Annotated in this window: 62 protein-coding genes (1 of these 62 running past the window's edge); 9 read left to right on the forward strand and 53 right to left on the reverse strand. The window is 32.4% G+C overall.

Annotated features, from left to right (window positions below; translation table 11 throughout):
• Positions 1-184: 184 nt before the first annotated feature.
• The 13 genes from AC2D8I_RS02465 to asnB all read right to left on the reverse strand — a co-directional run bounded on the left by AC2D8I_RS02465 (position 185) and on the right by asnB (position 17,405).
• Positions 185-1,312, reverse strand: a complete 1,128-nt coding sequence (locus tag AC2D8I_RS02465) for a linear amide C-N hydrolase (RefSeq protein WP_484704409.1) — start codon at positions 1,310-1,312, stop codon at positions 185-187.
• Between the two features lie 285 nt (positions 1,313-1,597).
• Positions 1,598-2,713: a hypothetical protein gene (locus AC2D8I_RS02470; protein ID WP_484704410.1), complete on the reverse strand. Its 1,116-nt coding sequence runs from the start codon at positions 2,711-2,713 to the stop codon at positions 1,598-1,600.
• Positions 2,714-2,993: 280 nt separating this feature from the next.
• Entirely contained in the window at positions 2,994-3,740 is a 747-nt protein-coding gene (locus tag AC2D8I_RS02475) for a LytR/AlgR family response regulator transcription factor (protein ID WP_484704411.1), read from the reverse strand.
• Entirely contained in the window at positions 3,733-5,472 is a 1,740-nt protein-coding gene (locus tag AC2D8I_RS02480; RefSeq protein ID WP_484704412.1) for a tetratricopeptide repeat-containing sensor histidine kinase, read from the reverse strand. The genes AC2D8I_RS02475 and AC2D8I_RS02480 overlap by 8 nt, the downstream gene beginning before the upstream one ends.
• Positions 5,473-5,495: 23 nt before the next feature.
• Positions 5,496-5,969 carry a hypothetical protein gene (locus AC2D8I_RS02485; RefSeq protein WP_484704413.1) on the reverse strand — a complete coding sequence of 158 codons (474 nt, stop codon included), beginning with the start codon at positions 5,967-5,969 and terminating at the stop codon, positions 5,496-5,498.
• Between the two features lie 336 nt (positions 5,970-6,305).
• Positions 6,306-6,764 (reverse strand): RNA methyltransferase, encoded by a 459-nt coding sequence (locus tag AC2D8I_RS02490; protein WP_484704414.1) that lies wholly within the window; start codon positions 6,762-6,764, stop codon positions 6,306-6,308.
• A gap of 119 nt (positions 6,765-6,883) precedes the next feature.
• Complete coding sequence (gene secDF / locus AC2D8I_RS02495; RefSeq protein WP_484704415.1) at positions 6,884-9,901, reverse strand: protein translocase subunit SecDF; 3,018 nt, start codon at positions 9,899-9,901, stop codon at positions 6,884-6,886.
• A gap of 146 nt (positions 9,902-10,047) precedes the next feature.
• Positions 10,048-10,671 carry a hypothetical protein gene (locus AC2D8I_RS02500; protein WP_484704416.1) on the reverse strand — a complete coding sequence of 208 codons (624 nt, stop codon included), beginning with the start codon at positions 10,669-10,671 and terminating at the stop codon, positions 10,048-10,050.
• A 329-nt stretch (positions 10,672-11,000) separates the two neighbouring features.
• Positions 11,001-11,282, reverse strand: a complete 282-nt coding sequence (locus AC2D8I_RS02505; protein ID WP_484704417.1) for a transposase — start codon at positions 11,280-11,282, stop codon at positions 11,001-11,003.
• Between the two features lie 96 nt (positions 11,283-11,378).
• A complete protein-coding gene (locus tag AC2D8I_RS02510; protein WP_484704418.1) occupies positions 11,379-12,041 on the reverse strand; it encodes a hypothetical protein in 663 nt (220 codons plus the stop codon).
• Between the two features lie 210 nt (positions 12,042-12,251).
• Positions 12,252-13,178: a malate dehydrogenase gene (gene mdh / locus AC2D8I_RS02515; RefSeq protein WP_484704419.1), complete on the reverse strand. Its 927-nt coding sequence runs from the start codon at positions 13,176-13,178 to the stop codon at positions 12,252-12,254.
• Between the two features lie 246 nt (positions 13,179-13,424).
• On the reverse strand, positions 13,425-15,362 hold the full coding sequence (gene gyrB / locus AC2D8I_RS02520; RefSeq protein ID WP_484704420.1) for a DNA topoisomerase (ATP-hydrolyzing) subunit B: 1,938 nt from the start codon (positions 15,360-15,362) through the stop codon (positions 13,425-13,427).
• 378 nt (positions 15,363-15,740) lie between these two features.
• On the reverse strand, positions 15,741-17,405 hold the full coding sequence (asnB, locus tag AC2D8I_RS02525; protein ID WP_484704421.1) for an asparagine synthase B: 1,665 nt from the start codon (positions 17,403-17,405) through the stop codon (positions 15,741-15,743).
• Between the two features lie 387 nt (positions 17,406-17,792).
• Here asnB and AC2D8I_RS02530 point away from each other — a divergent pair, with 387 nt between their 5' ends.
• The gene (locus tag AC2D8I_RS02530; protein ID WP_484704422.1) at positions 17,793-18,338 is read left to right on the forward strand and encodes a DUF2911 domain-containing protein; all 546 of its coding nucleotides are present in this window, start codon (positions 17,793-17,795) and stop codon (positions 18,336-18,338) included.
• A 75-nt stretch (positions 18,339-18,413) separates the two neighbouring features.
• Here the strand turns inward: AC2D8I_RS02530 and AC2D8I_RS02535 are convergent, their stop codons facing one another.
• Entirely contained in the window at positions 18,414-19,043 is a 630-nt protein-coding gene (locus tag AC2D8I_RS02535; RefSeq protein ID WP_484704423.1) for a 7-carboxy-7-deazaguanine synthase QueE, read from the reverse strand.
• 357 nt (positions 19,044-19,400) lie between these two features.
• Between AC2D8I_RS02535 and AC2D8I_RS02540 the strand changes: the two genes are divergently transcribed.
• Genes AC2D8I_RS02540 through rluF form a run of 4 tightly spaced genes read left to right on the forward strand, consistent with a single transcriptional unit; the run spans position 19,401 to position 21,988 of the window.
• Positions 19,401-19,952, forward strand: coding sequence for a hypothetical protein (locus tag AC2D8I_RS02540; RefSeq protein WP_484704424.1), 552 nt, complete (start codon positions 19,401-19,403; stop codon positions 19,950-19,952).
• A gap of 40 nt (positions 19,953-19,992) precedes the next feature.
• Positions 19,993-20,361 (forward strand): cupin domain-containing protein, encoded by a 369-nt coding sequence (locus AC2D8I_RS02545; protein ID WP_484704425.1) that lies wholly within the window; start codon positions 19,993-19,995, stop codon positions 20,359-20,361.
• Positions 20,362-21,189 (forward strand): alpha/beta fold hydrolase, encoded by an 828-nt coding sequence (locus AC2D8I_RS02550; protein WP_484704426.1) that lies wholly within the window; start codon positions 20,362-20,364, stop codon positions 21,187-21,189.
• 16 nt (positions 21,190-21,205) lie between these two features.
• Entirely contained in the window at positions 21,206-21,988 is a 783-nt protein-coding gene (gene rluF / locus AC2D8I_RS02555; protein ID WP_484704427.1) for a 23S rRNA pseudouridine(2604) synthase RluF, read from the forward strand.
• A gap of 374 nt (positions 21,989-22,362) precedes the next feature.
• Here rluF and AC2D8I_RS02560 read toward each other — a convergent pair whose 3' ends face one another.
• The 12 genes from AC2D8I_RS02560 to AC2D8I_RS02615 form a co-directional block, all read right to left on the reverse strand.
• Positions 22,363-24,015, reverse strand: a complete 1,653-nt coding sequence (locus AC2D8I_RS02560) for a S8 family serine peptidase (protein ID WP_484704428.1) — start codon at positions 24,013-24,015, stop codon at positions 22,363-22,365.
• 169 nt (positions 24,016-24,184) lie between these two features.
• Positions 24,185-25,840, reverse strand: a complete 1,656-nt coding sequence (locus AC2D8I_RS02565) for a S8 family serine peptidase (RefSeq protein WP_484704429.1) — start codon at positions 25,838-25,840, stop codon at positions 24,185-24,187.
• Between the two features lie 159 nt (positions 25,841-25,999).
• Complete coding sequence (locus AC2D8I_RS02570; RefSeq protein WP_484704430.1) at positions 26,000-26,128, reverse strand: hypothetical protein; 129 nt, start codon at positions 26,126-26,128, stop codon at positions 26,000-26,002.
• Between the two features lie 120 nt (positions 26,129-26,248).
• The gene (locus AC2D8I_RS02575; RefSeq protein WP_484704431.1) at positions 26,249-26,404 is read right to left on the reverse strand and encodes a hypothetical protein; all 156 of its coding nucleotides are present in this window, start codon (positions 26,402-26,404) and stop codon (positions 26,249-26,251) included.
• A 32-nt stretch (positions 26,405-26,436) separates the two neighbouring features.
• Positions 26,437-26,730, reverse strand: coding sequence for a hypothetical protein (locus tag AC2D8I_RS02580; protein WP_484704432.1), 294 nt, complete (start codon positions 26,728-26,730; stop codon positions 26,437-26,439).
• 169 nt (positions 26,731-26,899) lie between these two features.
• The gene (locus tag AC2D8I_RS02585; RefSeq protein ID WP_484704433.1) at positions 26,900-28,555 is read right to left on the reverse strand and encodes a S8 family serine peptidase; all 1,656 of its coding nucleotides are present in this window, start codon (positions 28,553-28,555) and stop codon (positions 26,900-26,902) included.
• 26 nt (positions 28,556-28,581) lie between these two features.
• Positions 28,582-28,782, reverse strand: coding sequence for a class I lanthipeptide (locus tag AC2D8I_RS02590; RefSeq protein WP_484704434.1), 201 nt, complete (start codon positions 28,780-28,782; stop codon positions 28,582-28,584).
• A gap of 119 nt (positions 28,783-28,901) precedes the next feature.
• On the reverse strand, positions 28,902-30,608 hold the full coding sequence (locus AC2D8I_RS02595) for a helix-turn-helix domain-containing protein (protein WP_484704435.1): 1,707 nt from the start codon (positions 30,606-30,608) through the stop codon (positions 28,902-28,904).
• 336 nt (positions 30,609-30,944) lie between these two features.
• On the reverse strand, positions 30,945-31,676 hold the full coding sequence (locus AC2D8I_RS02600) for a YwaF family protein (protein ID WP_484704436.1): 732 nt from the start codon (positions 31,674-31,676) through the stop codon (positions 30,945-30,947).
• Between the two features lie 6 nt (positions 31,677-31,682).
• The gene (locus AC2D8I_RS02605) at positions 31,683-32,567 is read right to left on the reverse strand and encodes a bifunctional 5,10-methylenetetrahydrofolate dehydrogenase/5,10-methenyltetrahydrofolate cyclohydrolase (RefSeq protein WP_484704437.1); all 885 of its coding nucleotides are present in this window, start codon (positions 32,565-32,567) and stop codon (positions 31,683-31,685) included.
• A gap of 135 nt (positions 32,568-32,702) precedes the next feature.
• Entirely contained in the window at positions 32,703-34,031 is a 1,329-nt protein-coding gene (ffh, locus tag AC2D8I_RS02610; RefSeq protein ID WP_484704438.1) for a signal recognition particle protein, read from the reverse strand.
• A gap of 275 nt (positions 34,032-34,306) precedes the next feature.
• Entirely contained in the window at positions 34,307-36,358 is a 2,052-nt protein-coding gene (locus AC2D8I_RS02615; protein ID WP_484704439.1) for a LamG domain-containing protein, read from the reverse strand.
• 142 nt (positions 36,359-36,500) lie between these two features.
• Here AC2D8I_RS02615 and AC2D8I_RS02620 point away from each other — a divergent pair, with 142 nt between their 5' ends.
• Genes AC2D8I_RS02620 through AC2D8I_RS02635 form a run of 4 tightly spaced genes read left to right on the forward strand, consistent with a single transcriptional unit; the run spans position 36,501 to position 41,491 of the window.
• Positions 36,501-37,016 carry an RNA polymerase sigma factor gene (locus tag AC2D8I_RS02620; protein WP_484704440.1) on the forward strand — a complete coding sequence of 172 codons (516 nt, stop codon included), beginning with the start codon at positions 36,501-36,503 and terminating at the stop codon, positions 37,014-37,016.
• A gap of 57 nt (positions 37,017-37,073) precedes the next feature.
• Positions 37,074-37,970 (forward strand): FecR family protein, encoded by an 897-nt coding sequence (locus tag AC2D8I_RS02625; protein ID WP_484704441.1) that lies wholly within the window; start codon positions 37,074-37,076, stop codon positions 37,968-37,970.
• Positions 37,963-40,278 (forward strand): TonB-dependent receptor plug domain-containing protein, encoded by a 2,316-nt coding sequence (locus tag AC2D8I_RS02630; RefSeq protein ID WP_484704442.1) that lies wholly within the window; start codon positions 37,963-37,965, stop codon positions 40,276-40,278. The genes AC2D8I_RS02625 and AC2D8I_RS02630 overlap by 8 nt, the downstream gene beginning before the upstream one ends.
• A gap of 55 nt (positions 40,279-40,333) precedes the next feature.
• On the forward strand, positions 40,334-41,491 hold the full coding sequence (locus AC2D8I_RS02635) for a M28 family peptidase (RefSeq protein ID WP_484704443.1): 1,158 nt from the start codon (positions 40,334-40,336) through the stop codon (positions 41,489-41,491).
• Here the strand turns inward: AC2D8I_RS02635 and AC2D8I_RS02640 are convergent.
• From AC2D8I_RS02640 to rpsC, 27 genes are all read right to left on the reverse strand, one after another.
• A complete protein-coding gene (locus tag AC2D8I_RS02640) occupies positions 41,488-42,402 on the reverse strand; it encodes a dimethylarginine dimethylaminohydrolase family protein (RefSeq protein ID WP_484704444.1) in 915 nt (304 codons plus the stop codon). The two genes, AC2D8I_RS02635 and AC2D8I_RS02640, sit on opposite strands and share 4 nt — an antisense overlap.
• Before the next feature lie 62 nt (positions 42,403-42,464).
• On the reverse strand, positions 42,465-43,751 hold the full coding sequence (locus tag AC2D8I_RS02645) for a citrate synthase (protein WP_484704445.1): 1,287 nt from the start codon (positions 43,749-43,751) through the stop codon (positions 42,465-42,467).
• Positions 43,752-44,198: 447 nt separating this feature from the next.
• The gene (gene eno / locus AC2D8I_RS02650; RefSeq protein WP_484704446.1) at positions 44,199-45,491 is read right to left on the reverse strand and encodes a phosphopyruvate hydratase; all 1,293 of its coding nucleotides are present in this window, start codon (positions 45,489-45,491) and stop codon (positions 44,199-44,201) included.
• 120 nt (positions 45,492-45,611) lie between these two features.
• Complete coding sequence (gene carA / locus AC2D8I_RS02655) at positions 45,612-46,715, reverse strand: glutamine-hydrolyzing carbamoyl-phosphate synthase small subunit (protein WP_484704447.1); 1,104 nt, start codon at positions 46,713-46,715, stop codon at positions 45,612-45,614.
• Between the two features lie 230 nt (positions 46,716-46,945).
• Positions 46,946-47,419: a 50S ribosomal protein L17 gene (rplQ, locus tag AC2D8I_RS02660; RefSeq protein ID WP_484704448.1), complete on the reverse strand. Its 474-nt coding sequence runs from the start codon at positions 47,417-47,419 to the stop codon at positions 46,946-46,948.
• 61 nt (positions 47,420-47,480) lie between these two features.
• Positions 47,481-48,473, reverse strand: coding sequence for a DNA-directed RNA polymerase subunit alpha (locus AC2D8I_RS02665; protein ID WP_484704449.1), 993 nt, complete (start codon positions 48,471-48,473; stop codon positions 47,481-47,483).
• 94 nt (positions 48,474-48,567) lie between these two features.
• Entirely contained in the window at positions 48,568-49,173 is a 606-nt protein-coding gene (gene rpsD / locus AC2D8I_RS02670; RefSeq protein WP_484704450.1) for a 30S ribosomal protein S4, read from the reverse strand.
• A gap of 170 nt (positions 49,174-49,343) precedes the next feature.
• A complete protein-coding gene (gene rpsK / locus AC2D8I_RS02675; protein WP_484704451.1) occupies positions 49,344-49,727 on the reverse strand; it encodes a 30S ribosomal protein S11 in 384 nt (127 codons plus the stop codon).
• Positions 49,728-49,834: 107 nt separating this feature from the next.
• A complete protein-coding gene (rpsM, locus tag AC2D8I_RS02680; protein ID WP_484704452.1) occupies positions 49,835-50,209 on the reverse strand; it encodes a 30S ribosomal protein S13 in 375 nt (124 codons plus the stop codon).
• 2 nt (positions 50,210-50,211) lie between these two features.
• Entirely contained in the window at positions 50,212-50,328 is a 117-nt protein-coding gene (gene ykgO, locus AC2D8I_RS02685; protein ID WP_013305171.1) for a type B 50S ribosomal protein L36, read from the reverse strand.
• Positions 50,329-50,382: 54 nt separating this feature from the next.
• Positions 50,383-50,598 carry a translation initiation factor IF-1 gene (infA, locus tag AC2D8I_RS02690; protein ID WP_007094967.1) on the reverse strand — a complete coding sequence of 72 codons (216 nt, stop codon included), beginning with the start codon at positions 50,596-50,598 and terminating at the stop codon, positions 50,383-50,385.
• Positions 50,599-50,609: 11 nt separating this feature from the next.
• Entirely contained in the window at positions 50,610-51,959 is a 1,350-nt protein-coding gene (gene secY, locus AC2D8I_RS02695) for a preprotein translocase subunit SecY (protein WP_484704453.1), read from the reverse strand.
• Between the two features lie 15 nt (positions 51,960-51,974).
• Entirely contained in the window at positions 51,975-52,427 is a 453-nt protein-coding gene (gene rplO, locus AC2D8I_RS02700) for a 50S ribosomal protein L15 (RefSeq protein WP_484704454.1), read from the reverse strand.
• A gap of 15 nt (positions 52,428-52,442) precedes the next feature.
• A complete protein-coding gene (gene rpmD, locus AC2D8I_RS02705) occupies positions 52,443-52,625 on the reverse strand; it encodes a 50S ribosomal protein L30 (RefSeq protein ID WP_484704455.1) in 183 nt (60 codons plus the stop codon).
• Between the two features lie 11 nt (positions 52,626-52,636).
• Positions 52,637-53,161: a 30S ribosomal protein S5 gene (gene rpsE / locus AC2D8I_RS02710; protein WP_452597387.1), complete on the reverse strand. Its 525-nt coding sequence runs from the start codon at positions 53,159-53,161 to the stop codon at positions 52,637-52,639.
• Positions 53,162-53,167: 6 nt separating this feature from the next.
• On the reverse strand, positions 53,168-53,524 hold the full coding sequence (gene rplR, locus AC2D8I_RS02715) for a 50S ribosomal protein L18 (RefSeq protein ID WP_484704456.1): 357 nt from the start codon (positions 53,522-53,524) through the stop codon (positions 53,168-53,170).
• 10 nt (positions 53,525-53,534) lie between these two features.
• Complete coding sequence (gene rplF / locus AC2D8I_RS02720) at positions 53,535-54,077, reverse strand: 50S ribosomal protein L6 (protein WP_484704457.1); 543 nt, start codon at positions 54,075-54,077, stop codon at positions 53,535-53,537.
• 18 nt (positions 54,078-54,095) lie between these two features.
• Positions 54,096-54,494 (reverse strand): 30S ribosomal protein S8, encoded by a 399-nt coding sequence (gene rpsH, locus AC2D8I_RS02725; RefSeq protein ID WP_484704458.1) that lies wholly within the window; start codon positions 54,492-54,494, stop codon positions 54,096-54,098.
• 59 nt (positions 54,495-54,553) lie between these two features.
• A complete protein-coding gene (locus AC2D8I_RS02730; protein WP_484704594.1) occupies positions 54,554-54,640 on the reverse strand; it encodes a hypothetical protein in 87 nt (28 codons plus the stop codon).
• Between the two features lie 31 nt (positions 54,641-54,671).
• Positions 54,672-54,923, reverse strand: coding sequence for a 30S ribosomal protein S14 (gene rpsN, locus AC2D8I_RS02735; RefSeq protein ID WP_484704459.1), 252 nt, complete (start codon positions 54,921-54,923; stop codon positions 54,672-54,674).
• A gap of 3 nt (positions 54,924-54,926) precedes the next feature.
• Positions 54,927-55,478 carry a 50S ribosomal protein L5 gene (rplE, locus tag AC2D8I_RS02740; protein WP_484704460.1) on the reverse strand — a complete coding sequence of 184 codons (552 nt, stop codon included), beginning with the start codon at positions 55,476-55,478 and terminating at the stop codon, positions 54,927-54,929.
• A gap of 2 nt (positions 55,479-55,480) precedes the next feature.
• Positions 55,481-55,792 (reverse strand): 50S ribosomal protein L24, encoded by a 312-nt coding sequence (gene rplX, locus AC2D8I_RS02745; protein ID WP_484704461.1) that lies wholly within the window; start codon positions 55,790-55,792, stop codon positions 55,481-55,483.
• A gap of 13 nt (positions 55,793-55,805) precedes the next feature.
• Entirely contained in the window at positions 55,806-56,174 is a 369-nt protein-coding gene (gene rplN / locus AC2D8I_RS02750) for a 50S ribosomal protein L14 (protein ID WP_111659928.1), read from the reverse strand.
• A 2-nt stretch (positions 56,175-56,176) separates the two neighbouring features.
• The gene (gene rpsQ, locus AC2D8I_RS02755) at positions 56,177-56,434 is read right to left on the reverse strand and encodes a 30S ribosomal protein S17 (RefSeq protein ID WP_028283878.1); all 258 of its coding nucleotides are present in this window, start codon (positions 56,432-56,434) and stop codon (positions 56,177-56,179) included.
• A gap of 12 nt (positions 56,435-56,446) precedes the next feature.
• Positions 56,447-56,638 (reverse strand): 50S ribosomal protein L29, encoded by a 192-nt coding sequence (gene rpmC, locus AC2D8I_RS02760; RefSeq protein ID WP_452597381.1) that lies wholly within the window; start codon positions 56,636-56,638, stop codon positions 56,447-56,449.
• Between the two features lie 12 nt (positions 56,639-56,650).
• Positions 56,651-57,070 (reverse strand): 50S ribosomal protein L16, encoded by a 420-nt coding sequence (rplP, locus tag AC2D8I_RS02765; RefSeq protein ID WP_484704462.1) that lies wholly within the window; start codon positions 57,068-57,070, stop codon positions 56,651-56,653.
• A gap of 20 nt (positions 57,071-57,090) precedes the next feature.
• Positions 57,091-57,671, reverse strand: partial view of a 30S ribosomal protein S3 gene (gene rpsC, locus AC2D8I_RS02770; RefSeq protein WP_484704463.1) — the 3' portion only. Its footprint extends 145 nt past the window's final position; only the last 581 of its 726 coding nucleotides appear in the window; its start codon lies beyond the right edge, outside the window; it ends in the stop codon at positions 57,091-57,093.

A 57,671-nucleotide genomic window follows, 5' to 3' on the forward strand; every position in this document is an offset into this window, starting at 1 on the left:
CTTCTGGTTTCATAAATGTGTTAAAGTTAATAAATAAAAAAATCTCGAGGGTGAATTAAACCCCGAGATTTTTAAACTTACACAGTTTATGAGATACTGCCAATAAAATAAAAGAGGACACTATTCTAGCGTCCTCTTTTTTATTTTTATAATACCATAAGGCACCCATTAATTCTATTATCTCTTAAGAAATCACATTACCATCTAACGCCCCTGTGATAAGATTAACAGCAAAATGTTCTTTAGGGATTGTGATATTAAGTCCATTTAGTTTATTTAAATCTTCTGCATATGTTTTTAAAATCGATTTAAAATCAACAACAAACAATAATGGACTCTCATAACTACGGATGTAATATTTCAACTCTTTTGTATTAGAAAGCGTAATCCATTGTGTAAAATCACTCAACTGCTTATCGACCGTACTTTCTGTACTTACACGGCTTGTTCCTCTAGGAATATCTACAGTATTCATTATATGAGCTGCCAAATTAATAGCTGCTTTACCTGTTAATGAAGCATAAGCATAGTTAGTCATCAAAGCTGCTCTTACGTATCGATCTACAGGCGTTGAGCTTCCTGGTAAACCAATAAATCCTGTTCCTTGAGCTTTAGATACTATTGAAAACCTGTTTCCTTTGCGTTCTTCAGGGACATTAACAGGTGATATATGTGTATAATTGTTTAAGTTTTCATGTTGCCAAGGTAATCGAGGATCATTAGTTAATACGCCAACTTTATGGTTATCATAAATATGTAATTCTCCATCTATAAATTCTATTACAATCGCATTCCCTTTACTGTCATTAACAGGGAAATGGAAGAAAAAACCTGAATGCATGTTTACAAAAGGATTTATCACTTTATATCTAGGCAACATATCCTTTACATCTTGACATGTTGCACAGGTACTTAAAAGCCATTCTACCAAAAAAGGATAAGCTATTAAACTATCGGCTTTATCGTCGTATGGTTGATATTCACTTTCATTAAAAGTCATATCACCAGTAACTAGACCTTCACTGTTCATGCCATGTGCTATTAAATTACTTTTTAATGCGCTCATGCCCACGAATGAATATTTCCCAGTCCATTTATGAAATAAAGACTTCTTAATTGGTTTTAGCTCTTCGATATTGTTTTTATCTTGAGTTCCTTTTCTATAAATAAGTCCCTCTTGCTCTAATTGTTGGGTATAATGATATCCTGAAGAACGAAAAAGAACTTTAGAATGCATAAAAACAGCATTCTCCATACTACGTCCCACAATAATACTTTCATCTTTAGCTTTAATTGTTATATTTGTACACATAATTTTTTTATTTAAATTCCTACTCATAAGGCCTTTCGGTTAACGCCTTCCGTATTTACCTTACGGAAAAGGCTGCTTATTAAAATAGATCTACTCTTCTATTTCACTCTTAAGGCTTATATTAATGTTTTTTACGCGATTATAAAATAAGCTTGTTTTTTAGTCAACGGGCACAACTGTTTTGATAATAATTATTTAAAGCCATTTTATAAATCTTATTAGTTAGACAAAAACAGAGTCTATTATTTAATAGTTATAGCCTCTGTTTTAAATTACTATTTATTTTTATGCATTATAAATTCTAACAATGTACCTTGGTGTCCCTCCTTTTCCAGAAGACACTTTTAATTCAATATTAATTTTACCATCTGTGTACACTTTTTTTGTATCTGTTCCTTTATTAGCAACTTCATCAGAGATCGCTTTAGCAGAAATATTATCGCCAATCCTAACGATTCCTTTATTATGACCACTAGCATATGGCACACACATACCAACCCCAAATTTTAAACTACTTTTTCTAGCTTCAAAAACAACTCCAAAATCCACTCCTATAAGTGCTGAATCGGACTTACTACACTCTATCAATGCTACAGAAGCATAGGTTTGTGTTCCTACTGGATCATCATCGTCCCATGGCTCACTAATTACTGCTTTTGCTATTGATTTTGATAATGTTATTCCTTTTCCGTGTTTTGAATGATCATCAACATAATCAAACTCATAAAAGGTTTCATTTACAATTAACATATGTCCATCGGCGGCTTTACTAAAAGGAGGGAAAAAAATTGTTTGACTGCAATTGGCAACATATTTTGAAATCGCTTTGATCACAACAGGAGTTGCCATATTGATTCCTACTTTCATAGCCTTAGTAATTGAGCTCGTAATACCTCCTGATTTTAATGTTTTAAATTGTAGTATATTTGATGACGGTGAAGGCATATTTTCTAGTGTCTCATCGGCATCAACAGTTCCTAATGCTAACGCTTTGTTCATTTGTAAATAAGCTAAAGTGAGTCTTTTATCAGTAGTTGGATCTCCAGAACTTAATGAGGAATCTGAAGATTTATTAGACTGGTATTCTTCTGAGCCGTCTCCCAATCCACTCATAGCTCCAACAATTTCATTTACAATAGCTCTAATCTCTTTTTCTGTTTCGGCATCTCTTAGCAATTGTAATTTTTCTGGTGCGACAGGAAATGGTGCACTTAAGTCTTTTTCGGTTAATGTAATCCCGTGTACATCGAACAATTCTTTTAAAATCATTTCTGTATGTCGCTTTTTAACCGACTCAACTTCTGATGCTTCTTTTATGTTTTTAAAGTTTTCGGCCATTAACGGATAAGCTTCTTCAAATGTGATTTTTTTTGTTGAAATGCCTGTTTCTATACTTTCCATAATTAATAAATTTATAGCTCCCTACTCTTCTGGTTTTTCAGGTTTCACCTCGTTTATTATAGTAGTCTCTAAACTCTACTTTTAAGCTAAAAAACGCGCGTTCTGGTTTCTGAAATAAAAGTACAATAGGATTTAAAAAACGATAAGAAAGATGTAGTGAATAGCAAAACTACTGTTGTGAATAATAATGAAAAGGCTCATCAATTCTATGCCGGTATGGGTCTAAATAAAAACATCTTCCTAAAAAGGAAGATGTTGAGTACTTAAAAGTAAAATCAATTTATTTAAGGATACTAAATGTTTTGATGATCTCTTTATATTTTCCGCTAAAAGTTATTGTATGATCATTATTAAGTATTAACAAATTATCATTTAAAACAATTTTATCTATCGCATTTATATTCACAATATACTTTCGATGGGTTTGTATAAAAATACTTGAATCTAAAAGCTCCCCCATCTTCGCTAAGGATATTTGAATAAAAAAACGTTCCTTTTTAGTAACAATATTGCAATAACGGTTCTCTACCTCTATATAAATAATATCGGTTAAATACACTTTATGTAATGCGTTTTTCTTTTTTATAAAGAGGTAATCATCACTTACTATCGTGCCTTTATTTTCACTAGAGAACACATTAGGTTGTTCATGAAATTTCTCTACAGCCCTTTCTATGGCATACAATAATTCCAATTCGTTAAATGGTTTTAGCAAATAACTAAACGGTTTTGTTAGTTTTGCTCTTTCGAAAATTTGTCGGTCTTTAGAGCTTGTTAAAAACACAAAAGGTTTTAGCGCATTAGGTACTATAGAAATCGTTTCTGCAAAAGTAATGCCGTCTGGATTTCCTTCTAGAAAAACATCAATAATAACAATATCAATTTTAAGCTGATAAAACAATCGTAAAGCGTTTTGATAATTATTTGCGACACCAACAACATTATAATTATTTTCAATAAGTGCCTCTTGAAGCAATATAGCTTCCTCTAGAGTATCTTCTATAATAAGAATATTTATTTTATCCATTTTGAATATCGTTTTGAAGCGTAATTATCATTTTAGTCCCAATACCTTCTGTACTTTCAATATCTAATTTTCCTTTATTTTTAGAAAGCATAGATTTACAAAGTTGCAGCCCTAACCCTGTACCCATACCTTTTTGATTTTTCTTCTTATTAAGTAATACGTGCTCTTTAATTAATGCCGCTCGTGTTTCCTTATCCATCCCTACACCTGTATCTTCTATTACCAAGTATTGGTGTACATCGCTAGCATTACGAGTATAAACAGATATTAGGTCTCCTGATTTCGAGAATTTTATTGCGTTATCAAATAAATTTCGTACAATAATCTTTAATGAATCCAAATCCACTAATACGAATGCTTCTTTAGGAATATTGTTTTGAAAAGATAATCCTTTATTAGCGAACAAAGGTTTATAATTATATTCGACTTGCTGTATTACTGAAAATAAATTAACCGATTCTATATTAAAGTACAATTGATCCGTTTTTAATGTCGCCCAATGCAATAAGTTTTCCAATAAATTATAAGTACTCGTTGCTAGGCTTGCGTTTTTATGAACAATACCATCTAAAACATCGTAATCCCGTTTGGCAATGCCATCAAGTAACTTTTTATTACTATTACGAAAGGCATTTACTGACGATCTTAAATCATGACTCACGATAGAAAACAATTTATCTTTGGTTGCATTTAACTCATTGAGTGCTTCTTTTTGAACTAGAATAACTTTATTAGTCTTACGCTTTTGGTTATAAAAATAGCCTGTCATTCCCAAAAGTAACAACAACAGTATAGAGGACACAATAAATCCATTGCGCTGTGCTGCTTTTGTTTTGTTTTCAGATTCCAACAGCCCTATTTCTTTTTGTTTTTGTTGTACCGCATTTTGTTTTTCGATCTCTGCAATTTCCCACACTTTATTTTGATCGTTTAAGGAATCCTTTAACATTTCATACTCTTTCCTGTAAGCTAAAGCTTTTGCAAAATGCTTCCTATTTTCTTCTACCACAGCCATATTTAATGTCGCATTTTGCTTTAACTCAAAATCATTTGTTTTCTTGGCCAGTAAATATGCTTTTTCAAAATAAGGAATCGCTTTATTATCTTTATATTGCTCATAAAACAGGTTAGCCACATCCATATAAGACCCAATTAACAGTAGTGTATCTTTGTCTTGTTCTTGAATATAGGCACTCTTTAAAAGATACTTTTCGGCCTTTTCAAATTGTGATAAATGAAAAAAACACAATCCTAAATCATGAATGACTGTACTTTCTCTAAAATCTAAATTCTGATGATAAGAAAGCTCTTCTAAGACTTTAAAATAGGCTATAGCCTCATTATATTTATTCTGTTCTAATGCAATTCCACCTAAGTTTCGTGCTATTTTATAATAAAAGGGGAAGTTTTTAGAAACCAAAGCATATTCCTTTTTAGCTTCATTAAACAGTTTTTTCTTCATAAAGGAAAACCCTCTCATATAATGATTGTAATCTAACAACGCTACCGCTAAATTCTTGTGAAACACTTTAGAAGAATACACAATAGTAGAATCCCAATTTTTATCCAAAAAATAGTCTTTAACCTTGGTAAAAGCTATTTCATGTTTATACTTTTTACTAATTTTTTTTAAAGACACCGAAAAGTCTTCTACCGTATTTACAGATTGCGAAAAAACAGGCTTACAAAAATAAAAAGCTATTACAAAAATTGTGAATCTGATTACTGACATTCTAATAACACTCTAAAAGGCCTTTAATTTGTTGTTTGTACTGTAGTTACCGTTCCTCTTGAAGTCTTTGGGTCTATATCCCATAAAAAAGTCTCTACATATTTTATATCCCTTAATTTAATTCCTTTTGAAAACCCATTGGTAAGATTGGTTTTAAATACAACAGTATACGCATTATATGTACTATCTGTAGTTAAATTTTCTTGAATAAGCCTCACTTCCTCTTCATTACAATGTATAAAAAATTGAAGTTGAGGCGTGCCATTGTTACTTATTGTAAATAATTGGTTAACTACTAATTTTGGCGTTTTTAGTGTTGTATTTATAAATACAACTGCAGTAACTGTAATACTATTATTTTCATATTCTGCCTGAGCAAGTGTTGGTAGTGGCTGACTAAAAGCAGGTTTAAATTCTATATATCCTGATTTTGTGATTGAACTAATTTTTGTAACAGGTTGCCCAGGCGGAAAGATAAAGTCGTTGGTTGATTTCATTTGGCTTTGATTTAAACGATTTATATTATTAAATTATTCTCTTATATAAGGAAAAAACCATAAAGACAGAAGTTTTCTTATCTTATAAAATTCGATAGATTATTATTATTTTTACCGTTAAGTTAAGTATTAATTAATTGCCCTATAAATTCTTTTTAATTTTATTTATAAATGGCAACACTCAATTTGCTATCAAACGCAATGCTTAATTAAGTGTGTTCCTTTTAAAAACTAATCATACTCCTTTTATTTACAAGAAAGTAAATTCTGTTAGATGAAGCGCTAAGTATTCTTAGTTTTCTATAAAAAGAGGGGCTGTTTTAGTTGATTTAAAGATTAAGATCTAGGTTTAGCAATGCCTCTATCGTACATTACTATACTTCCTGCTACTGCTACATTTAAACTAAATTCTGATTTAAATTTTACCAAAAAATGAGATTTTTCGATGGCTGCATTAGATAGTCCATGATCTTCTGCTCCCAACAAATAGACACAGCGTCTAGGATGATGAAATTCTTCCAAGGGCAGTGCCTTATCTGTAAGCTCTACACCTACCAATCGTGCGCCTTTAGGCAAGTTACTATAAAAGGCTTCGAAATTATCATAATGAAAATATGGCATAGCTTTTACAGCATTATGAGTATCGCATGCTTGTTTAGCATAGCGATTACCGATAGTAAAAATGAAGCTTGCACCTAAATTTTGTGCCGATCGCCATAACACACCAAGGTTTTCTGGCGTCTTTCCATTTTGGATACCGATACCAAAATATTCATTTTCAAAATTATCGTTCATGTCGCAAAAATAAAAAAATGAGCTTTAAATCCATCATACATTATTTTCAATTCATTCAAAAAACAAAAAAGCCTTTCCAAGTTAATGAAAAGGCTTTTTTCTATAATAAAAAGAATGGTCTAGGCGTCTTGCGCTTCTCCTTCTTCTTTTACTTTATTTTTAAGCGCATCTGTAGCATCGCTTCTCTTAACAGAATCGTACATAATTGGTGTTGCTATAAATAAAGACGAATATGTCCCTACTACTACACCTACAATTAATGCAAACATAAAACCTCTGATAGAGTCGCCTCCAAAAATGAAGATTGCCAACAACACGACTAATGTCGTTAAAGAAGTGTTTAATGTTCGACTCAACGTACTGCTTAATGATTTATCAATAACTTTACTAAAAGGCCACTCAGAATGCTCATTAAAAAATTCACGAATTCTATCAAACACAACCACTGTATCATTTAATGAATACCCGATTACAGTTAATATCGCTGCAATAAAGGCTTGATTAATTTCCATTGAGAATGGCATCATTTTATAGGTTAAAGAAAATACCCCTAAAACGATTAATACATCATGGAAAACGGCTGCAACCGCACCCAAAGAAAATTGCCATCTCTTGAATCGTAATAATATATATAGAAAAACAACTACCAATGATCCTAAAACAGCCCAGAATGACGCCGATTTTATATCATCTGCAATAGTAGGACTCACCTTATAATATTTCATCAATCCTGCATCTTTCTTAGCATTATCGATAAAACTAGCATAATCCATTCCATTTAAATAGGGCTGTAATGCGCTATGTAAGGCTACTCTTATTTCTTCATCTGCTTGTTCTGAAGCTTCTTTTATTCTATACTTAGTTGTAATTTTCAATTGGTTTAATCCTCCAAACGTTTTTGCTTGAGCACTACCAAATACTTCTGGTTTTGCCAAAACATCTGTTATTTCCGCAGCATTAACATCTTGAGCAAAACGAACTTGATATGTTCTTCCTCCTACAAAATCTACCCCTTGATCTAATTTATTAGTAAATAAAGACCCTAAACTTAATAAAATAAACGCTCCAGAAATAACATAAGCTATTTTTCGTTTTTTAAGAAATTCAATATCGATACCTCTAAACAAGTTTTTTGTAATTCCTGTAGAAAAATCTAATTTCCCACCTTTATTTGCATACCAATCGATTAATAATCTAGTAATAAATATTGCTGTAAATAATGAAGTTCCAATACCTATTAGTAATGTTGTAGCAAAACCTTTAATAGGTCCTGTTCCAAAAATAAATAAGATTAAAGCTGTTAAACCCGTTGTAATATTCGCATCTAAAATAGAAGATAATGCATTACTAAATCCGTCTTTAATTGCGGTTAATTGATCTTTACCTTTTGTGATTTCTTCCCTAATACGCTCAAAAATAAGCACGTTAGCATCTACAGACATTCCTATTGTTAAAACGATACCGGCTATTCCTGGTAAAGTTAATACTGCTATTCCAGAAAGGATTCCAAAGATTAATAATATGTTTAATAACATTGCGATGTCTGCAAACAATCCTGCTTTTCCATAGTAAAACACCATCCATAATAATACTAGAGCCAATGCAATTAAAAACGACATTGTTCCACTCTCGATAGCTTCTTGTCCTAATGTTGGTCCGATCTCATCAGATTGAATGATCTCTGCCTTTGCAGGTAATTTACCAGCACGTAATACATTTGCTAAATCAATTGCTTCATTAAGCGTAAAATCTCCAGATATTTGAGAACGTCCTCCTGCTATAGGGCCATTACCTAAACCTGGTGCAGAATACACTACATTATCCAAAACTATAGCAATGTTAGATCCTGCTTTAAAAGCTTTGGTTGTCATTTCTTCCCATACTTTTGCACCTCTAGCGTCCATTTGCATGTTTACGATAACCTTATTTCCTAAATCATAATCTTGTCTTGCGTCATCGATACTTCCACTTAATGGAGGAGTATTATCTCTATTGCCTTTTAACACATATAGCTCTACAAGTTCGCTATCTTTCTTAGGCTTACCGAAAACAAATTTTACATTTTTAAATTGTGCAGGAAGCAATGCTTTTACTTCACGCATTTTTAAAATAGCATTTACCTTTGCGGTATCTACAACATTAAAGCTCCCTATAAAAGGTGCGCCTTGATATGAAAAGCCTTTTATTAAATCAAATAAAGGGTTCACTTCTTTTTTAGTAACATCATCGGCTCCTGTAAGGTCTCCAATAATATCTTCTGCTGTCTCTTCTTCCGCCTTAGTATCTCCTGTTTCTACTACGGTTTCATCCTTAGCATTTTCTGCTTCTTCTTTATTCTTTAACAGTGTATTTACTTCACTAAAATATTGAATAAACTCGGCCCCTTTGTAGGTATCCCAGAATTCTAATTCTGCTGTACTAGTAATTAATTCCTTTGCTCGCTCAACATCTTTAACTCCTGGCAATTCTACTAAAATACGCCCTGAAGTTCCTAAACGTTGAATATTAGGAGAAGCGACACCAAACTGATCTATACGTGTACGAAGTACTTGTAATGCTGATGTAATAGATTCATTTATTTTTCTTGAAATTACTTGTTTAACATCACTATCTGACATTCCAATTTTAATCTCATCTTCTAAAGATCGTGTTGCAAAAATATCTGGAGAAGCTAATGCTTTATCCCCTTTAATTGCCTCAAAAGCAGCATAAAAATCATCAACATAATCGTTTTGACTATTTTCTTGCAATTCATCTGCATCATCCAAAGCTAAATTAAATGTAGGATCTGTAGTATTATTTGCCAAGCCTTTCAAGATATCTTTTACAGACACTTGTAAAATAGCTTCAAGACCTCCTTTAAGGTCTAATCCTAATTTCATTGACTTCGTTTTAACTTCAGCATAAGTATTTCCTAAATACACTTTCGTTGTATCATTAGTCAAAGAGTCTAGGTATTTTACTTCAAAATCACTTACTTTCTTTGTTCTGTCTTTTACTGAAGCATCAAATTTGCTTTCAGCGATTTGGGTTGCCTCACTTTCTATAGCACTATTCTTAAATGAGAAAGAGAGTTGGTAAAGGCTTACCAATCCGAATAAAACTGCAAACAGTTTTATTAATCCTTTGTTTTGCATTTTTCTTTTGTTTATGTTAAACCTTAAAAACAGATGATTGTAGGGATTTCTGTCTGGTTTAACTATTATATTCTGTTATGGTTAATTATAATACATATCGCCTAAAACAAAGGCATATGTAGTTAAGAGAAATTCGTTCTCTAAAGTTATGCATTCTTATTATTAAATGGTCCTGCCCTAACTTCTGGAATATTATGAGAAGTATTATCTTTAGTAATTGTAATATTACTATTTATTTTATAAGCTACTTTTACAAGCTTACTTTTCGTTCTTACATCTATTTTATGAATGTAGGTATATATAGGATTAGAAGCCCTATTATATTCTTGTTTAAGCTCAAAAACACATTTTCCGCTTTGGCTAGACCCAACATCTATTCCATTTTGGATTTCATATACCTTTAGGTCAAATTCATTTGAATTCGAAGAAAAAGGCGATTCATTTTGACTGTTCTTTGCCTTATAAGAACTATATCCAAGTGCTATATATTTCTCTGAAAGCACTTTTTTTATGCTTATAGCATTTATATCACTATAGTATGTGATTTTTAAGCCTCCGTCTTTTAGTTTTTGAACTTGTACATCATTAATTCCTACACTTTGTAACTGTTCCTTAACAATTACAAGTACATTTTGAGTTTCAGCGGAAGAGACCTGTTCATCAGCAAATTGTAATACAATCTGCTGATTGGGTACAGAGACATTCTCTTGATGTACACCCAACAAGGTTAAAATAATAATTAAAGTACTAAAGTACCATTTCGCTTTCATGCGCCAAATATAAAAAAATTAAAGTGGCATTTGCATAGTCTTCAAATAAATATATGTTTAAATTACTGAATATTAAACCCTAACCTCTTATTAGGAACTAAATACCTCCTGTATTTCAATTATATAGAGCATATCTGCTTCTGCTGCGATAAATTAATAAAAAGCATCTAATAAAAAATGCCATCTACGAAAATGTCTTTTAAACTAACCACCCCTTGTTCTGCTAAAAGCAAAACAAGCTGATAAATTATTTTCTCTAAATGGCCTTGAAGACGCTTCCCTCGAAAAGCGTTTATTATATTATGGTCTGGCTTACTTTGTCCGCTGAGCTAGATAAAATGAATATTTTCACGCAAAGCTTGTTCTATCTTGCATGATGAATACAGATTACGCAAATAGGCGTAAATAATAACCTTGTGTAACATTCGTGGATGATAGCATGATGTGCCATCGCCTTTGTAACTTTTTTCTAAAGCACTGATATCAATATGGTCCATAATGGTGTTGACAATGCGAACTGGATGATTAGCTGGAACTAAATCATCATAACTTAGCGGTAAAAGACTTAACGGATCTTGATGGTAAGTCTTAAAACTCACTTTTCTGCTCATTTTTAAAACTATGAAACAACTTAAAAATTTGCAAAAAAAAGACTGCCTTTTTAGACAGCCTCTTTTTATTAAATTTTAATATGGTGATAAATACTATTATTGTCCTTCCATTTTTTCGTAACCCGCTGGTGGAGTCATATCAAATTTATCATCAGACACTTTTTCTTTCTTTATGTCTGTTACCTCTGTTGTTATAAACATATCCATTCCCATTTGATTTACTTTCATTTTCATGTATAATGCAATCCCTTTCAATTTACTTGAAAACATGATTGTTTGCTGAGAAGTTACAGGGTTTATTTTATCGGTAACAAAAAGCTCCATATTCATATCTACACCATCTTTACTCATTGTCATTTTGTATTGTTTACACTCATAGCCTAAAATAGTTTTCGTTTCTGTGCCGTCTTCTATTTTTATACTATTAAGCATTTCTTCTGTAAGTTCAACTTCTTGAAGCATATATTTTTTCCCCATCATTGGGTTATCCATAAGCACCAACATATTTACTTTATCTTTATCTGCCGATATTACTGTAGTAACATCTCCAGACATAGGATTTGACATCTCCGATCTTGATTTTTTATTTTTAAAATAAGTCGTTGTTATCATGTCTCCCATTTTCTCAAACTGCGCTTTCATTTGCTCATTATCACTAGACATGGTTTGTTTAGCTACAATAACACCCTCTGTAAGTTTACTTTGGGCAGAAAGAGATACCGTTAATGATAATGCTAGTAATGCTATTATTTTTTTCATCCTATTTGTTTTTATTAATTTAACACAATAATAAGTCTTTCGTTTAAAAAGACTGTTACATAATTTAGAATTTATTTTTATCGTTTCACACAAAATATTTTCTTTTTTCAAGGCTACGGTACATTATTTCTTAACAAATAATAAACTTAAAAAAGAAAAGCCTCACTAGTTTCGTACTAGTGAGGCTTTTAATTTTATTACATTTTTAGATTACAACTCTAAAAGTCCATTTGTTTTCTTAACGCCTTCTGCACTTTCAGATAAATGTGCTTTTTCGGCATCACTCAATTGTATTTCTACAATTTTCTCTATTCCATTAGCTCCTAAAATCACAGGAACACCAATACATAAATCGTTTAGCCCATATTCTCCTTCCAACAATACTGAACAAGGGTACATTTTCTTTTGGTCGCAAGCAATAGCTTGCACTAATCCTGATACTGCTGCGCCTGGAGCATACCATGCAGAAGTCCCCAACAACTTTGTTAATGTAGCACCTCCAACTTTAGTATCTTCTTTTACTTGATTTAATCTTTCTTCAGATAAAAACTCAGAAACCTTCACACTATTTCTTGTAGCATGAGCGGTTAATGGCACCATCCCTTTGTCACTATGTCCTCCAATAACCATCCCATCTACATCACTAATAGGAGCCTCTAGAGCTTCAGCCAATCTATATTTAAAACGTGCTGAATCTAATGCACCTCCCATACCAATTATTCTATGTTTTGGCAACCCTGTAGTTTTATGCACTAAGTACGTCATGGTATCCATTGGATTACTTACTACAATAATGATTGTGTTTGGCGAGTGCTCTATTAAGCTAGCGGATACCGTTTTTACAATACCTGCATTTATACCAATTAATTCTTCACGCGTCATTCCTGGTTTTCTTGGAATACCAGACGTAATTACACAGATGTCGCTGTTTGCTGTTTTAGTGTAATCATTAGTACTTCCTGTAATTTTAGTATCAAAACCATTTAATGAAGCTGTTTGCATTAAATCCATTGCTTTACCTTCAGCAAAACCTTCTTTAATATCCAATATCACTACTTCTGAAGCAAAGTTTTTAATCGCAATATATTCTGCACAACTTGCGCCTACTGCTCCTGCTCCAACTACTGTTACTTTCATATTATTTCTTTTAATTGTAATTGTTTTTTAATGCTTGTAAAAGTAAGGATTATTTATCAGTTTTAAACTGAAAAGCGCAAGCTTTTACACTCGCGCTTTTAATAGGTTTATCATTTATTTAGTCTCTAAATCCAAACAAACATTTAACTAATATAGGTTCAATTCGAAACCTTAATTAATCCTCATTATTGTATTTCATCATTATTATTTAAGACTTTAAAACTCATAAAACATTTCAATACTAAATTATGCATCAATATTTGCATATACGGCATTCTTTTCTATAAAATCACGTCTTGGTGGCACTTCATCTCCCATTAGCATAGAAAAGATACGATCTGCTTCTGCACCATTATCTATGTGCACTTGACGTAATGTTCTAAATTCTGGATTCATAGTAGTATCCCACAATTGTTCTGCATTCATCTCCCCAAGACCTTTATAACGTTGGATTTTAGAACCATCTCCAAAATCGGCCATAATAGCCGCGCGTTCTTCATCATTCCAGGCGTATTGTTTTTTAGCACCTCGTTTTACCAAATACAATGGCGGTGTCGCAATATAAATATGACCGTTTTCAATCAGTTCTTTCATATAACGGAAAAAGAACGTTAAGATTAAGGTTTCAATGTGACTTCCATCGATATCGGCATCACACATAATAACTATTTTATGATATCGTAATTTTGAAAGATTAAGTGCTTTACTATCTTCTTCGGTTCCAATCGTTACCCCAAGCGCTGTAAAAATATTTTTGATTTCCTCATTTTCAAACACCTTATGTGTCATAGCCTTCTCTACATTCAAAATCTTACCACGCAATGGCAAAATAGCTTGAAAAGCTCTATCACGCCCTTGTTTTGCAGTTCCACCTGCCGAATCTCCCTCGACAAGATATACCTCACATTTTGCAGGGTCTTGCTCAGAACAGTCAGATAATTTCCCAGGCAAGCCCCCAATACTCATAACTGTTTTACGTTGCACCATCTCACGTGCTTTCTGTGCTGCATGTCGCGCTTGGGCTGCAAGTATCACTTTCTGAACTATGGTCTTAGCATCTTCTGGATGCTCCTCTAAATAATCGGTTAACATTTCGGAAACCGCTTGACTTACAGAGGCTGACACTTCCCTATTTCCTAACTTCGTTTTTGTTTGCCCTTCAAACTGCGGCTCCGCTACTTTTACAGAGATAATAGCCGTTAAGCCTTCTCTAAAATCATCCCCAGCGATATCAAATTTCAACTTGTCTAACATTCCAGATCCATCGGCAAACTTCTTAAGTGTATGCGTCAGCCCTCGACGAAATCCCGATAAATGCGTTCCCCCTTCATGGGTATTAATGTTATTCACATAAGAATGTAAATTCTCAGCATATGATGTATTATAAATCATAGCTACTTCTACTGGCACGCCATTTTTCTCTCCTTCAAACGCAATAACGTCTTTCATTAAAGGCTCTCTTGTAGCGTCTAAAAACTGAATAAATTCCTTAAGCCCTTCTTTAGAATGGAATGTTTCCCCTTCAAAGGAACCATCTTCTTTTACCGTTCTTTTATCTATTAAATGCACGGTAATTCCTTTATTCAAGTATGCCAATTCTCGCATTCTACTTGCTAAAGTATCGTAATTATACTCTAAGGTTTGCGTAAATATGGATGCATCTGGTTTAAAAGTAACAATGGTTCCATTTTTTTCTGAATCTCCAATTGCCTTTACAGGATACAAGGGTTTCCCTCGCTCATATTCTTGCTCCCATATTTTTCCGTCTCTATAAACCGTTGCTTTTAAATGGTCTGAAAGTGCATTAACACAACTTACACCAACACCATGCAATCCACCTGATACTTTATAAGAATCTTTATCAAACTTACCACCAGCTCCAATCTTGGTCATGACCACCTCTAAAGCAGAAACACCTTCTTTTTTATGCAAGCCTACAGGAATACCACGACCATCATCTTCCGTAGTAATAGAATTATCTTCGTTTATGGTTACCGTAATATTATTACAATGCCCCGCTAAAGCTTCATCAATAGAGTTATCTACCACTTCATACACTAAATGGTGTAATCCTCTCACACCAACATCTCCAATATACATCGATGGACGCATACGTACATGCTCCATCCCTTCTAGTGCCTGAATACTATCTGCCGAATACTGTGGCTTATTTTCTTCGCTCATAAATATTATAATTTATTAGTATTTATTTCTATCTCTTTCACACACAAAAGGATGCTTAAAAAACATCCTTTTGATACAGAAACAAATATACGACTTAAAAACCTTTACTTAAAGCTTTTTAAGCAATTTACATCATTGTTATTAACAATTATCAATATACCTAAAACCTTCTTAAATCATCTTAAAACCACCTTAAATCATCTTTACTGCTTTTTTAAGCCCTATTTAAAAAACTAAAACACCTAAAATCTCTTTAAATCTAAAATTTGACACTTATTATTTATTAAAAAATTAAAAAACAAACACTTCATAACCTCCAAAAATCACAACAAATACCATCTAAATTTTGAGACAAAAACATCTTAAAAAAACTCATGTTTAATACGCCGAGTCATGCACATTTGCAATAGCCCTTCCTGAAGGCTCATTCATAGTCATAAAAGCCGCGTCCCATTCTAATGCTATTTTTGTACTACAGGCTACACTGGGCTCTTGAGGCACACTACATGCTGCTGCCTCACTCGGAAAATGATCTTCAAAAACACTACGATAGTAAAATTCTTCTTTATTTTGAGGTGTTTGTATAGGAAATCTAAATTTTGCATTTTGCATTTGTTGGTCTGTAACTTTTTTTTCCACTAATGCTTTAAGTGCATCTATCCAACCATAGCCTACACCATCACTAAACTGCTCTTTTTGCCTCCACACAATACTTTCAGGTAACATATCTTCAAATGCCTTACGTAACAACCATTTTTCCATTCGTTCTCCATTAATTAATTTATCATTTGGATTAATTTGCATTGCTACGTCTATAAATTCCTTATCTAAAAAAGGCACCCGCCCTTCAATCCCCCATGCAGCCAAACTTTTATTAGCCCTTAAGCAATCGTACATATGAAGTTTATCTAACTTCCGTACAGTCTCTTCATGAAATGCTTTTGCATTTGGTGCTTTATGAAAATACAGATAGCCACCAAAAATCTCATCGGCACCTTCGCCAGATAACACCATTTTAATCCCCATTGACTTAATTACTCTTGCCATTAAATACATTGGAGTTGCGGATCTAATAGTCGTTATATCGTAAGTTTCAATCTTATAAATCACATCTCTAATAGCATCTAATCCTTCTTGAATTGTAAATTTTATTTCATGATGTACCGTCCCAATATGATCTGCCACCTTTTGAGCAGCTTCTAAATCCGGAGATCCCTCTAACCCTACTGAAAAAGAATGCAATTGTGGCCACCAAGCATCTAACTTATCATTACTTTCTATTCGCTTTTGAGCATACTTCTTTGCTATTGCAGATGTTATAGATGAATCTAACCCTCCAGATAAAAGTACAGCATATGGCACATCACTCATTAATTGCCTATGAACAGCCGCCTCTAAGGCTGCTTTCATTTTCTCTATACTCGTTTTATTTTCCTTTACCGCCTCATATTCAGTCCAATCTCTTTTCCACCATTTCACATATTCTCCGTCTTTACTATACATATAATGTCCTGGAGGAAATAATTCAATTTGCACACAAACATTCTCCAAGGCTTTTAATTCTGATGCCACATAAAACGTTCCTTCTTTATCCCAACCTATATATAATGGAATAATCCCCATATGATCCCGTGCTATAAAGTATTCTTCGTTTTTAGCATCGTAAATGGCAAAGCCAAAAATACCATTCATCTCATCAACAAAATCGGCACCTTTTTCTTGGTATAGCGCTAAAATAACCTCACAATCACTTTGTGTTTGAAACGCGTACTTCCCTTCTAGTTGTTTACGTAAATTTTTATGATTATATATTTCTCCATTCGCCGCTAGGACCAATGTTTTATCCTCATTAAACGAAGGCTGTTTTCCAGACGCTGGATCCACTATAGCTAAACGCTCATGAGCCATAATCGCATTATCATCACAATAAATCCCGGACCAATCTGGTCCCCGGTGACGAATTTGTTTAGACATTTCCAAAATTTGGACTCTAAGGTCTTGAGATTTTTGTTTTAATTCGAAAGCGCATACAATTCCACACATAGTTATTTATTTTAAACATTAAATTATAACACAAATATGATATTGATATATATAATTTAAAACATAAAAACCAATATCAACTACATATTAAAATCAAAATAAGCATATTAAATATAAATCATAATCTACAACTCTTAAAAAGAGCGCCGTAACAATACAAACTGAAAGTTCTCCCTTCTTAGGAAGGAATATTTATATAAATGTTATAATTAGCCCTCTAAATTTTATTTAACAAATACAATCCTTTTTAAAGTAAACGTTCTTAAAAAGTCAATTTCCAGCAAACCAACTGTTAATATTTAGTTAACTCCTGTTTAAAGCAGTAAGTAATAAATTTGCGTTACGACCTTTTTTATTATAATTTAATTTAACACACTACATACAATTATGAAGAAATCAACTTTTTTTACAGCCATCACCTTAGTTTTCATGACTTTTATAAGTCTTAACACCTATGCACAGGAATTCAAGGACCTAGACAAAAGTCCAATGGACGTAGCGTCGTTCCCGTCTAACTACAAAGAATCTAATAAACTTATAAAGGTTGCGTACAGCAGACCGCAATTAAAAAAGAGAGCGCTTAGTGAATTAGCCCCAAACGGAGAGGTTTGGAGAACAGGAGCTAATGAAGCTGCAGAAATCACACTTTATAAGGATATGAAATTAAATGGAAAAATAGTAAAAGCGGGCACTTATTCTTTGTTTAGTATTCCTGGTGATAAAGAATGGACAATCATACTAAGTACTGACCTTAATGTATGGGGTAGCTATTTTTACAATAAGGGGAATGATGTTGCAAGAATTACAGTGCCTACATCTCAAGGAAAAGAAGCTTTAGAAGCTTTTTCTATTGCTTTCGATCAAGCCAAAGATGGTATAAATATGCATATGGGATGGGGAACTCTAAGAGTTGTTGTTCCGTTTAAAGCTTAAAAGTATTTTTACCCACAAAAAAGCCTTTTGTTACGTAATAACAAAAGGCTTTTTTTTATTCATTTAAACAGACTTTTAAGGTATATTTAAATATTTATGCGTTTGTAGAGATACCTTCCATTTCGGATTAGCCATAACATAGTCTACAATTTCTGGAATCATTTTTTCTCGTTTACTCCATTCTGGCTGCATATACAAAATACAATTTTCATTAACCTTGGCAGCCTGTTCTTCGGCAAAACGAAAGTCATCTTTATTATAAATAATAGTTTTTAATTCATTCGCTTTATCATAAACTCCTTGAGTAGGCAATTTCATTTTTTTTGGAGAAAGGCAAATCCAATCCCATACTCCAGAAAGCGCGTAGGCACCTGAAGTTTCAATATGCACCTTTAAGCCTTTTGCTTTTAACTGGCTTGTTAATTCCGTCATATCCCACATTAGCGGCTCCCCTCCTGTAACCACAATAGTATCACTATATTTTACAGCATTACTAACAATTTTTTCTGTCTCTGTAGGAGGATGTAATGAAGCGATCCAACTCTCTTTAACATCACACCAATGACATCCTACATCACACCCACCTATTCTTACAAAATAAGCCGCTGTTCCTTTATGAAAACCCTCGCCTTGAATTGTATAGAACTCTTCCATTAAAGGCAGCATTTTTCCTTTACTCACTAAATCTTGAATTTCTTGCGTCATAGCCTGCAAAGATAGCTATAAAGTTTGAAGTGAGACATTTGAAGACTCATATTTTTAGGTATTAAATGTTATTAGAATTCTCGTCCTTTACCTTAAAGATTACTATTTTTACGGCAAATAACAATTACAATGTGCATACAAAGCAAATCCTTTAGGCATAAATCACAGGAATACATTTCTATAAAGAACTCCTATTTTGCTGTAAACAATTTAATAATAACCCCTTCTTAGATTGTGTGTAAGCTTAACTAGCATTTATAAAAAAGAATTAAATAGCTTTGCCCAATCAAGCCTTGATAAAACGTTCACCCCATCAATTAAAAAACATAAACAAATCCCTATAAATTAAATTTACAGATGAAAAAAATATTTTTTGCTTTAATCCCATTATCTATACTAGTAGCTTCTTGCCAAAAAGAAGTAAACCCTTATGCTGTTTCCAAGCAAAATATTGGCTTATTAACAGATTCCACGCAAGTAAAATCCTTAGATTTGATCTATGCCAATGATTCTATTGTAAAAAAAATTGCGGGGGATGAGTTTATCGGGAACATTAATGCCATCGAAATATTTGAAAAGGGCGGAAAAAAGTTGTTAGAACTTTCTCCGAGTCAAGCCTTGGATTCTACAGCTACGATTAACAGCATTAAGATATTTGATGCGCGTTACAAAACAAGTACAGGTATTAACATAAACAGTACTTTTGGCGATTTAAAGACAAATCATAAAATATCCAGTATAAAAAACACCTTGAGAAATGTCGTTATTTTTATTAATGAAAATAACACTTTTTTCACCATAGATAAAAAAGAACTCCCTGCTGAACTTCGTTTTGATACGTCTAAAAAAATTGAAGCTATCCAAATTCCAGACACAGCTAAGATTAAATATTTTATGATAGGCTGGTAATAAGCATAGAAATACAGAAGTTTTAAAACATCTTAAATCGATGAAAAACAAGAAATACAAAATACAGGACAGTCCATTCGTAGTTCCAACAACCGATGGCAAACGCATTGAAGAGCATTTTGGTAAAGCTACCGATGGTAATTCAGACATAAGCATTGCGCACATGATAGCTCCTCCTGGCTGGAGTGAACCCTTCCAGACCCCTACCTTTGATGAATACACCTATATTATAAAAGGCAAAAAACAATTTATTATTGATGGAGAAACTGTCGTATTAGAAGCCGGACAATCTATCAAGATTGAAAAAAACACTAGAGTACAATATGCTAACCCATTTACTATTGCTTGTGAATATTTAGCGATTTGCACACCTGCTTTTACAATGAATGGTGTAAACAGAGAAGATTAAATGGGCAACATAATTATAAAAATAATAGGCACTTCTTTTAATGTATTAAGTTATGTTATTCCCAAATATACATCGATTAAAGCATTAGATTTATTTGCAACTCCTAGACGTGGACGCATTAAACCAACACAAAAAACCTTTTTAGATTCTGCCCAAAAACTAAACTTGCAATATGAAAGTACTACTATTGCCACATACAACTGGAAAGGACCAGGTAAAACGATTTTATTAGTCCATGGCTGGGAAAGCAACACACAACGTTGGGAAGTCCTAATAAAACAACTACAACAATTAAAATACAATATCGTTGCTCTAGACGCCCCTGCACATGGTGCTTCTAGTGGAAAATTATTTAATGCCGTATTATATTCAGAATGTATTAATATTGTTGTAAAACACTTTAATCCCGAAATTATAATAGGACATTCTGTAGGCGCTATGGCTAGTGGCTTCTTTCAACACAAATACCAAAGTAAGCATTTAAAAAAACTCGTTCTTTTGGGAGCTCCTGCTCGTTTTGTAGATGTTTTTAAACGCTATGTGGATATGATGAGTTATAACAGACGTATTGAAACAGGTTTGAACAAGCTTATTGTAGAGCGGTTTAATAAAGACCCTTCCCATTTTTCTTTATCCAACTTTGCTAAAACAATAACTACAAAAACATTGGTTGTACATGATACTGAAGATAAAATTATACCGTACAACGATGCCGAATTAATTACAGAACATCATACCAATGCTGAATTCGTAACTACCACAGGCTTCGGACATGGTTTACGAAATGAAATTGTTTATAAACATATTATTAATTTCATAAGTAGTTAAAATGTAACTTTGCACTATGGAAGACAAACAAACTAGACTTAACAAATACCTTAGCGAAGCTGGATATTGCTCGCGTCGTGAAGCCGATAGATTAATTGATGCAGGTCGCGTTACTATAAACGGTATTGTACCTGAAATGGGAACTAAAGTAAAAGAGAATGATATCGTTGAAGTTGACGGAAAACCTATAACCGAACGAAAATCTGACTTTGTTTACTTAGCATTTAACAAACCTGTTGGTATTGTTTGTACTACAGATACTCGCGTTGAAAAAAATAATATTATTGATTTCTTAAAATATCCCAAGCGTATTTTCCCTATTGGGCGTTTAGATAAGCCTAGTGAAGGCCTTATTTTCATGACAGATGATGGTGATATTGTAAATAAAATATTAAGAGCTAGTAATAATCATGAAAAAGAATATATCGTTACTGTAGACAAACCGATTTCACAAACCTTTATTAAGCGTATGGCTAGCGGCATTTATCTAGCCGACCTTGATAAAACTACAAAACCCTGCACAGTAAAACGTATAAATTCGACAACTTTTAAAATTATTTTAACACAAGGGCTAAACCGACAAATTCGAAGGATGTGCGAATACCTTACTTATGAAGTAACTTCTTTAAAACGCACACGAATTATGAATATTAAATTAGATGTGCCTGTTGGAGAGTACCGCGAATTCACTCCAGAAGAATTGAAAACACTAAACATGCTTTTAGAAGATTCTGATAAGAATTACAACACAAAAAATACGGGTAAAAAGATTCAGACTATAAGTAGACGAAAGAAATAACGATTTGTTTTTTTAATAACATAACTTAAATACTCGGAAAAAACCGTAGACTGCTTCGTTTATAGGGGCTCTAAACAAAGTGCTCTTTATTTTATTTTTGCAATGAGATGATATTTTGGGCATTCATTTCCTGCCCCCCCCCCTTAAACCACCATACGACATTAAAGGTTTTATAACTCTCCTTTTTCGGAGCATTAACAAATTTGATTTCTTTTAAAACTGTATTACTATAATCTCTCCAAAAATTGTCTGTAATTAAAATAAAAAGGCTAGAATATCTACACTTATTGAGATAAAAATAAGCTGTAGTACAATTATAAAACTTGTATTGATATTAAGTAATACCAATACACTAATAGTCATATTATTTTAGCTTACTTTTTTTTTGAAATACTCTCCGCCATAATTAATGCGTTATAAGCATTTACTATTTTACCAGATTTAGAAAGCGTATTAAAAGGCACTTTTTCTTTTTCCTTATCGTATGAAGGCTTATTTACCATAAAATCTATTGAAAGACCAGAATCCATAATAATAGTTTTTACCTCCGCTGCTGTTAAGTTTGGATAATATGAAAATAATAAAGCAGCTACTCCTGAAACAACAGCTGATGAGGATGAGGTTCCATAAGTGTTTGTCTTTTGGTGCCAAGACATACAACTTATGCTATAACCTGGAGCAAACACATCAACTTCATTTTTACCATAATTTGAGGGGTTATTTAATAATGTTGAGTCTAACCTATAAGTAGTCGCTCCAACTTTTATAAAATTATGGGCATATTCTAATCCTTCAAGTTTATCATTAGGATAATTATAATTGTCATCTAAGTTTAATCTATCATTCCCTGCAGAGGTTACTATTAAAACATTTTTACTTTCTGCGTACAGTATCGCTTCTTTTACCCATTCCGGATGGAGAGAGAAACTTTTGCCAAAACTCATGTTTATAACTTTAGCACCATTATCTACAGCATAACGTATAGCCAATGCAATGTCTTTATCGTATTCATCGCCTGCTGTAGAGGTATTTAAACACATTATTTTCACTGTATCATGCCCCTCTTTAAAACCAACACTATCGCTTTTAAATGTAACTATTGATGCCATTTGGGTACCATGAGGAGAATTAGCTATACCACTTACATTATTATTTCCATAAGGAAAATCGCTTAAATCATTAGCATCATCTTTAGTATGGTATTTACCATTATGGTTTATATTCAGGTTTCTATTTATTATTTTTTGCTCACTGCTTTTCCCTCTATTAATGGTATAATCGTTAATATCACGCTTTAAGTAATATTTCATATACGAAATATATTTTTTCACCTCTTCGTCTGTAATAACAGCGTCTAAAGAATCTAACTGTGCCTGACTATAACTATTATTAGGAAAATAACGGGTTAGTGTTTTTGAGGCTTTAGTATATTTTTCTTGTATTCTATTATATTTAACAAGATTACTTTTTCTGTAGTCCATTTCCTTGTTAAAAGCAACTATAGCTCTTTTGTAGTCGTCGTATTGTTGTTTTTCGTTTTCAGGGATAGCATCTCTAGAACTGTTTTTATATTTAGAATCGTATTTTTGTATTACACGTGTAAACGCAAAGCTAGAAAGTACAAGACTATCGTTTTTTTTTGTTCCTATATAATTCCAACCATGTACATCATCGATATAGCCATTACCATCATCATCAATGCCATTATTAGGAATTTCATTTTTATTAACCCAAATCTGTCGTTTTAAACTCTTATTCTCAATATTAATTTCAGAATCTAATACCGCAACAATAACAGTATCGGGGTTGCGTTTTTTTAATAATTCTGTATATGCCCTCTCTAAACTAATCCCCGGCAGACTATCCGTTTCAAGATCTTTTAAATGCCAGTTGTTTAAATCGTCTTTAGATAAATCTTTTACTTTTTTAAACGAAATATTCGTGATATCAATCGCATGATAAGATGGTTTGCATGAATTTAAAAGTTGGACAGTTAAAAAGAGAATAAAAATGTTTCGAAAATGCATCTATAAAATTATTAATTAAGCAAAACAGAAGAAGGGCGTCTACTAATTTTACTTTACAGCACAAAGTATATTGTTTTAAAACACCACCAACACAAACAATATAACGCACAATTACCTCCCATTAAATTCAAGTAAAACAACATCTATTTCTATTAATTTAAAATTTGAGTTATTTTTTTATAGAAATACTATCTGCCATAATTAAAGCATTATAAGCATTTACAATTTTACCAGATTTAGATAACTCATTGAAAGGTCTTGTATTGTTTTTATCCTTTCTAGTTGGCATTTTTACATCAAAAGTATATTCTACTCCAGAATCCATTATTATTTTCTTTACTTGTTTAGCAGTAAGGTTAGGATAATATGAATATAACAATGCAGCTACCTTAGAAGTTATAGCTGAAGCTAAAGATGTACCTGTATCATATTTATATTCATTGTTAGGAAAGGTTGTATAAATTTTTTCTGCAGGAGCAAATATATCAACATTTACATAACCGTAATTACTATAATTATATTTTAAATTTTCATTTGGTAAATGTGTAGAACCTCCAACTTTCATAAAATTAGATGCAAATTCATTTTCATTAGAATCTCTATCGTCAGGGTATAAAAAATCTAATAAACCATCTGTGTTTCTATAATCATTACCAGCTGCAGTAATAATAATGACATTATTTTCTTCAGCATACCTAATTGCATCATCCACCCATTCTTTATGAAGTGAATACATCTTGCCAAAACTCATATTAATAACTTTAGCACCATTATCCACAGCATAACGTATTGCTAACGCAATATCTTTATCATAAGAAGATCCGTGTCCAATAATGCTTAATGGCATAATTTTAATTTTAGGAGTGTCTTTAAGAATTACACCAGTTACAATAGTACCATGTGAGTATATGCTAACATTATTATTTACTTTCCCGTAACCATAACCAATATCACTAATATTATTAGGATTATCGCCTAAAAACGTTCTTTCATTATAATCAATATTAAGTTGTTTTTGTAATAATGTAGAAGCATTTTTTTTAAGCGATACTAAATATTCATCAGTATAACCGTTTGTAATAAATCCAGACAGAATTTGAATATTGTTCTGTAAAATAGAATCCTTAGGATGAAGTATATACAGGCTATCTAATGTTTTTATTGCTAATTTTGCATCTTTAGGATAGTTAAAATATTTGATAATAGCTTCTTCCGCTTCATTTTTCCATTTAGAAACATTATTTGCATATTCTATATCTTCTGGAACAGATTCAATTTTTCGCTGTAAATTAGACTTTGCATTGTTATATTTAATGTAATTTAAAGAATCTTTAGACGCAATGTCATTTATGCCTTTACCATTAAATAGACTATCAAAGGCTTTTACCATTCGTGTATAATCGTAGTGCATGAACTTATTATCAATCCCTTCTTTATTTCCTAAAAAGTCCCAGCCATTTATATCATCTACATAACCATTTTTATCATCATCTATATCATTATTTGGAATTTCCTTAGTGTTTAGCCAAATATTTTGTTTTAAATCTTTGTGATCAATATCAATTACTTGATCTATAACAGCTACAGTAATCTGTTCCCCTTTTTTTTTATTTAAAATAGTTTTATAAGCTTTAATTAAGCTAATTCCTGGTATGCTATCATCTTCAATATCCTTAAGAAACCAATTTTTTATATCCTTTTCTTTTATTGATTTTTTATTAATATAGTTATGTTGTATTGGTATAAACTCATATTTGATAGACTGATTGCAACTAACTATGAAACTTAATAAAATAATAAAAATTGAAAAGTGTTTATAATTCATAACGAAATTTTGATATCAAATATTAAAAGATAGTATTTTAAATTTACTATACGTATATAGCCTCTTTATTATTTTTTTATAACAAAGAATCTATTAAAAATTTAAAATTGACAGTAAATTAATTACCTTTACCACCAAGAAGTCCATCATTTTCTCCCTTTACCCATTTTTTGATTTTTCAACACAAGTTCTTGGTCCAGTTAAGATATCATCTCCTAATCCTCCAACAATATTTTGTAAGTCTGATAGAGTTGCAATTTTAAAATTTTCTGATTTTAATTTTTTCATAATTATTTAACGTTTTATAAAATATTTGTTCAAATATAGTAATATAGCATATTAATAATATACTTTTTATTTAAAACAGTAGTCTTAACTCATGAATAACCAATTCTATATAGTTGTTTGTTAAGCATTTAACTTTTCTAGCTCATTAATATAATAAGAAGATTTTATACCAGATTTTTTATAAAATGCTTTCGAAAAAGACTCAGAAGACTTAAAGCCAACCTCTCTTGCTAATGCAATAATGGTATAATTTCTAAACAATTTATTCGTTTGCAATTCTTTAATAACATAATCAATCCTTAAGGAGTTTATGTAAGTTGTAAACTCTTATTTTCTATATTAATTTCAGAATCTAATACGGCTACAATAACAGTATCGGGGTTGCGTTTTTTTAATAATTCTGTATATACCCTCTCTAAACTAATCCCCGGCAGACTATCGTTTTCAATATCTTTTAAATGCCAGTTGTTTAAATCTTCTTTAGATAAATCTTTTACTTTTTTAAACGAAATATTCGTGATATCAATCGCATGATAAGATGGTTTGCATGAATTTAAAAGTTGGACAGTTAAAAAGAGGATAAAAATGTTTCGAAAATGCATCTATAAAATTATTAATTAAGCAAAACAGAAGAAGGGCGTCTACTAGTTTTACTTTACAGCACAAAGTATATTGTTTTAAAACACCACCAACACAAACAATATAACGCACAATTACCTCCCATTAAATTCAAGTTAAACAACATCTATTTCTATTAATTTAAAATTTGAGTTATTTTTTTATAGAAATACTATCTGCCATAATCATAGCATTATAAGCATTTACTATTTTACCAGATTTAGAAAGCGTATTAAAAGGCACTTTTTCTTTTTCCTTATCGTATGAAGGCTTATTTACCATAAAATCTATTGAAAGACCAGAATCCATAATAATAGTTTTTACCTCCGCTGCTGTTAAGTTTGGATAGTACGAAAATAATAAAGCGGCTACTCCTGAAACAACAGCTGAAGATAATGAAGTTCCTGAATCTACTTGGTTTTCTTCCCAACCTAAGCAACTAATATTAGAACCAGGAGCAAATATGTCTACTTCATTTTTACCGTAATTAGAATATCTAGCTATTAATGTTGAATCTAATTTATGATTTGTAGCTCCAACTTTTAAAAAATTATGGGCATATTCAAGCTTATTAATCTTATCATTAGGGTAATCATAATTATTGTCTAAATCTAGACCATCATTCCCTGCAGAGGTTACTATTAAAACATTTTTACTTTCAGCGTATAGTATCGCTTCTTTTACCCATTCTGGATGTAATGAAAAACTTTTACCAAAACTCATGTTTATAACTTTAGCGCCATTATCTGCGGCGTAACGTATAGCTAATGCAATGTCTTTATCGTATTCATCGCCTGCTGTAGAGGTATTTAAACACATTATTTTCACTGCATTTACAATCCCCTTAACATCGTTGTTATTATTGTTATTTGAAGCGATTACCGATGCTATTTCGGTGCCGTGATAAAAATTAGCTATACCATTTACTTGATTATTTCCATAAGGAAAATCGCTTAAATCATTGGCATCATCTTTGGTATGATATTTACCATTATGGTTTATATTCAAGTTTCTATTTATTATTTTTTCCTCACTCCTTTTTCCTCTATTAATCGTATAATCGTTAATATCGTGCTTTAAGTAATATTTCATATACGAGATATATTTTTTCACCTCTTCGTCTGTAGTAATAGCGTCTAAAGAATCTAACTGTGTTTGGCCATAACTATTATTAGGAAAATAACGGGTTAGTGTTTTTGAGGCTTTAGTATATTTTTCTTGTATTCTATTATATTTAACAAGATTACTTTTTCTGTATTCCAATTCCTTGTCAAAAGCTACTATTGCTCTTTTATAATCGTCGTATTGTTGTTTTTCGTTTTCAGGAATAGCATCTCTCAAACTGTTTTTATATTTAGAATCGTATTTTTGTATTACACGTGTAAACGCAAAGCTAGAAAACACAACACTATCGTTTTTTTGGGTTCCTATATAATTCCAACCATGTACATCATCGATGTAGCCATTACCATCATCATCAATGCCATTATTAGGAATTTCATTTTTATTAACCCAAATCTGTCGTTTTAAGCTCTTATTCTCAATATTAATTTCAGAATCTAATACGGCAACAATAACAGTATCGGGGTTGCGTTTTTTTAATAATTCTGTATATGCCCTCTCTAAACTAATCCCCGGCAGACTATCGTTTTCAATATCTTTTAAATGCCAGTTGTTTAAATCGTCTTTAGATAAATCTTTTACTTTTTTAAACGAAGTATTCGTGATATTAATCGCGTGATAAGATGGTTTGCATGAATTTAAAAATTGGACTATTAAAAAGAGAATAAAAATGTTTCGAAAAGACATATAAAGAATTATTAAATTAAATTACACTAAGCGAAACAAGGGTCGTTAGGGTTTATCGCAATACTCTTACATATGATGTTATCGTTAGATTTTTTTGATCCTCCCAATACACCACAACCATCTGATCCGGTTCTTTTTTGCCCTCCTATAATATTAAGCATTTTATCATTGTTCAATATAGCAATAGATGTTTTTTTAAAGCTTAAGTTAATTTTCTTTTTTTTCATAATCAATGTTTTAAATTTAATAATGGATAAATATATTAATTAGTCTGAACGAACAGATTTTTTTTCTTTATTAGCTTTCTATTTTCGCTGAAAAAAGAATGTTAAATCTATTAAAAATCTTAGTTTTCCAACTTTTTAATAAAATAAGAAACGGTTAAACCATTTTTTTTATAAAACGCTTTTGTAAACGTTTCTGTATTGGAAAAACCAACTTCTTGTGCCATTGCTTTTATAGTGTATTTTTTTAATTGCGTATTATTCTGCAATTGTTTGGTGACGTAATCTATCCTTAGATCATTTATATAATTACTAAATGTTTTGCCTTTAAATTTATTAATTATTTGAGATAAATATTTAGAATTCGTATTCAATTCTTTTGCTAATTTATTAAGCGTTATTTTTGGTTTTAAATAACATTTATTATTCTCGAATATTGTTAATTCGTTTAAAATATTATCTATTAACCTGGAATCTATCTCTAGTTTTATTTTTGTAGGTTTCTTAACGGGAATAATATCTGGCTTCTTTGTTTTTAATTGTAGTTCCTTTATAAGGGCATTAAATTGTTTCTCATTTTTTATCTTTTTTCGGTATAAATAAATAACGAATAGTACCAATAGAATAAGAAACAAAAACAAGGCTACTATACTCCTTATAAAAGTACTTTTTTCTTTATTTAATAATAACGTCAACTGTTCTTTTTGCTTTGTTAAATTAGAGATATCGTATTTATCGAATGTGTTGTTTATAGTTTTGTAATCTTTAGTTAAAGTGCTATCTATTTTTAATAATTGGTTGGTATAATACAATTGCTGTTTTACGTCTTCTTTATTTTCATAATAGTCTATTAGTTTCCAATATATTTCTCTAGGTTCTGCAATAATATAGTTATTCGCATTAAAAATACTATCCACCTTGTTAAAATAAAATATAGCCTTTTCGGGGTTTTTAAACTTAATATAAATTCGCCCCAAATGCCCATAAGCAATAGCTAGATTAGCTTTGAATTTCTTTCTTTTTAAAAGCGGTAAGGCTTTAATCAGGCTATCTTCTGCCGCTTTATAGTTTTCCTTAAGAAATTGGTTCCCTCCCTCTATATGTGTAAAATTTAATTCATTATACTCAGGGTGCAACTTAGCCAAATTATAACCTTTTGTAGTATATAAGGTTGTTGAATCTGTTTTACCATTTGCAGCGTATGCAATAGCTAGTGATTTTAAAAGATTCAAGTAGTTATACGGCACTAGGGAGTCTTCTTCTTTTATGTTTTCTTCTTCATAAATTAAACAGTCTTTAAAAATATTAAGTGCATCTTCATTGGATTGTATTCTAAGTTTTAATAAGCCTATACTATAATGTAATGAGTTATAAAATTCTTTGTCTTTATTTTTATAATACGCTCTAGATTGTAAATAGTATTTTAAAGCACTATTGTATTTTCCTAGGTTATAATGGATGTCACCTTTGTAAGAATAGTTTTCTGCTAATAGTTCTTTTAATTTATAGGTATTGCATACGGTTATACTTGTGTCTATATATTTTTCTGCAATAGCACTATCATCTTCAAAAACATAGTGTAATCGAATATAGCTATTCGCCATAGCTTCATAAGCTTTTTCCACAGTTGCTTTTTTTAAAGTATAACGCGCAATTTTCTCTGCCAGGGAATTATTATTATCTAGATTGCTATAAAATATATCTTTTAATTCGGGATAACTTTTTTCAGCTAAAGTATCCATTTTTATTGCATCTGGTTTATTTTGAGCTATAGCTATAAAGAATGTATAGAAAACAAAAAATAGCAATATAAAGGTATGTTTTTTCAAAAGTATAAGTCTCTTTTTGGGGTTAGGCATCAGTCTTTAAATTAAAAAAGATAAAAGTAGTGCTTTTCATTAGCTTATTACACGCATCCCATGAAATACGGCCTTTACAAAGCTTAAAGTTTGTCTGAATTCATGAATTTAGAACTCCGTAGTACATCAATTCAAGCTTGCTTAATTTTGAATATATTAAAATAAATGAATATAACTCAGATTCTCTAATTAAAAGTAGTTCGAATTAAGAGAGGAGGTTAAATCGCGTGTTTTTATCAATTTAAAAATATTTTCAAACAATAAAGAATCTAAAATCATGCAAAAGGAAACCGATGCTAAAAACAATTAATTATTCTTAGCCTTTCTGTCTTCTATATAAAAAGGCAAATATATAAGTAAGAAATATGGAATAATGATTAATTGAGCAACTACAATATAATAGGGCCACTCTCCTAAATAATCCAACAAAGAAAAAGCTTGCGGCTTAGCATTTAAATACATGTAATTTGAACCTAACAAATAGTTTAAGCAATACATAATTAAAATGTAGCATTGTAAGGCTATTATGGATTTAAATACACTTTTAAATCGTGGGCGGTTACCCAATACAAATGTTGCATAAAACATTATTAGTAATAAGCCTAAATGTACAATCCAATATCTAAAATAGTTAAACGAAGGAAATCCCTCGGCAATATCGGGAGTAATTATGCCTTGCACGGTTCCTGCAACAACCCAGAAGAATAGAATTTCATACATCCAAAACTTTTTCTTATAAGTATAAACAGGTATTATTAGACCTATAAAACTACATAAAAATAAAGGCAAATCTTCTTTTATATCATACCCGCCCTGATCATATAGGTAGATATTAAAACTAACTATTATTAACGAAATTAAATTTCCTAAAGTTTGAAAAATCCTATTTTGTTGTTTTCTATTTAATTTGTGTTTTGCTAAATACACTAATCCCATTCCGAAGCCTAAAACTAATAAAACAGGAAGCAGATGTTGGTACGAGCCTATTTGTACTTTTTTTAAGAACGCAAATGTATATGTTATGAAGCTATAACACATAATCCATTATTTAAGGACTCTATGTCTTTCTCTAGCTAATAAGGTATTTTTTAAAAGCATGGCTATAGTCATAGGGCCAACACCGCCTGGTACCGGTGTTATATAACTTGCTTTTTTACTTACATTGTTAAAATCTACGTCTCCAGTAATTCTATATCCTTTTTCGGTTGTTTCGTCTGGAACACGCGTAATACCTACATCTATAATTACAGCATCGTCCTTAACCATTTCTGCTTTCAAAAAATTAGGGACTCCTAATGCTGAAATAACAATATCTGCTTGTGAAATAATTTGAGTAATATTTTTGGTATGACTATGCGTTAATGTTACTGTAGAATTCCCTGGAAACCCTTTTCTCCCCATCAATATACTCATTGGCCTTCCAACGATATGAGACCGTCCAATCACGACCGTATGCTTTCCTTTTGTATCAACATCGTATCGATCCAATAATTCTAATATCCCAAAAGGTGTTGCTGGAATAAAGGTTGACATATCCAATGCCATTTTCCCAAAATTAGTAGGGTGAAAACCATCGACATCTTTATCTGGATGCACAGCCATTAATACTTTTTGTGTATTAATTTGAGGCGGTAATGGCAATTGAATAATAAAGCCGTCGATGTTATCATTATTATTTAACTCTTCAATCTTATCCAACAACTCAATCTCACTTGTTGTATTAGATAATCTTACCATTGTAGATTCAAACCCTACACGCTCACAAGCTCTTACTTTACTGCCTACATAAGTTAAACTGGCGCCATCATTTCCCACAATTACTGCTGCCAAATGCGGTACTTTTTCCCCATTGGCTTTCATTTTTTTTACCTCAGCAGTAATTTCATCTTTAATATCGTTGCTTACTTTTTTTCCGTCTAAAATTGTCATCTATAGTTGTGTTGTTGTCGTTTTAAGATGTTAGGCTGAATATAATCTAAACCTAATTAAACTCTATCTGTTTAATATGATTTCTCATCTGCATTCAAGAAACCAATCTATTTAAAAAATAAAAAACATGAAGGATTACCTCATGTTTTTCATTGCTTGCATCATACGTTTTCCGCCACCGCCTTGCATCATTTTCATCATTTTACTCATTTGATTAAATTGCTTAAGCAACTGATTTACTTGTGTTACAGAAGTTCCTGAACCTTTTCCTATCCGTTTTTTTCGGCTTGCGTTTATTATTGCTGGATTAGTACGTTCTTTTTCTGTCATAGAATGTATTATAGCCTCTATATGTTTAAACGCATCATCGTCTATGTCGATATCTTTCATCATTTTCCCTGCTCCTGGGATCATTCCAACCAAATCCTTCATATTCCCCATTTTCTTGATCTGCTGAATCTGCTTCAAGAAATCATCGAATCCAAACTGATTTTTTGCAATTTTCTTTTGAAGTTTTCGTGCTTCTTCTTCATCAAACTGCTCTTGTGCTCTTTCAACTAAAGAAACAACATCTCCCATTCCCAAAATACGATCTGCCATACGAGAAGGATAGAAAACATCAATAGCTTCCATTTTCTCTCCTGTACCAATAAATTTAATTGGTTTATTTACTACAGATTTAATAGAAATTGCGGCTCCCCCACGAGTATCTCCATCTAATTTTGTTAAAATAACACCATCAAAATTTAAGACATCGTTAAAAGCCTTTGCCGTATTAACAGCATCTTGCCCAGTCATAGAATCTACAACAAAAAGGGTTTCTTGCGGCGTTATTGCTTTATGGATATTAGAGATCTCGGTCATCATCTCTTCATCTACCGCCAAACGACCGGCAGTATCAATAATAACAACATTATGTCCATTCGCTTTAGCGTGTGCGATACCTGCTTGAGCTATAGCAACAGGGTCGCTATTTCCTTTATCGCTATAAACCTCAACATTAAGTTGCTCTCCAACAACATGCAATTGATCTATCGCTGCTGGACGGTACACATCACAAGCAACTAATAACGGTTTCTTTGTTTTTTTTGTTTTTAAATAGTTTGCCAGTTTTCCTGAGAAAGTAGTTTTCCCTGAACCTTGTAAACCAGACATTAAAATAATACTTGGCTTTCCGGATAAGTTTATTCCTTCGGCATCACCTCCCATTAACTCGGTTAATTCGTCTTTAACCAGTTTAACCATTAGTTGTCCTGGCTGTAAAGTCGTTAAAACGTTTGCTCCAAGTGCTTTTTCTTTTACCGTTTTTGTAAATTCTTTGGCAATTTTAAAGTTAACATCGGCATCCAATAGCGCACGACGCACCTCTTTTAGAGTCTCGGCGACATTCACTTCTGTAATGCTGCCGTGCCCCTTTAATACATGTAACGCTTTATCTAACTTCTCACTTAAATTATTAAACATAGTTCTATTGACTTTTTAAGAATTGCAAAAGTAAAGAAATATTTTGTTTTTTCTTTACTTGCGCTCACGTTTTCAAAGGTTTTCCTGTTTAATGCCTCTTCATAAAAAGAACCGGTCTCTTTTTATGATTTGGTAATTCCAAAAGGTTTAAGGGCTATTCATTATTGTTTGCAAAAAAAAAGAGCTGTCATATTATAAACAGCTCTTCCCTACTTAATAATTAACTAAAAACTAAAATTGGCACATTGTTTTTAATCCATTACCACTTAATTTAGTTATAAACAACTAAAACAATCTCCCTCTAAATCATATAAGGTTAAAACTTCATTAGAGTTAAGCGCTCTTTTATATATTCTCAAATCGTCTAAATGCCCTACAAAACCTTGACCTATTAAAAAGGTATCTATTATAGCGGTTCCTATATTAAAACTTGAGGCTTCTGCAACATTTCTTTGCTCTCCATCTCTAAACATTCTTACAGTATTATCACTACTTACCGTGATTACCAAATGGTGCCATTCTGTATTTTCCCACTCAAAGTCCATTTCTTGATTCCAATCATAATCCCAAAGATTGAAAGTATTGCTATTATCAAGCACTAAAGGCGTATTTAAATCATAAACGCCTATTCCAAACCCATTATTTGAATCTCCTCCTTGAACAAACAATTCTAAATCTCCTGCTGCTGCATTTTGCATTTTAAACCACAGACTAACAGAAAAAGCATCGCCTTGACTTATTCCATTTCCTGAAACAGCAGGAATATTTATTGAATTACTCCCATTAAATGCTATTGCACAAGTTGAATTACCGCTTCTATCCGCTACAAATGTATTTGTTACTCCTGTAGCATTCCAATTCGTTATTAAATTAGACACCTGATTAGAAAACGAAGTATATACTATTAAATCATTTAATAATACGTCTGGATTATTACAACAGTTTTCAACGATTAACTCTATTTCAAAAACATCAAAAACATTTGAGTTTGAAGCCCATTGCACTCTAACATATACTGTCTGAGTGAAAGGGAACTCATTGGTATATCCTGTTGGGTCTGCAAAAGGATTTACTGCTAATGCTGCATCTGAAAAAGTTCCGTAATACGTTACGACATGTAATGTCGGGTCTATGCAATTGGCATAAGCTGTTGTTAAATTAAAAACACCTAAAGCTTCTCCATTATCATCACACGCTATTAATACTGCATTAAAATCACTAAAACATTCAAAAGAATATACCTCTGTTTCACAATCGCGCGCTATGATCATTTCAATTACACCTGCTTCTGTTTCTTGGGTTAATACAAATTGATCTACCTGACATTCTACTACACTCCAATTTCCCTCTAAATCTTGGAAAGGTGTTTCAAACACAATCATTATTTCATTATTTTCTTCAACGACCGACCAGGCACCTTCAGAAATAGCTACACCGTTTTCAAATACTGTAAATCCATAGTTAGGGTCAAACCCTATAGTGTAACCTACAAATACATCTTCTTCATTATAAGACATAATATTCCACACGCACTCTTTTAAAGCTAATGCAACAAATTCTATTGTGCAATCATCTTCATCCCAGTCACTATCATTAGCTTCATCACATACATTATCTGCAGCTTCAATAGCAGCTTCCAATTCTTGATTATTATTGACCTCAGTAGTTTCCCCGTCACTTAAAATCATTGTTACAGGAAAATCTAAACTGACTAAAATAGTCCCATCTAAACCATCGATAAATTCAAATAAAGTTGCATCATTTTCAATCATAACTGTATCTACGATTTCAAAATTGGTGTTATATAAGAAAAGACCTACTGGATATTGAAAATCTATGCATTCTATAGCATCATCGTCTTCATTTTCCTCAAAGCAGTCCTCTACAAACGCTTCTAACTCCTCTTCGTTCGCTACCTCAATCTCGGTATAATCACTTAAAATAATTGTTATTGGATAAATAAATTCTAAATGATCATCATCTTCCATAGACGCTTCAAAAGCGGCTTCGATGAGTTCATAATCGGCTTCAGTATTTAGCGTAATTTCTATGCTGTTTACTATAATCGTTACAGGTAGCGAGACAGACAAACAATTGGTATTATCTATAATATTATCTATAGCCCCATTCATTTGAGTTGTATTTTGAATTAATCTTGCTAAATTAGAATTAGCGTTTATAGTCTCTCTCTCATTTGGCCCTATAATTTCTGTTACTTCTTCTTGACAAGACACAAATAATAAAAAACATATTGTAAGTATCAATAAAATGGCTAATGGTAAAAAAGGGGTTCTACTAGTCGTTCTACTTTTTAAAAATAACTTCATAACTATAGAATATTTTTTAAATTTGATTATTTCATAGCTGTTTTCCAGCTTTTCGTCTATAAAACAATCAAATTTAAAAAACTCCTACCTTGACATTCTAAAAAAAATGTTTCTTCTTTGTACATATTTATTGTAAATCTGTATGATTAAAAAACTACACAAAAACATTTGTAACGAGCCTCTTTTCAACACTTTTTTTAAAAAGCATGCTAAAGACTTACATGATTTTTTATACTATAAGTTTGGAGACCACCTAAACCCTAAAGACAAAGTTCAAGATGCTTTTATAAAACTTTGGGAGAATTGCAATAAAGTCAAACCAGAAAAAGCAAAGAGCTATCTTTTTACCATTGGAAACAACCTAATGTTAAATGAAGTGAAACACCAAAAGGTAAAATTAAAGCACACAAAAATCAAACAAAAACACCACACAAATGAGAGTCCTGAGTTTTTAATGGAAGAGCATGAATATTTACAAAAATTACAAACAGCTATTTCTAATTTAACTGAAGCGCAACGTTCTGCTTTTCTATTAAATAGAATCGAAGGGAAAAAACACAAAGAAATTGCAGAGCTTTTGGATATTAGTATTAAAGCTGTTGAGAAACGAATATATGGCGCCTTAAAAAAATTAAGAGAAGATGTTAAAGAACTTTAAGTTAGATATGGTAGGAGTTTTTAAAGTGAAGTTGTTATATATTTGAATGGATAGATTATGAAAAGAGAGGATTTAATACGAAAATGGTTAGATAATGAGTTAAGTTCTAAAGAGCTTGAAGCTTTTAAACAGCTTAAAGACTATAAAGACTTAATTAGATTGTCCAATAGTCTTAAGCAATTTAAAGCTCAGGACTTCAATATTAATTTGGAGCTAAACCGTTTAAATACGACATTAAAAAGCAAGCCTAATAACAAAAACAATTGGATTAAGCCCATACTTCGTATTGCTGTTATCCTTACAATTTGTTTAGGCGCATATTACTATACAATTACCGCTAGTACTAATGTTACAACATTGGCTGCTCAAAAAAATACCATTGCATTACCTGACGCTTCCAGCGTAACGATTAATGCTTTATCTACACTATCGTTTAATGAGGCTAAATGGAGTAATAACCGAGAAGTTACCCTAAAAGGGGAAGCTTTTTTTAAAGTTGCTAAAGGCTCAAAATTTAAAGTTAGTACCGAAGCGGGCAGTATAACGGTTTTAGGAACAGAATTTAATGTTAAATCTAGAGAAAATTACTTTGAAGTGACCTGTTATGAAGGCAGTGTGAGCGTTGTACATAAGTCTAATTCTGTAATTTTAAAACCTGGAAACCGGTTCTTAGTTATTAATGGTAAAAACATAGATAGTGCTATAGTATCACAAAGGCAACCATCATGGATTAATAACGAAAGTCGTTTTACTAGCATTCCGTTTAAAAATATTATTTCTGAATTTGAAAGACAATATAATATTAAAATAAATGTTAACAATATTGATGACGAGCAATTGTTTACAGGTCGTTTTACACATAATAATATTGATGTAGCCTTACAAGCAATAACCTTGCCTCTCAATTTGACTTATGTTAAAACAGATAGTATGATAATACTAAAGAGTGAGTAAAAAAAATAGACCTTCCATACTTTTAATACTAGTCTTTGTTTTTAGTTTCTTTAATATTGCTTTTTCACAGATAACTAAAACCGAAAAGCAACCCCTTGTCTCTATTTTAAAAGCTTTAGAATCTCATTATAATGTTAGTTTCTCCTATGTCGATTCCATCCTAAAAGACAAGCAAGCTTATCCTGTTAATTTACATCTTGATTTAACAGCTGTTTTAAATGTTCTAGAATCTGATACAGGCTTAGAATTCAAAATATTAAATGATCGTTTTATCGCCATTAAATCTACAAAAACAGCCCCCTTTAGCATTCAAAAATTGGATGAAATAAACATCTCCAATCTCCTAACATCTGGAGTTTCAAAAACAGTAACTGGAGCAATAAATATTAAACCCAAAACCTTTGGTATTTTACCCGGCTTAATAGAACCAGACATACTCCAAACAATACAAGCTTTACCCGGTATTTTAAGTATAGACGAAACGGTATCAACATTAAATGTTCGCGGTGGAACTCACAATCAAAACCTATTACTTTGGGATGGCATTAAAATGTATCAATCTGGGCATTTTTTTGGATTAATTTCAGCTTTTAGTCCTTACCTAACAAAACAAGTCTTAGTCTCTAAGAATGGAACGAGTGCTGCTTATGGCGATGGAATTTCCAGTACTATAGATATGCAATTAGACGATAGTATAAACACTAGATTTAACAGTGGTATTGGAGTAAACCTTCTTTATGCAGATGGTTTTGCTAAAATCCCCTTAAACGCTAATTTAGAAATCCAAGCCTCTTTACGTCATTCTATTACAGGCCTTAAAACCCCAACTTACCAGCAGTTTTTTGATCGAATTCTTCAAAATTCAGAGATAGCAGCAAGTCAATCTAATCCTAATAAAAATATTTCTATAGACGATACTTTTTACTTTTACGACTTTGGGATAAAGATTTTACATGATATCTCTTCTAATGACAAATTAAGGTTTAATTTCATTACAATGTATAACACTCTTGATTATTTAGAAGAAGACAATACCGCTATCAATAAAAATGTCTCTACTAGCGGCATCTCACAATCTAATTTAGCAACAGGTATATCCTATGACAGACAATGGAATAGTGCCTTTTCAAGCCATCTTCATTTATACTCTTCTAACTATAAATTAAACGCTACTAATTTTGATGTTATTAATAATCAACGTTTAATTCAACAAAATGAAGTTTTAGATACTGGTGTTAAAATTAAAACAGAATACACTCTAAATCAAAACTTAAAATGGATTAATGGATATCAATATTCTGAAATAGGGGTTACTAATTTTCAAGACGTAAATAGTCCCTTATTTACTAGTAATATAAAAAAGGTCTTAGGTGGGCAATCAGCTTATAGTGAATTCTTTTTCTTATCCAACAGTAAAAAGACAGTATTAAGGACAGGTATAAGAGGAAATTATTTCGATAAATTTAATAAACTCATACTAGAACCTAGATTAAGTTTTAACCAACAATTACTTAAGCATTTAAATATTGAAGTTTTAGGAGAATTTAAAAGCCAAACAACATCACAGCGCGTAAACAGGCAAAATGATTTCCTGGGAATCGATGAAAGGCGTTGGGTGCTCGCAAACAATACTACAATACCCGTTATAGAAAGCAAACAAATTTCCATTGGAATACATTATAACAAAAACAAATTACTAATTAGCACAGAAGCTTTTTTAAAAAATGTTAATGGCATAAAAACGCGAAGCCAAGGCTTTCAAAACCAATACCAATTCATTAACGCCATAGGGAGTTATAATGTAAAAGGTATTGATTTCTTAATTAACAAAAAATTAAAAAACGTAAGTACTTGGTTAAGCTATTCTCTTAGTAAAAACGATTATACTTTTAGTACTTTAAACAACGGTAATTCTTTTCCTAATAATTTAGATATAAGACATATTATCACTTTCGCAAGCACCTACTCTATCAATAATTTAAAATTGGCCCTTGGTGTAAATTGGCGCTCTGGAAAAGCGATTACCAAACCCGTAGAGGGTAATGAAGTTTTCGACAACGCTATTAATTATGCCTCTCCAAATAGCAGTAATCTTGACAATTATTTTAGAACCGATTTTTCTGGCACTTACCGTTTTTCCTTTTCAAAGTCTACTAAAGCAAAAATAGGTTTATCTTTTTGGAACTTATTAGACAAAAAAAACAGCTTAAATAGGTATTACATCCTAGAAGATGATGGTTCTGTCTCTGAAATAAAAACGGAATCCTTGGGTATTACCCCAAATTTAAGTTTTAGGCTTACTTTTTAATTTAATAAAGTAGGGTATTTTAAATTATCTTTGTTTAATTAAGTAAACCAGACCAATGAAACAACCATTACACGCTATATTCTTATTATTATTTTGTTCCTGTTATTTAAACGCGCAAACATACAGTACTTTCTACAATAGCATTGTAAATAATGTCTCTTCAACGAATATAGAAGCAGACCTTACAACCTTTGAAAATTTTGGTATAAAATCCATTGGCACAGCAGCGCTTAACAACACTCAAAATTGGATTAAGACTAGATATGAAAGCTTAGGATACACCGATATTATAGAACAGCCTTTTAACTACTCTGGCAACACCACCAATAATATTATAATAACAAAAACAGGGAGCCTATATCCAGACACCTATCTAATAATAGATGCCCATTACGATACCATTAACGGACCAGGTACTAATGATAACGGAAGTGGTACTGTTCTCCTTATGGAATTAGCACGACTCTTAAAAAATATTGACACAGAATATTCTATTAAATTTATACATTTTAGTGGTGAGGAACCTGGACTAATAGGTAGTAATTACTATGTAAACAACACAGTAATTCCAAATAATTTAGACATTGCTCTTGTTTTTAATATTGATGAAGTTGGAGGAGTTAACAATCTTGTTAATAACACTATCGTTTGTGAAAAAGATACTACGGGCTCCTCATTAAACAACGCTGAGTCGGCAGCTGCCACTAATATACTCGCCAATTGTGTAGCCTTTTATTCTAATTTAAACACAGAAATATCTTTTGCCTATGCTTCAGATTATATTCCTTTTGAAAATAATGGTGAAGTAATCACTGGCTTATATGAAAAAAATGAAACGCCTCACGCACATACGCCTACCGATCTATTAATACATATGGATGTTAATTATCTTTTTGAGGTTACTAAGGCTGCTTTAGGCGCTGCCCTACATTTTGCTGTAGGTCTTCAAAGCTTAAGCCTATCAGATGAAAACAATATTGAAAAGAGCATCGCCATACACCCAAACCCATCTTATGGTATTTTTCATATTAAACAACATTCTAATACCCCTACAAATTTAAATATAACGAATACTCTAGGTCAAACCGTTTTCAGCATGCGCTTAAATAACCAAATAAATACTCTAGATTTAAGCAACTTAAGTAAAGGTATTTATTTGGCTAGATTTAAAAAAGGCATAACAATTATCACAAAAAAGATAGTGATAAATTAATCGCGAATTAAAGGCATTGTACTACATCGTAACAATCCTTCTTGTTTCGCAATTTCAGCATAAGGCACTTCTTCTACGGTAAAGCCTTTTTCCCTTAACCAAGTATTTAATCTTGTAAAGTTTTTTTCTGAAACAATAACATTTTCTGAAATAGAAAATACATTACTATTCATATTATACATTTCTTCTTTTGTTATTTCGAAGATATTATCCTTTCCGAAGTATTCCTCCAACCACTCATATTCACGCGCCACAAGAAATCCGTTTTTATGTAGTATTGCCTTATCTGTCCCTATAGGTTGAAAACAACAGTCTAAATGCAATGCATTCTCTTTGGGATCTGTGTTATGCTTTCTCAATTCAAATGCTTTTACTGTTCTATCTGGAAAATGCTCTTGCAATGCAATTACCGCATCTGCATTGGTTCGCGCTGTAATATAATCTGAATAATCATCCCCTGAATAAGTTCCTACAAAAATATAATCATCCCAAGGCATAACATCGCCGCCTTCAATATGGCATTCTTCTGGAAGTTCAATAATTTGATTTGGATCTATTTGATCTATTACATGTTGAATCGCTTCATATTCACGATCGCGATCAGGCAATATATTTGCTTTCACAAACTTATCGTCTATTACGAATGCAATATCTCTAGAAAATATTTGATTATAATCTTGAATAATTTCTGGTCTAAAAACCTTTACATCATATTTCTTAAAAACATCAGCTACAGCTTCCATTTCGTTTATCATATCTGCTTCTACAGGATATGTTCCAGCTAGCACATGTAATTTACTTTTAGGGTCATAACAGTCTTCTGCTTTTGGAGTAGCACCATTACTTTTTGCAATTCCTAAAATAACCGCACGTAGTCTAGCTGTTTCGTTTTTTACTTTCAGTTTTAACATATGGTAAATATAAAAAAAGCTTCATAATTTACTATGAAGCTTTGTCTGTAATATTCTTATTATTATCTCTTATCTATGCTTTTAAAATCTCTATGGTTTTCTCCTGTATAAACTTGTCGAGGGCGTCCTATAGGCTCTTTACGAGCTCTCATCTCCTTCCATTGCGCTATCCAACCTGGTAAACGTCCCAAAGCAAACATTACTGTAAACATCTCTACGGGTATTCCCATACCTCTATAAATAATGCCTGAGTAGAAATCTACATTTGGATATAATTTACGTTTTACAAAATAGTCGTCATTCAATGCTTCAGAAGCTAATCCTTTTGCGATATCTAATACAGGATCTTCTATGCCTAAATTCCCTAACACTTCGTCTGCTGCGACTTTAATAATTTTTGCCCTTGGATCAAAATTCTTGTATACTCTATGTCCAAAGCCCATCAATCTAAAAGGGTCCTCTTTATCTTTGGCTTTTGCCATAAACTTCTTCGTATCCCCACCATCTTCTTTTATTGCTTCTAACATTTCTAAAACAGCTTGATTTGCTCCGCCGTGTAATGGGCCCCACAATGCAGATATTCCTGCTGATAGCGATGCAAATAATCCTGCATGAGAAGACCCTACTATTCTTACTGTAGAAGTGGAGCAGTTTTGCTCGTGATCTGCATGTAAAATTAATAGTTTATCTAAAGCGTTTACTAGAATCTCGTTTTGTTTATATTCTTCATTTGGTTTTCCAAACATCATTTTTAAAATGTTCTCAACATACCCTAATGAATTATCCCCATAATTTAATGGCAAACCATTCTTTTTACGCATTGTCCAAGCTACTAATACTGGGAATTTTCCCATTATTTTAACTACGGTTCTATACATATCTTCATCAGAATCAACATTCACTGAAGAAGGATTAAATGCCGTTAATGCACTTGTTAAAGAAGACAACACGCCCATTGGATGAGCCGCTTTTGGAAAAGCATCTAATATTTTCTTTATATCATCATCTACTACAGACTCTTCTTTAATATCTGCATGAAACTTGTCTAACTGTACTTGTGTTGGTAATTCTCCAAAAATCAAAAGATAAGCAACTTCTAAAAAACTTGCCTTTTCAGCTAAGTCTTCAATAGCGTAACCTCTGTACCTTAAAATACCTTCTTCTCCATTTAAAAAAGTTATTTCACTCTCACAAGACCCTGTATTTTTATATCCTGGATCTATAGTGGTTACACCTCCTGTTACACCTCTAAGTGTTTTAATATCTATTGCGATTTCTTTTTCTGTTCCTGTAATTAAAGGGAACTCATACTTTTGGCCATTAAGTTCTAACGTAGCAGTTTTTGACATATATATTCTGAATTTTACTTATTTTTTGCGGACTGCTAATTTACAAAATAAGTAGCGATTTATGAAACTCATTAACAAAGGTTTTAATAATTGCCATATTGTTAAAATTTATGACATAAAAAAAGAGATTATCGAGATAACCCCTCTTTTTTTTCATTAGTCTCACTTTAAATCTTATGCAGCACCTCTTTTATGAGTTCTGTTTTATTAAAAATGAATTCGTTAGATAACATTTGTCATTTTATAAACACTTATAGATGATGAAATATATTAAATCAAATGAGGCTTTTAATACTGGTTTACTAAATAAGTGGATTACATCGTACTATAATCACTCATCAATATTCTTTATAATTTTTTATGCTTAATTATACATTATGTTATAACAAAAAAACCTCTTGTGATACACAAGAGGTTTTTATAACGTAATAGAGAAGAGTTTCCAAATTATCGCTTCACTTTTAAAGCATTTTCTTTTGGATAGTATGCTATTTCACCTAATTCTTCTTCTATTCTTAATAATTGATTGTATTTTGCCATACGATCACTACGTGATGCTGAACCCGTTTTTATTTGCCCACAGTTTAAAGCTACTGCCAAATCCGCAATTGTATTATCTTCTGTTTCTCCAGAGCGGTGTGACATTACAGATGTATACCCTGCATTATGAGCCATATTAACCGCTGCTATAGTTTCTGTTAATGTCCCTATTTGATTTACCTTAATCAAAATAGAATTAGCGATATCCTGCTGTATTCCTTTAGACAAACGTTCTACATTAGTAACATACAAATCATCACCTACGAGCTGTACTTTATCTCCAATCTTTTCTGTTAGATATTTCCACCCTTCCCAATCGTTCTCATCCATTCCGTCTTCAATAGAAATAATTGGGTACTTAGAAGTTAATTCTGCTAAATAATCGGCTTGTTCTATGCTTGTTCGAACGCTCCCTTTATTGCCTTCAAATTTGGTATAATCATATTGCCCATTTACATAAAATTCTGCTGCGGCACAATCTAAAGCTATCATAACATCATCCCCTAATGTGTAACCCGCATTTTTAACTGCTTCGGCTATGGTATCTAGAGCGTCTTCTGTTCCGTTTAAAGTTGGCGCAAAACCACCTTCATCACCTACTGCTGTACTTAAGCCTCTATTGTGTAATACAGCCTTCAGATTATGAAAAATCTCCGTTCCCATTTGCAAGGCATTAGAGAAATTTTTAGCTTTTACAGGCATAACCATAAACTCTTGAAATGCTATTGGTGCATCACTATGAGAACCTCCATTAATAATATTCATCATTGGTACTGGTAAAGTATTTGCACTTACGCCTCCTATATAACGATATAATGGCATTCCTAATTCGGCTGCTGCTGCCTTTGCTACAGCTAATGACACTCCTAAAATAGCATTAGCTCCTAACTTAGATTTATTTGGTGTCCCATCAATTTCACACATTAATGTATCAATATAATTTTGCTCAAATACATTTACTCCTAAAAGTTCTTGCGCTAAAATTAAATTTACATTTTCTACTGCTTTAGTGACACCTTTTCCCATATATGCAGCTCCTCCATCACGTAGCTCAACTGCCTCATGCTCTCCAGTCGATGCACCAGAAGGCACAGCTGCCCTACCTACGAACCCATTTTCTGTCTCTACATCTACTTCAACAGTAGGGTTTCCTCTTGAATCAAAAATTTGTCTTGCGTGAACATTGATAATAATACTCATAAATAGTCATTTAAAATTTTAGTACCCTTCAAATTTACTGTTAAATTCTGGGGTGTAAATAATATTGATTTAGTAAAACTAAGAAGGCAATAAACAGTCTGTTTTATTGCCTTCTTAAAATTAATTAGATTTAATATTGTTAATAAATTCATCAAACAAATAAGATGAATCATGAGGTCCTGGACTGGCCTCTGGATGATATTGTACAGAAAAACAATTTTTAGATTTCATTTTTATACCTGCAACGGTATTATCATTTAAATGTACATGTGTAATTTCTAAATCTGGATGCGCTTCTGTTTCTTCTCTATTTATAGCGAATCCATGATTTTGTGAAGTAATTTCGCCTTTACCTGTAACCATATTCTTAACAGGGTGATTTATACCTCTGTGTCCATTATGCATCTTATAAGTAGAAATACCGTTTGCTAAAGCGATGACTTGATGTCCTAGGCAGATCCCAAACAAGGGTAAATTTCTCTTTATTATTTCTTTTGCTAAGTTTTGAGCATCTACTAGTGGCTCTGGATCTCCTGGTCCATTTGACAGGAAATAGCCATCCGGACTCCATGCACTTAACTCTTCAAATGTAGCATTATAAGGAAATACTTTTATATAAGCGCCTCGATTTGATAGATTACGTAAAATATTCTTTTTAATTCCAATATCTAAAGCAGCTATTTTAATTGAGGCATTTTCATCTCCAACAAAATAAGGCTTTTTAGTTGATACTTTTGAAGCCAGCTCTAGTCCATTCATATTTGGAATCTTCGCCAATTGCGCTTTTAGTCCTTCTATATTATCGACGTCTGTAGAAATAACAGCATTCATAGCGCCGTTATCTCTAATATAACTTACCAGAGCTCTAGTATCTACATCTGAAATAGCTAATAGATTGTTAGCATTCAAAAACTCCTCCAATCCGCCATTAGCATCATCTCTAGAGAATTCATAACTAAAGTTTTTACAAATTAGCCCTGCAATTTTTATAGAATCTGATTCTACTTCATTCTTGTTAACACCATAGTTACCAATATGAGCATTCGTAGTTACCATTAATTGCCCATAATAAGAAGGATCTGTAAAAATCTCCTGATATCCAGTCATCCCTGTATTGAAACAGACTTCCCCAAACGCGTTTCCGCCTTTACCTACAGCTTTACCATAAAAAATAGTACCATCTGCAAGTAAAACTATTGCCTTTTTTAATTTTTGATATTTCATTGTAGTAGTTGTGTATTCATGTCCCTGTATTTCGGAAAACAAAAGTTGCACAAAATTGCATAAAAAAAAGGATAAACTAAAATAGTTTATCCTTTATATTTCTCTTCATTTATTTATATGTCGTTTAAAACTCTATTTTAACATTTAAATTAACAAAACACATTTGTAATAAAACAAAAAAAGGATAAACCTTTATGATTTATCCTTTTTAATAAAATACTAGTTTGTATTTATTCTTCTTCGTTTGAAGCTTTTGCTTCTGCTACTGGAGCATCCGCCGGTTTATTACCACCTCTTCTACTTCTACGTGTTGTTTTCTTAACAGCTTTATCTGCATTGTAGATCTCATTGTAATCTACTAATTCGATCATTGCCATATCAGCGTTATCACCTAAACGATTACCAAGTTTAATAATTCTAGTGTAACCTCCTGGTCTATCACCAATTTTAGCTGCTACATCTCTAAATAATTCTGTAACGGCTTCTTTTTGTCTTAAACGACTAAATACGATACGTCTATTATGAGTAGTATCAGATTTAGATTTAGTAATCAATGGCTCAACAAATTGCTTTAAAGCTTTCGCTTTTGCAACTGTAGTGTTAATACGCTTATGTTCTATTAAAGAACAAGCCATATTTGCTAACATTGCTTTTCTGTGAGCGGTTTGTCTACCTAAGTGGTTTACTTTTTTTCCGTGTCTCATGACATTTTGTTTTAATCATCATCTTGCATCGCACTCTTATTGAGGAGCAAAATATGATGTATTAGTCTTTATCTAGTTTATATTTTGACAAATCCATTCCGAAATTTAATCCTTTCACGTTTACTAGCTCTTCTAGCTCTGTTAAAGATTTTTTACCGAAGTTACGGAACTTCATTAAATCATTCTTATTAAATGACACTAAGTCTCCTAATGTATCTACTTCCGCAGCTTTTAAACAATTAAGTGCACGTACTGATAAGTCCATATCCACTAATTTTGTTTTAAGTAACTGTCTCATATGAAGCGATTCTTCATCATAAGTTTCAGTTTGTGCAATCTCATCTGCCTCTAAAGTTATTCGCTCATCTGAGAATAACATAAAGTGATGTATTAATGTTTTTGCAGCCTCTGTTAAAGCATCTTGAGGTGTTATAGAGCCATCAGAAATGATTTCGAAAACTAGTTTTTCGTAATCAGTCTTTTGTTCTACACGATAATTTTCAATACTATACTTAACGTTTTTTATAGGCGTATAAATTGAATCTGTAAAAATAGTCCCTATTGGCGCTGAAGCTTTTTTATTTTCTTCTGCTGGAACATATCCTCTTCCTTTTTCAATAGTTATTTCTATATTAACGTTTACTTTAGGATCTAAGTTACAAATTACCAAGTCTGAGTTTAAAACTTGGAATCCAGAAATGAACTTTTGAAAATCGCCAGCTGTAATTTGATCTTGACCAGAAATAGAAATAGATACAGATTCATTATCTACATCTTCTATTTGTCTTTTAAAACGCATTTGTTTTAAATTCAAAATAATTTCGGTAACATCTTCTACGACACCTGCAATTGCTGAAAACTCATGATCTACACCTTCGATTCTAACCGATGTTATCGCAAATCCTTCTAAAGAAGAGAGTAACACTCTTCTAAGCGCATTTCCTACTGTTAATCCGTAACCAGGTTCTAAAGGTCTAAATTCAAATTTACCTTCAAAATCGGTCGAATCGATCATGATTACTTTATCGGGCTTCTGAAAATTAAATACTGCCATATGTTCTTCGTTTTAATTGTTATTTGGTTGCGCGATTTATAAGTTTGAAGAAGTCTAATAAATCCTTTGGCCAAATACCAATATGATTAATTTATTATTTAGAGTATAATTCTACTATGAATTGCTCATTAATATTTTCTGGAATTTGAATTCTAGCAGGAATAGAGACATAAGTTCCTTCTTTTTTCTCGCTATTCCATGTAATCCATTCGAAAACATTATTTGAATTTGATAACGATCTATCAATAGCTTCAAGCGATTTAGATTTTTCTCTTACAGCAACTACATCCCCAGCTTTCAATTGGTATGAAGGTACATTCACCAACTCACCATTTACTGTAATGTGTCTGTGAGAAACTAATTGTCTAGCGCCACTTCGTGTTGGTGCTATTCCCATTCTAAACACTACGTTATCTAATCTAGACTCACATAATTGTAAAAGAACCTCACCTGTTATTCCTGTAGCAGCTGTAGCTCTTTTAAACATGTTTCTGAATTGACGCTCTAATATACCGTAAGTATATTTTGCCTTTTGCTTTTCCATTAACTGGATTGCATATTCAGATTTTTTTCCACGTCTTCTGTTATTACCATGTTGACCTGGAGGGTAATTTCTTTTTTCGAAGGCTTTATCATCTCCGAAAATAGCTTCGCCAAATTTACGAGCTATCTTAGTTTTAGGACCAGTATATCTTGCCATTTTAAATTTGTTTTGAGAGTGATTATGAATTAAGGTCTTAATCTTATCCTCCGATAATCGTTAATCTCTCTGTTGATACTTGTTATTAATTTTTAGTTTGCAAATTTACACAAAAAAATTAATATCAGCTATGTTATATAGCTGATATTAATTCTAATAAGTTGTATAAATTATACTCTTCTACGTTTAGGAGGACGACATCCATTGTGTGGTAATGGAGTAACATCAATAATTTCTGTTACTTCGATACCAGCATTATGAATAGAACGAATCGCAGATTCTCTACCATTACCTGGTCCTTTTACGTATACTTTTACTTTTCTTAACCCAGCTTCTTTAGCTACTCCAGAAGCATCTTCTGCTGCTAATTGTGCTGCGTAAGGCGTGTTCTTTTTTGAACCTCTAAACCCCATTTTACCAGCAGATGACCATGAAATAACATCACCTTTTTTATTGGTAAGAGAGATAATAATGTTGTTAAATGAAGCTGTTATGTGTGCTTCTCCAACAGAATCGACTATAACTTTACGTTTTTTAGTACTTGTCTTTGCCATATTTTCTAGTTCTTAGTATTAGTAGATAGTCGCTAGAATCCTAAACCTAAATAATTTCAAACAGATTCTTTCCAACGTCTAATCACTAAAGACTAAATTTTTAATTGTTATTTAGTTGCTTTTTTCTTGTTAGCAACCGTTTTTCTTCTACCTTTTCTGGTTCTAGAGTTGTTTTTAGTACGTTGTCCTCTTAAAGGAAGACTAGCTCTATGACGGATACCTCTGTAACATCCTATATCCATTAATCGCTTAATGTTTAATTGTGTTTCAGAACGTAATTCACCTTCAATAGTATAAGATCCAACAACCTCACGGATTGCTCCAATTTGGTCATCTGTCCAATCTTGTACTTTGATGCTTTCGTCTACTTTAGCCACTGCTAAAATTTCTTCTGCTCTACTTCTACCTATTCCATAGATGTAAGTTAAAGAAATTACTCCTCTTTTTTGTTTTGGTATGTCTACACCTGCAATTCTTGCCATAATTACCCTTGTCTTTGTTTGAATCTAGGATTCTTTTTGTTAATGACGTAAAGTCTACCTTTTCTACGCACGATCTTACAATCTGCGCTTCTCTTTTTAACTGATGCTCTTACTTTCATCTGATTGTTCTTATTTTTCTAGATGTCAGATGGAACCTTTCGGTTTCATCGTAATTAGTATCTATAAGTTATGCGAGCCTTAGTTAAATCGTAAGGACTCATTTCTAATTTTACTTTATCACCTGGTAATAATTTTATATAATGCATACGCATTTTACCAGATATGTGTGCTGTCACAATGTGACCATTCTCTAATTCGACACGAAACATTGCATTTGATAATGCTTCTATAATGGTGCCGTCTTGCTCTATTGCTGCTTGTTTTGCCATAGTATAATATATTAAGCTACTGCTTTTCTATTTTTACCGGTTTTCATCAAGCCGTCATAGTGCCTATTCAACAAATAAGAATTTACTTGTTGCATAGTGTCTATTGCAACTCCAACCATAATTAACATTGATGTACCACCAAAAAATAAAGCCCAACCAGATTGTACACCCATAAGCTTAAATACAAATGCTGGGAACACAGCAATAAGTGCTAAGAATATAGAACCTGGTAGTGTTATTTGAGACATAATTTTATCTAGATATTCCGAAGTTTCAGATCCTGGGCGAATGCCTGGAATAAAACCACCACTACGCTTTAAATCGTCTGCCATTTTATTTGTTGGGACAGTAATTGCCGTATAGAAATATGTAAATATTATAATTAACAATGCGAATACGAAATTATACCAAAACCCGAAAATATCTGAAAAATTAGCTTGCATCCATAATCCTGTAGCGGTATCTTTCAAAAAGGAAGAACCTCCAATTAGACCCGGTACAAACATTATTGCTTGTGCGAATATGATTGGCATTACTCCTGAAGCATTTAGCTTTAAAGGAATATACTGTCTAGATCCAAATACATTTTTCTCATAGCCTCCAGTTGCAGAACGTCTAGCATATTGAACTGCTATTTTTCTAACAGCCATTACCAAAAGTATTGATGCTGCTATGATTACAAACCAAATTACAACTTCGAAAAGGATCATCATTATATTGTTACCCGCATCTAATCTTGATGCAGCATTTTGTAAAAATGCTTTTGGTAACGTAGCAATGATACCTACCATTATTAATAATGATATTCCATTACCAATCCCTTTATCTGTAATTTTTTCTCCTAACCACATTGCAAAAATACAACCTGTTACAAGTATGACTATTGATGAAAAATAGAACAAACCTCCTTGACCTAATAAGAAAGCTGATTCTGGAATGCCAAACATTGGGTTTAAACTAGCTAAATAACCTGGTGCTTGAACCAAGCATATTCCTATAGTTAACCAACGCGTTATTTGAGTTATTTTTTTCTGACCACTAGCGCCTTCTTTTTGTAGCTTCTGTAAATAAGGAATCGCTATTCCCATTAATTGAACGACAATAGAAGCCGAGATATAAGGCATAATACCCAATGCAAATACTGAGGCATTAGCAAATGCCCCTCCAGTAAAGGCATTAATCAGCCCAATGATCCCATTTTCAGCCTCACCTTGAAGACTAGCTAATTGAGTAGCATCTATTCCAGGTAATACTACCTGTGCTCCAAAACGATAAACCAATAACAATCCTAGTGTAACTATGATTCGGTTTTTCAGTTCTTCTATTTTCCAAACATTTTTTAAAGTTTCTATAAATTTCATACTCTTAATTAGGTCTTATAAAGTTACAGCTTCTCCACCTGCAGCTTCTATTGCAGCTTTTGCTGAAGCAGTAAATTTGTGGGCTGTTACTTTTAATTTAGTTTTTAACTCTCCTCTTCCTAAAATTTTAACTGATTCATTTTTACCAGCCAATCCTAAAGAGATGATCGTATCGAAATCTATAGCGTCTTTAATTTTCTTATCATCAACTAATTTTTGAAGAGTATCTAGGTTTATACCTTGATACTCTTTACGATTGATGTTAGTAAAACCGAATTTAGGAACTCGTCTTTGAAGTGGCATTTGCCCTCCTTCAAAACCTACTTTCTTAGAATAACCTGAACGCGATTTTGCTCCTTTGTGACCACGTGTAGCAGTACCACCTTTTCCAGAACCTTGTCCACGACCTATTCTTTTTCCTTGGGTTTTAACTGAACCTTCTGCAGGTTTTAAATTACTTAAATCCATTTTTCAGTATTGTTATTATTTGGTTTCTTCTACAGAAACCAAGTGATTTACTTTATTAACCATTCCTAAAATATTAGGAGTAGCATCGTGCTCTACAGTCTGCCCAATCTTTTTAAGACCTAGAGCTAATAAAGTTCTCTTTTGTCTTTGTGTGCGATTGATTGCGCTTTTAACTTTTGTTACTTTTATCTTTCCCATTTCTGTGATTATTAACCGTTAAAAACTTTCTCTAATGAAATACCTCTTTCACGAGCAATAGTATGAGCACTTCTTAATTGCAATAATGCATCAAAAGTTGCTTTTACAACATTATGTGGGTTTGATGATCCTTGAGATTTAGATAATACATCATGTACTCCTACTGCCTCAAGAACTGTTCTTACAGCTCCACCAGCAATAACTCCTGTACCTGGAGCTGCAGGAATGATGTTTACTCTTGCTCCACCAAACTTACCTTTTTGTTCATGTGGTAATGTTCCTTTTATAATAGGAATACGTACTAAATTTTTCTTAGCATCTTCAATCGCTTTAGCAATTGCACTAGCAACATCTTTAGATTTCCCTAAACCATGTCCTACTACACCTGCTTCATCTCCAACAACAACAATTGCTGAAAAACCGAATGCTCTACCACCTTTTGTTACTTTGGTAACTCTCTGTACACCAACTAAACGATCTTTAAGATCTAATCCACTTGGTTTTACTAACTCTGCGCTTTTGTATTTTTGATACATAATTTCTTAGAATTTAAGTCCTGCTTCTCTAGCTCCTTCGGCTAATGATTTGATTCTACCGTGATATAAATATCCACCTCTATCAAAAGTGATAGTACTTACACCAGCTTTTATTGCTTTTTCGGCAACAGACTTTCCTACTATAGTAGCAATTTCAGATTTATTACCTTTAGCAGAACTAATGTCTTTATCTCTAGAAGATGCTGCTGCTAAGGTTTTACCTGTAACATCATCAACTACTTGAGCATAAATTTCTTTATTACTTCTAAAAACAGCTAATCTAGGTCTAGCTTCTGTACCAGAAACAACCTTACGTATTCTGCTTTTAATTCTTATTCTTCTTTCGTTCTTTGTTAACGCCATAACTTAATTATTAAGCTGATTTACCTGCTTTTCTTCTTAGTACTTCACCTACAAACTTCACACCTTTTCCTTTATAAGGCTCTGGTGGTCTGAATCCGCGAATTTTCGCAGCTACTTGCCCAACAAGTTGCTTATCGTGAGATGTTAACTTGATTAGTGGATTTTTTCCTTTGTCAGATACAGTTTCCACCTTAATTTCTGGTGCTATACTCATAACAATATTATGAGAAAAACCTAGAGCTAGTTCCAATTTATTTCCTTGGTTACTTGCTCTATATCCTACTCCTACAAGCTCAAGCTCTTTAGTCCATCCTTTAGATACACCATCAATCATATTATTGATTAACGCCCTATATAAACCATGTTTAGCTTTGCTCTCTTTGTTTTCAGAAGTTCGTGTTACTACTACGTTTGCTTCTTCAACTTTCACCTCTACAGTATCATAAGTTTGATTTAATTCTCCTAACTTACCTTTTACTGTAATTACGTTATCTTTTACTTCTACTGTAACTCCTTCTGGAATTGCAACTGGGTTATTTCCTATTCTTGACATTTCTTTCTCCCTTTTAGATTAGTAAACGTAACATAAAACTTCACCACCTACATTTTCTCTTTTTGCTTGTTTACCAGTCATTACTCCATGAGAAGTAGAAACGATAGCAATACCAAGTCCATTAAGAATTCTAGGTAGTCCATTAGAACCAGAATATTTACGTAAACCAGGTTTACTCATTCTTTCAATTTTTCTAATTACAGGTTCTTTAGTTTCTTTATTGTACTTAAGGGCTATCTTAATAGTCCCTTGTACAGTAGAATCATCGAACTTGTAACTTAAAATATATCCTTGATCGAATAATATTTTAGTAATGTCCTTTTTTAAATTTGATGCAGGAATTTCTACAACTCTGTGATTAGCACGCACTGCGTTTCTAATTCTAGTTAAGTAATCTGCAATTGGATCTGTATACATATGTATTAATTTGCGGCCTTGGTTTTCAATTTTTTTGAACCTTAGACCAATTTATAATTTTACCAACTTGCTTTTCTAACGCCTGGGCTTAACCCTTGGTTAGCCATTTCTCTAAATGTAACACGAGAAATACCAAAGTTACGCATATAACCTTTTGGTCTTCCTGTTAATTTACATCTATTGTNGGATTAACCCTTGGTTAGCCATTTCTCTAAATGTAACACGAGAAATACCAAAGTTACGCATATAACCTTTTGGTCTTCCTGTTAATTTACATCTATTGTGCATACGAACTGGAGAAGCATTCTTCGGTAACTTCTGCAATGCTTCATAATCGCCAGCTGCTTTTAAAGCCTTACGTTTTTCAGCATATTTAGCTACTGTTTTAGCTCTTTTCACCTCGCGGGCTTTCATTGATTCTTTAGCCATAACTTAGTTTTTTTGAAAAGGTAATCCTAATTCAGTTAATAATGATTTTGCTTCTTTATCTGTATCTGCTGTAGTTACAAAAGTAATATCCATTCCTGAGATTTTGTTAATTTTATCAATGTCTATCTCTGGGAATATAATTTGTTCGGTAATCCCTAAATTATAGTTACCTCTACCATCAAATCCAGTCGCTTTAATTCCTCCAAAATCTCTTACACGTGGTAATGCTGAAGTTACTAAACGATCTAAAAACTCGTACATTTTCTCACCGCGTAAAGTTACTTTAGCACCAATTGGCATTCCCTTACGTAATTTAAATGTTGCAACATCTTTTTTAGATATTGTTGCTATAGCTTTTTGTCCTGTTATAGTTGTTAGTTCTTCCACGGCGTGGTCTACTAACTTCTTATCTGAAACTGCAGCACCAACTCCTTTAGATAAAACTATCTTGGTAAGTTTTGGTACTTGCATTACATTTTTATAACCAAATTCTTCTGTAAGAGCAGCAATTACTTTGCTTTTATACTCTTCTTTAAGTCTAGGTGAATATGCCATAACTATATTACTTCATTAGATTTTTTAGAAAATCTGACTTTCTTGTCACCTTCCATTCTATATCCTACTCTTGTTGCTTCTCCTTTAGAAGTTAGCAAAGATAAGTTAGATACTTGAATTGGAGCTTCTTTTTCTACGATTCCTCCTTGTGGGCTTTGTGCACTAGGTTTTGTATGTTTTTTAACCATATTTACACCCTCAACGATCACTTTGTTCTTATCTGTAAATACTTTTTGAACAACACCTTCTGATCCTTTATGATCTCCAGCAATTACTCTTACTGTATCTCCTGATTTTATTTTAAGCTTTGTCATCTTACTTTATCAATTAAAGCACCTCTGGTGCCAATGATACAATTTTCATGAATTGTTTATCACGAAGTTCTCTAGCAACAGGTCCAAATACACGTGTTCCTCTCATTTCCCCTGTAGGGTTTAAAAGTACACAAGCATTGTCATCGAATCTTATATAAGAACCGTCTGGACGTCTTACTTCTTTTTTAGTACGTACAACTACTGCTGTAGAAACCGCTCCTTTTTTAATGTTTCCATTAGGAGTTGCGTCTTTTACAGTAACAACTATTTTGTCACCTACAGAAGCGTATCTTCTTTTAGTACCACCTAGAACACGTATTGTTAATACTTCTTTTGCTCCAGTGTTATCTGCTACTTTTAGTCTTGATTCTTGTTGTACCATAATTACTTCGCTCTTTCAATTATTTCAACTAATCTCCAACATTTAGATTTACTTAAAGGTCTTGTTTCCATGATCTTTACTGTATCTCCAATATTACAATCGTTTGTCTCATCGTGTGCAACGTATTTTTTCGTTTTCAACACGAACTTTCCGTACATAGGGTGTTTTACTTTTTTTACTTCAGCAACTACAATAGATTTTTGCATTTTGTTACTAGTAACTATTCCTATACGTTCTTTTCTTAAGTTTCTTTTTTCCATCATTAAGCAGAATTATTGTAATTCTCTTTTAGTTATTTCTGTTGCCAATCTTGCGACGTCTCTTCTTACAGATCGTAATTGGATTGGGTTCTCTAAAGGAGATATTGCATGTGCCATTTTCAGGTCTGAATAACTCTTCTTTGTTTCACTAAGTTTATCTTGTAACTCAGCTACAGATAATTCTTTAATTTCTGATTGTTTCATAATATCAATAAATTATGCTTCGTAATCTCTAGCGATTACAAACTTAGTTTTTACAGGTAATTTTTGAGCCGCTAAACGTAATGCTTCTTTTGCTACGTCTAATGGCACGCCGCCTACTTCAAAAAGTAGTCTTCCTGGTTTAACAACGGCTGCCCAATATTCAACGGCACCTTTACCTTTACCCATACGTACTTCAAGAGGTTTCTTTGTAATAGGCTTGTCTGGAAATATTTTAATCCAAAGTTGCCCTTCTCTTTTCATATAACGAGTAGCTGCAATACGTGCTGCTTCAATTTGACGCGATGTTAAAAAGTTCGAATCTAGTGATTTTATTCCAAAAGTTCCGTTTGAAAGTTGGTGCCCTCTACCGGCATTACCTTTCATCCGTCCTTTCTGCATTTTACGAAATTTTGTTCTTTTAGGCTGTAACATTTTTTCTTTTCTTTAAAAAATTACTTTCTACGACGAGATTGGTTCTTATTATTTCCACCTTGTCCTCGTCCACCTTTTCCTTGCTTCTTAGATAAACCAACAAGAGGAGAAAGCTCTCTTTTACCATATACTTCACCTTTCATAATCCACACTTTCACACCTAATCTACCATAAGTAGTATGTGACTCAACAAGTGCGTAATCAATATCGGCTCTAAAAGTTGATAAAGGAATACGTCCTTCTTTGTAGTGCTCAGATCGTGCCATTTCAGCACCATTTAAACGCCCACTAATTTGGATCTTAATTCCTTCAGCGTTCATACGCATTGTAGCAGCAATAGCCATCTTGATTGCGCGTCTGTATGAAATTCTATTTTCGATTTGACGTGCGATGCTAGATCCTACTAAAAATGCATCAAGTTCAGGTCTTTTAATCTCAAAGATATTAATCTGAACTTCTTTTCCTGTAATTTTCTTAAGCTCTTCTTTTAACTTGTCTACCTCTTGACCGCCTTTACCAATAATGATACCAGGACGAGCCGTTGTGATAGTAACGGTTACAAGTTTTAAAGTTCTTTCGATAATTACTCTAGATACACTCG

The sequence above is a fragment of the Lacinutrix sp. YIN62 genome (assembly GCF_057219185.1).

Bases quoted from the DNA above. Each gene is read 5' to 3' on its own strand.
- AC2D8I_RS02465 (WP_484704409.1), bottom strand. From the start codon at position 1,312: ATGTGTACAAATATAACAATTAAAGCTAAAGATGAAAGTATTATTGTG.
- AC2D8I_RS02470 (WP_484704410.1), bottom strand. From the start codon at position 2,713: ATGGAAAGTATAGAAACAGGCATTTCAACAAAAAAAATCACATTTGAA.
- AC2D8I_RS02475 (WP_484704411.1), bottom strand. From the start codon at position 3,740: ATGGATAAAATAAATATTCTTATTATAGAAGATACTCTAGAGGAAGCT.
- AC2D8I_RS02480 (WP_484704412.1), bottom strand. From the start codon at position 5,472: ATGTCAGTAATCAGATTCACAATTTTTGTAATAGCTTTTTATTTTTGT.
- AC2D8I_RS02485 (WP_484704413.1), bottom strand. From the start codon at position 5,969: ATGAAATCAACCAACGACTTTATCTTTCCGCCTGGGCAACCTGTTACA.
- AC2D8I_RS02490 (WP_484704414.1), bottom strand. From the start codon at position 6,764: ATGAACGATAATTTTGAAAATGAATATTTTGGTATCGGTATCCAAAAT.
- secDF (WP_484704415.1), bottom strand. From the start codon at position 9,901: ATGCAAAACAAAGGATTAATAAAACTGTTTGCAGTTTTATTCGGATTG.
- AC2D8I_RS02500 (WP_484704416.1), bottom strand. From the start codon at position 10,671: ATGAAAGCGAAATGGTACTTTAGTACTTTAATTATTATTTTAACCTTG.
- AC2D8I_RS02505 (WP_484704417.1), bottom strand. From the start codon at position 11,282: ATGAGCAGAAAAGTGAGTTTTAAGACTTACCATCAAGATCCGTTAAGT.
- AC2D8I_RS02510 (WP_484704418.1), bottom strand. From the start codon at position 12,041: ATGAAAAAAATAATAGCATTACTAGCATTATCATTAACGGTATCTCTT.
- mdh (WP_484704419.1), bottom strand. From the start codon at position 13,178: ATGAAAGTAACAGTAGTTGGAGCAGGAGCAGTAGGCGCAAGTTGTGCA.
- gyrB (WP_484704420.1), bottom strand. From the start codon at position 15,362: ATGAGCGAAGAAAATAAGCCACAGTATTCGGCAGATAGTATTCAGGCA.
- asnB (WP_484704421.1), bottom strand. From the start codon at position 17,405: ATGTGTGGAATTGTATGCGCTTTCGAATTAAAACAAAAATCTCAAGAC.
- AC2D8I_RS02530 (WP_484704422.1), top strand. From the start codon at position 17,793: ATGAAGAAATCAACTTTTTTTACAGCCATCACCTTAGTTTTCATGACT.
- AC2D8I_RS02535 (WP_484704423.1), bottom strand. From the start codon at position 19,043: ATGACGCAAGAAATTCAAGATTTAGTGAGTAAAGGAAAAATGCTGCCT.
- AC2D8I_RS02540 (WP_484704424.1), top strand. From the start codon at position 19,401: ATGAAAAAAATATTTTTTGCTTTAATCCCATTATCTATACTAGTAGCT.
- AC2D8I_RS02545 (WP_484704425.1), top strand. From the start codon at position 19,993: ATGAAAAACAAGAAATACAAAATACAGGACAGTCCATTCGTAGTTCCA.
- AC2D8I_RS02550 (WP_484704426.1), top strand. From the start codon at position 20,362: ATGGGCAACATAATTATAAAAATAATAGGCACTTCTTTTAATGTATTA.
- rluF (WP_484704427.1), top strand. From the start codon at position 21,206: ATGGAAGACAAACAAACTAGACTTAACAAATACCTTAGCGAAGCTGGA.
- AC2D8I_RS02560 (WP_484704428.1), bottom strand. From the start codon at position 24,015: ATGCATTTTCGAAACATTTTTATTCTCTTTTTAACTGTCCAACTTTTA.
- AC2D8I_RS02565 (WP_484704429.1), bottom strand. From the start codon at position 25,840: ATGAATTATAAACACTTTTCAATTTTTATTATTTTATTAAGTTTCATA.
- AC2D8I_RS02570 (WP_484704430.1), bottom strand. From the start codon at position 26,128: ATGAAAAAATTAAAATCAGAAAATTTTAAAATTGCAACTCTATCAGAC.
- AC2D8I_RS02580 (WP_484704432.1), bottom strand. From the start codon at position 26,730: ATGCATTTTCGAAACATTTTTATCCTCTTTTTAACTGTCCAACTTTTA.
- AC2D8I_RS02585 (WP_484704433.1), bottom strand. From the start codon at position 28,555: ATGTCTTTTCGAAACATTTTTATTCTCTTTTTAATAGTCCAATTTTTA.
- AC2D8I_RS02590 (WP_484704434.1), bottom strand. From the start codon at position 28,782: ATGAAAAAAAAGAAAATTAACTTAAGCTTTAAAAAAACATCTATTGCT.
- AC2D8I_RS02600 (WP_484704436.1), bottom strand. From the start codon at position 31,676: ATGTGTTATAGCTTCATAACATATACATTTGCGTTCTTAAAAAAAGTA.
- AC2D8I_RS02605 (WP_484704437.1), bottom strand. From the start codon at position 32,567: ATGACAATTTTAGACGGAAAAAAAGTAAGCAACGATATTAAAGATGAA.
- ffh (WP_484704438.1), bottom strand. From the start codon at position 34,031: ATGTTTAATAATTTAAGTGAGAAGTTAGATAAAGCGTTACATGTATTA.
- AC2D8I_RS02615 (WP_484704439.1), bottom strand. From the start codon at position 36,358: ATGAAGTTATTTTTAAAAAGTAGAACGACTAGTAGAACCCCTTTTTTA.
- AC2D8I_RS02620 (WP_484704440.1), top strand. From the start codon at position 36,501: ATGATTAAAAAACTACACAAAAACATTTGTAACGAGCCTCTTTTCAAC.
- AC2D8I_RS02625 (WP_484704441.1), top strand. From the start codon at position 37,074: ATGAAAAGAGAGGATTTAATACGAAAATGGTTAGATAATGAGTTAAGT.
- AC2D8I_RS02635 (WP_484704443.1), top strand. From the start codon at position 40,334: ATGAAACAACCATTACACGCTATATTCTTATTATTATTTTGTTCCTGT.
- AC2D8I_RS02640 (WP_484704444.1), bottom strand. From the start codon at position 42,402: ATGTTAAAACTGAAAGTAAAAAACGAAACAGCTAGACTACGTGCGGTT.
- AC2D8I_RS02645 (WP_484704445.1), bottom strand. From the start codon at position 43,751: ATGTCAAAAACTGCTACGTTAGAACTTAATGGCCAAAAGTATGAGTTC.
- eno (WP_484704446.1), bottom strand. From the start codon at position 45,491: ATGAGTATTATTATCAATGTTCACGCAAGACAAATTTTTGATTCAAGA.
- carA (WP_484704447.1), bottom strand. From the start codon at position 46,715: ATGAAATATCAAAAATTAAAAAAGGCAATAGTTTTACTTGCAGATGGT.
- rplQ (WP_484704448.1), bottom strand. From the start codon at position 47,419: ATGAGACACGGAAAAAAAGTAAACCACTTAGGTAGACAAACCGCTCAC.
- AC2D8I_RS02665 (WP_484704449.1), bottom strand. From the start codon at position 48,473: ATGGCAGTATTTAATTTTCAGAAGCCCGATAAAGTAATCATGATCGAT.
- rpsD (WP_484704450.1), bottom strand. From the start codon at position 49,173: ATGGCAAGATATACTGGTCCTAAAACTAAGATAGCTCGTAAATTTGGC.
- rpsK (WP_484704451.1), bottom strand. From the start codon at position 49,727: ATGGCAAAGACAAGTACTAAAAAACGTAAAGTTATAGTCGATTCTGTT.
- rpsM (WP_484704452.1), bottom strand. From the start codon at position 50,209: ATGGCAAGAATTGCAGGTGTAGACATACCAAAACAAAAAAGAGGAGTA.
- ykgO (WP_013305171.1), bottom strand. From the start codon at position 50,328: ATGAAAGTAAGAGCATCAGTTAAAAAGAGAAGCGCAGATTGTAAGATC.
- infA (WP_007094967.1), bottom strand. From the start codon at position 50,598: ATGGCAAAACAAGCAGCAATAGAGCAAGACGGCACCATTATAGAAGCA.
- secY (WP_484704453.1), bottom strand. From the start codon at position 51,959: ATGAAATTTATAGAAACTTTAAAAAATGTTTGGAAAATAGAAGAACTG.
- rplO (WP_484704454.1), bottom strand. From the start codon at position 52,427: ATGGATTTAAGTAATTTAAAACCTGCAGAAGGTTCAGTTAAAACCCAA.
- rpmD (WP_484704455.1), bottom strand. From the start codon at position 52,625: ATGGGAAAGATAAAAGTAACAAAAGTTAAAAGCGCAATCAATCGCACA.
- rpsE (WP_452597387.1), bottom strand. From the start codon at position 53,161: ATGTATCAAAAATACAAAAGCGCAGAGTTAGTAAAACCAAGTGGATTA.
- rplR (WP_484704456.1), bottom strand. From the start codon at position 53,524: ATGGCGTTAACAAAGAACGAAAGAAGAATAAGAATTAAAAGCAGAATA.
- rplF (WP_484704457.1), bottom strand. From the start codon at position 54,077: ATGTCAAGAATAGGAAATAACCCAGTTGCAATTCCAGAAGGAGTTACA.
- rpsH (WP_484704458.1), bottom strand. From the start codon at position 54,494: ATGTATACAGATCCAATTGCAGATTACTTAACTAGAATTAGAAACGCA.
- AC2D8I_RS02730 (WP_484704594.1), bottom strand. From the start codon at position 54,640: ATGCGTAACTTTGGTATTTCTCGTGTTACATTTAGAGAAATGGCTAAC.
- rplE (WP_484704460.1), bottom strand. From the start codon at position 55,478: ATGGCATATTCACCTAGACTTAAAGAAGAGTATAAAAGCAAAGTAATT.
- rplX (WP_484704461.1), bottom strand. From the start codon at position 55,792: ATGACAAAGCTTAAAATAAAATCAGGAGATACAGTAAGAGTAATTGCT.
- rplN (WP_111659928.1), bottom strand. From the start codon at position 56,174: ATGGTACAACAAGAATCAAGACTAAAAGTAGCAGATAACACTGGAGCA.
- rpsQ (WP_028283878.1), bottom strand. From the start codon at position 56,434: ATGGAAAAAAGAAACTTAAGAAAAGAACGTATAGGAATAGTTACTAGT.
- rpmC (WP_452597381.1), bottom strand. From the start codon at position 56,638: ATGAAACAATCAGAAATTAAAGAATTATCTGTAGCTGAGTTACAAGAT.
- rplP (WP_484704462.1), bottom strand. From the start codon at position 57,070: ATGTTACAGCCTAAAAGAACAAAATTTCGTAAAATGCAGAAAGGACGG.